The sequence below is a fragment of the Kineococcus deserti genome, assembly GCF_050871945.1.
Lineage (GTDB): Bacteria > Actinomycetota > Actinomycetes > Actinomycetales > Kineococcaceae > Kineococcus.
Window position 1 is genome coordinate 1 of the sequence record NZ_JBJLSI010000025.1, and the last position, 56971, is coordinate 56971.

Here is a 56971-nt window from a genome sequence, read left to right on the forward strand (position 1 = left end):
CTACCCACACACCCACACCACAAAAACACCCACCCCCCCCCCCCCCCCCCCCCCCCCCCCCCCCCCCCCCCCCCCCCCCCCCCCCCCCCCCCCCACGGTGCGTGGGGTCCGTGCGGGTGTGAGCGGGTGCGAGCGGGGGCGAGCGTGGGGTCGACACCGGTGCCCCTCACGGCCTCCCCGGGTCCTGCCACCACCCCGGCCACGCCTGCAGCAGGGCCCGGGTGTCGGGGACGAACGGCCACGCCGGGTCCGCCAGCCGCTCGCGCAGGACGACGGCGTCCTCCCACCACCCGTGGGCGACCTCGCTGGCCTGCAGCACGAGCGGAGTGCCGTCCCACCAGGCCTGGTGGACGAAGGCGAGGTAGTGGGTCGTCTCGTCGCGGTACCAGCGCCTCAGGACGGGCTGCAGGGCGGCGCCGACGCCGAGTTCCTCGCGCAGCTCGCGCCGGGCGGCGGTCAGCGGGTCCTCCCCGGCGGCGACGACACCGCCGGCGAAGCAGTCGTGAGCGCCGGGGTTGACGTCCTTGGTGTCCGTGCGGCGGTGCACGAACACCTTCCCCCGGCCGTCGCGCAGCAGGACGCCGGTGGCGGCGTGCGGCAGGTTGCGTGCACGGACCTCCGCGCGGGACGCACAGCCGGTGACGAGCCCCTCACTGTCCGTCGGGTCGTACAGGTCGACCAGTTCCTCGCCCGTGGCAGTCACGACCGGAAGTGTTGGGGAGGCGGGTCAAGCGTGCGACTCCAGGTGGACGGCCAGGTGTCGCAGACCTGCCCTGAGGAGGACTCGCTGGGCCCTGTGCAAGCCCTAGGGTGACCGCGTGCGAGCCCATCCTCAGCGTCCGCGACCGTCCCGTCGAACCCTGCGCGCGCTGTCCGTCGCCGCGGCGGGGACGGCGGTCCTGCTCGTGGCCGCAGGCTGCAGCTCGGACGAAGAGGAGCCCACGATCGGGACCGGGACGGTCGGCACGGGTGACGTGGAGCAGGTCGTGGACGCTCCCGGCCAGGTCCAGCCGCGGGCCTCGTCGGTCATCGAGGCGCCCGCCGCCGGCACGGTCGCGACCTTGCAGGTCACCGACGGCCAGGACGTCCAGGCCGGGCAGGTGCTCATGACCATCGACTCCCCGGCGGCGGTGCAGGCCCTGGAGACGGCCAGGCAGGCCGACGCGGAGGCCGCGGCGTCGGGGACGTCGCAGTCGTCCTCGGCCCAGAGCCCCGCCCAGCTGGCCGCCCAGCAGCGCCGTGCCCAGCGCGACGCCGAGGCGCGCTTCGCCGAGGCCGAGCAGCAGGCCCAGCAGATCGCCGACCCGGCCGCGAAGGCGGCCGCGCTGGCGGCCGTGCAGTCCTCGCGCACCCAGTACCAGCTGCTGGCCGCGCAGACGCAGGCCCTGGTGGACCAGGTGAACTCGGGGCTGGGCAACCTCGACTCGGCCGTCGAGTCGCTGGGCCAGGCCCAGCGGATCCAGACGCAGGCGGCCGTGCGGGCCGCGCAGGCGACCGTGGACGCCCTGACGGTGACCGCGCCCATCGCGGGGAAGGTGTCGCTGGGCTCGACCGGCGGCGGCGGGTCGTCGCTGCCGGCCGGTGCGGAGTCGCTGCTGTCCGGCAGCGGGGTCCAGCTGCCCCAGGGGGCGCTGTCGGGTGAGGACTCGGGGGCGGCCGGCGCACCGGTGATCGCCCAGGGGGCGGCCGTGACGCAGGGCTCGACACTCGTCAGCGTCATCGACGCCTCCACCTTGAGCCTGACGGCCGACGTCGACGAGACCGACGTGCTGCAGGTGGCCCCGGGCGTCGCGGCCGACGTGACCATCGACGCCGTCGACGGGGCGAGCTACCGCGGCACGGTCACGAGCATCGACCCCACGGCCCAGAGCGGTGGCGGCGGTGCGGTGACGTACACGGTGCGGCTGAGCTACGACGGCGGCACGGCCGCCGACGGGCAGCCCGCGGCGACGCCGCTGCCGGGCATGACGGCCAACGTCTCGCTGGTGGTCGCGAGCGCCCAGGACGTCGTGCAGGTCCCGGCGTCGGCGATCGTGCGGGCGGGCTCGGGCAACGGGTCCCCGGACGCGGACTCGGTCTGGGTGGTCACCGGCGGTGAGGCCCAACGTCGTGAGGTGACCGTGGGGATCCGCGGCACCTCCGCCGTGGAGATCACCGACGGGTTGTCCGACGGTGAGGAGATCGTCACCGACGGGGCCACCGACGTCACCGAGGGGCAGCAGGTCCCGTGACGTCGTCCTCCCGCACGACGCAGCAGGACCACGTACGAGAGCACGAGCAGGAGCCGGCACTGATCCCGTCCCCCGACGTCCCCACCACCGTGCGCACCGCGGCCATCGAGGCCGTCGACGTGACCCGCTCCTACCGCTTCGGCGACACCACCGTCGACGCGCTGCGCGGGGTGAGCTTCACGGTGGACGAAGGGGAGTACGCCGCGATCGTCGGGCCCAGCGGGTCGGGCAAGTCGACGCTCATGCACCTGCTGGGCTGCCTGGACCGCCCCACCTCGGGGGTGCTGCGGGTGGGGGGGCGCGACGTCGCCGACCTGTCCGACGCCGAACTGGCCGACCTGCGCAACCGCGAGATCGGGTTCGTGTTCCAGGCGTTCCAGCTGCTGTCGCGCTCGAGCGCGGTCGACAACGTGGCGCTGCCCCTGCTGTACCGCGGGGTGAAGGCCTCCGAACGCCGCGAACGGGCGGCGGCGGCGCTGAGGGCGGTCAACCTCGGGCACCGGCTCACCCACCGGCCGACGCAGATGTCCGGTGGTGAGCAGCAGCGCGTGGCGATCGCGCGGGCGCTGGTCGGGGAACCGCGGATCCTGCTGGCCGACGAACCCACCGGCAACCTCGACACGAGGAACGGCGCCGAGGTCATGCGCATCCTCGAGGAGCTGAACTCGCAGCGCGGGGTCGCGGTCGTCCTGGTGACCCACGACGACGAGGTCGCCGGCCGCGCCCGCCGACAGGTGCGCGTGCGCGACGGTCTGGTCGAGCGGGACACGAGGAACGAGCGGTGAAAGGTTTCGAGGCCTTCCGGGTGGCGCTGGACGCGCTGCGGGGCAACAGGTTGCGCAGTCTGCTCACGATGCTCGGGGTCATCATCGGGATCGCCGCGGTCATCGTGGTCGTCTCGATCGGTTCGGGTGCGCGCCAGCAGATCGAACAGCAGGTCGAGGGGCTGGGCTCCAACCTCATCCTCGTCGTGCAGGGCGAGCTGGACACCGGCAACCTGGCCTCCAGCGCCGTGTCGACCTCGACCATGCAGCTGGACGACGAGGAGGTCCTGACCGACGTCGTCGGTGACCCGGAGGCGGTGACGGCCCGGATCTCCTCGGGAGCCCCGGTGCGCGCGGAGTCGCGCGAGCAGTTCACGACGATCCAGGGCGCCGACCAGAACCTGCCCAACGTGCTGAACCGGCCGGTCGCCGAAGGGCAGTACTTCACCTCCGTCGACGTCGACTCGCGCCGGCGGGTGGCGGTGCTGGGGTCGCTGACGGCCGACCGCCTGTTCCCCGGGGCGGACCCGGTGGGCCGGCAGATCACCATCTCGGGCACCCGGTTCGAGGTGATCGGGGTGCTGGCGGAGCGGGGCGAGAGCTTCGGGGTCACCCAGGACAACGAGATCCACGTCCCGATCACCACGGCTCAGCGGTTGTTCGGCATCGAGCGGGTGGACGCCTTCGCGGTCAAGGCGCCCTCGGCGGACTCGGTCCCGGACCTGTCCGAGCAGCTGTGGCGGGCCATGAAGGCCGAGCACCCCGACCAGACGTACTCGGCGGTCACCCAGACCCAGGTGCTGGGGGTGGTCGGGCAGATCCTCGGCCTGCTGACGGCCGTGCTGGCCGCCATCGCCGGGATCTCGCTGCTCGTCGGCGGCGTGGGGGTCTCGAACATCATGCTCGTCTCGGTGCGCGAGCGGACCCGGGAGATCGGCCTGCGCAAGGCCCTCGGCGCCCGCCAGCGCGACGTGCTGGTGCAGTTCCTGGTCGAGGCGGTGCTGCTGACCAGCGTCGGCGGGGTCATCGGGATCGTCGTGGGAGTGGTCGGCTCGATCGTGGTCGACCAGGTGTCCCCGCTGCCGGCGGTCATCGAGTGGTGGAGCCCCGTCGTGGCCTTCGCGGTGTCCGCGGCGGTCGGGATCTTCTTCGGCGTCTTCCCCGCGCGGCGGGCCGGCAAGCTCGATCCGGTGGTGGCACTGCGGACCGAGTGAGGGCCGGGACGTAGGGTCGTCGCGTGGACGGGAAGCGGCGCGCCGGCGCCTGGACGCAGGCCAGACGCCAGTGCCGCGCGCAGGCTCCACGACGGAGTCGCAGCGCGGCGCCGCAGGGGGGCGCCGGCCCGGGCGCCGTGACGAGTGAGCAGGTGTGGACATGACGGTGCGGCGCGTGGTCGGGATCGAGACGGAGTACGGCATCTCCGTGCCGGGTGACCCGGGCGCCAACCCGATGCTGCTGTCGGCGCAGGTCGTCAACGCCTACGCCACCTCCAGCACCGGCGGCCGCCCCCGGCCGCGCTGGGACTACGAGGACGAGGCCCCGCTGCGCGACGCGCGCGGGTTCGAGCTCGACCGCGCCGCCGCCCACCCCTCGCAGCTGACCGACGCGCGTCCGGACGGGACGCGGCGCGCGGCGCCGAACGCCTCGGACGTGGTGACCGCCGAGTCCGAGGACCCGACGATGGCCAACGTCATCCTCACCAACGGGGCACGCTTCTACGTCGACCACGCCCACCCGGAGTACTCCTCCCCGGAGGTCCTCACCCCCCGCGACGCGGTGAAGTGGGACCGGGCCGGGGAGCTGATCCTGCTGGAGTCGCTGCGCCGGGTGGCCGCCACCCCGGGCCTGACGCCGGTGACGATCTACAAGAACAACACCGACGGCAAGGGCGCCTCCTACGGCACCCACGAGAACTACCTGATGAACCGGTCGACGGCCTTCGGCGACGTCGTGCGGCACCTCACCCCGTTCTTCGTCTCCCGGCAGGTCTTCGCCGGGGCCGGCCGCGTCGGGCTGGGGCAGGACTCGGCCGCGTCGGGGTTCCAGATCAGCCAGCGCGCGGACTTCTTCGAGGTCGAGGTGGGGCTGGAGACCACCATGAAGCGGCCGATCATCAACACCCGCGACGAACCGCACGCGACGGTGGAGAAGTACCGGCGCCTGCACGTCATCGTCGGCGACGCGACGATGTGCGAGGTCGCGACCCTGCTGAAGGTGGGCACCACGTCCCTGGTGCTGTCGATGCTCGAGGCCGGGGTGCTCGAGGGCGGTCCGGCGGGGGACCTGCTGCTGTCCGAACCGGTCCGCGCGCTGCACGACGTCTCCCACGACCCGGGGCTGAGGCAGCTGGTGCGGCTGCGCGACGGCCGCCGGCTGACCGCGGTGCAGCTGCAGTGGGCCTACCTGGAGGCCGCGCAGGCCTTCGTGGCCGACCGGTACGGCGCCGACGTCGACGCCGACACCGCCGAGGTGCTGGCGCGCTGGGAGCAGGTGCTGACGAAGCTGGAGACCGACGTGTTCTCCGCCGCCCGCGAGGTCGACTGGATCGCCAAGCTGCGCCTGCTGGAGGGCTACCGCTCCCGCGACGGCCTGGACTGGGACCACGCCCGGCTGCAGGCCGTGGACCTGCAGTGGTCCGACGTGCGGCCGGAGAAGGGGCTGTACCTCAAGCTCGCCGAACGCGGCCAGGTCGAGCGCCTGGTGCCGCAGGACGAGGTGCGCCACGCCGTCGAGCACCCGCCGGTCGACACCCGGGCCTACTTCCGCGGGGAGTGCCTGGCCCGGTACGGCCCGCGGGTGGCCGCCGCCAGCTGGGACTCGGTGATCTTCGACGTCGCCGGCCGCGGGGCGCTGCAACGGGTGCCGACCCTGGAGCCGCTGCGGGGCACCCGCGAGCACGTCGGGGCCCTGCTGGACCGGTGCGAGACGGCCGAGGACCTGGTCGCCGCCCTCACGAGCTGACCCCGGTCACCTGCTGCGCCGCGGGTGACGCGCGGCGCAAACCCGCTCACGACTCGCGTGACGGGGTTAGTGTCGGGGACGAACCGGGCCGTGCGGTCCGGTCCGACCGAGCCGTCAGGGGGAGCCAGCCATGCCTGGACAGGAGCAGCAGCGCCCGAGCCGCCGCGAGGACGAGGTCGAGGAGACCCCGGTCGTCCCCGCCCAGGGCAACGCCAAGGCAGCCGAGACCGACGCCGACGTCGACGCCCTGCTCGACGAGATCGACGAGGTGCTCGAGTCCAACTCCGAGGAGTTCGTCAGGGGCTTCGTCCAGAAGGGCGGCGAGTAGCCACCCGCGTCCCTCCCGGCTCTCCCGGCACGCGCCGGGGGCGCCGGGTAGGGTCCCAGGGGTGAACCACTCCACCGATCACTCAGGACGTCTTCCCGCGCCGTTCCTGCGGCCTGGTTCGTCGTCCTTCACCGATTTCGTGCGTGAGTACGCGCCCGAGGTGCTGCCCGCCTCGCGCACGTTGCCCGCCGGGGGCCTGCCGGGCGGCGGGCCGGGGGCGGGGGAGCCGCCGCACGCGACGACGATCGTGGCACTGGTGTTCGCCGACGGCGTGGTCATGGCCGGGGACCGCCGCGCGACCGCCGGCCCGATGATCGCCCAGCGCGACATCCAGAAGGTGTTCCAGACCGACGAGCACTCCTGCGCCGGCATCGCCGGCACCGCCGGCCTCGCCGTGGAGATGATCCGGCTGTTCCAGGTCGAGCTGGAGCACTTCGAGAAGCTCGAGGGCGCGCTGATGTCCTTCGAGGGCAAGGCCAACCGCCTGTCGACGATGATCCGCGGCAACCTGGGGATGGCCATGCAGGGCCTGGCCGTCGTCCCGCTGTTCGCCGGCTACGACCTCGACGCCGGCCGCGGCCGCATCGTCGGCTACGACATCACCGGCGGCCGTTCGGAGGAGCACGACCACCACACCGTCGGCTCGGGGTCGATCTTCGCCCGCGGGGCGCTGAAGAAGCTGTACCGCCCGGGCATGAGCGAGGCCGAGACCGTGCGCGTGGCGATCGAGGCGCTGTGGGACGCCGCCGACGACGACTCCGCCACGGGCGGGCCGGACCTGCTGCGCAAGATCTGGCCGGTCGTCGGGGTGGTCACCGCCGACGGGTACCGGCGGGTGCCGGACGCGGAGCTGGAACCGGTCGTCGAGGCCGTCGTGGAAGGCCGTCGCGGCAACCCGGGCGGCAACCCCGGGATCACTGGGGGGAACTGAGCCATGAGCATGCCGTTCTACGTCTCGCCCGAGCAGCTGATGAAGGACAAGGCGGACTACGCGCGCAAGGGCATCGCCCGCGGTCGCGCCGTGGTCGTCGTGGCCTTCGCCGACGGGATCGTCTTCGTCTCGGAGAACCCCTCCCGCGCCCTGCACAAGATCTCCGAGATCTACGACCGCGTCGCCTTCGCGGCGGTCGGCAAGTACAACGAGTTCGAGAACCTGCGGGTGGCCGGTGTGCGGTACGCCGACGTGCGCGGGTACTCCTACGACCGCAGCGACGTGACCGCCCGCGGCCTGGCCAACGCCTACGCCCAGACCCTGGGGGCCATCTTCACGACCGAGTCCAAGCCCTACGAGGTCGAGATCGTCGTGGCCGAGGTCGGCACCAGTCCCGAGACCGACCAGATCTACCGGCTCACCTACGACGGGTCGGTCGCCGACGAGCACGGCTACGTCGCGATGGGCGGGTCGGCCGACCAGATCGCCGCCAAGCTGGGGGAGCGCTGGCACGCCGGCCTGTCGCTGGCCGAGGCGCTGCAGCTGGCGGTGGAGGCCCTCGGATCCGACGCCGCCGCCGAGGCCGCGGGTTCCGGTCCCCGGCCCATCGCCCCCGACCAGCTCGAGGTCGCGGTCCTGGACCGGACCCGCGACCGGCGGACGTTCCGCCGCCTGTCGGGTCCCACGCTCGCCGGTCTGATGTCGTCAGGAGCGTGACGCCGCGCGTTTCACTGCGCCCCACGGCGCACGAGTGCCTAAGGTGGTGCAATGGATCGCCGGATCTTCGGGCTGGAAACCGAGTTCGGCGTCACCTGTGCTTTCGAGGGGCAGCGCAAGCTGTCCCCGGACGAGGTGGCCCGGTACTTGTTCCGCAAGGTCGTGTCGTGGGGCCGTTCGAGCAACGTGTTCCTCAAGAACGGGGCACGGCTCTACCTCGACGTGGGCTCGCACCCCGAGTACGCCTCACCCGAGTGCGACGACGTGCGTCAGCTCGTCGTGCACGACCGCGCCGGTGAGCGGACCCTGGAGGGCCTGCTGACCGACGCGGAGCGTCGGCTGGAGGAGGAGGGCATCGCCGGGGAGGTGTTCCTCTTCAAGAACAACACCGACTCGGCGGGGAACTCCTACGGCTGCCACGAGAACTACCTGGTGTCGCGGCACGGGGAGTTCGGGCGGCTGTCGGACGTGCTCATCCCGTTCCTGGTCTCGCGCCAGCTCATCGTGGGCGCGGGCAAGGTGGTGCAGACCCCGCGCGGTGCGGTGTTCTCGCTGTCGCAGCGGGCCGACCACATCTGGGAGGGCGTCTCCAGCGCCACCACGCGCAGCCGGCCGATCATCAACACCCGCGACGAACCGCACGCCGACGCCGAGCGGTACCGGCGGCTGCACGTCATCGTCGGGGACTCCAACATGTCCGAGACGACCACGATGCTGAAGCTGGGCGCCACCGACCTGGTCCTGCGGATGGTCGAGGAGGGCGTGCAGCTGCGCGAGATGACGATGGAGAACCCGATCCGGGCCATCCGCGAGATCAGCCACGACCTGACCGGCCGCAAGCCGGTGCGGCTGGCCAACGGCCGGGAGGCCAGCGCGCTGGAGATCCAGGGCGAGTACCTGGAGAAGGCCAAGGAGTTCGTCGAGCACCGCGGTCTGCAGACCCCGACGGTCAAGCGGGTGCTGGACCTGTGGGAACGGGCGTTGCGGGCCGTGGAGACGCAGGACTTCTCGCTGGTCGACAAGGAGGTCGACTGGGTCATCAAGAAGAAGCTGCTGGACCGCTACATGGCCAAGCACGACCTGCCGCTGACGTCCCCGCGGATCGCCCGGCTCGACCTGGCCTACCACGACATCCACCGCCGGCGCGGGCTGCACTACATGCTGGCCGAGCGGGGGATGGCCGACCGCGTCTGCTCGGACATCGAGGTGTTCGAGGCGCTGAGCGTGCCGCCGCAGACCACCCGCGCCAAGCTGCGGGGTGACTTCGTGCGGGCCGCGCAGGAGAAGCGGCGCGACTTCACCGTCGACTGGGTGCACCTCAAGCTCAACGACCAGGCGCAGCGGACGGTGCTGTGCAAGGACCCGTTCCGGGCCGTCGACGAGCGGGTGGAACGCCTCATCGACAGCATGTAGCCGCCTGCACGGCGCGCGCACAGACTGCGCGGTTAGGGTGAAGTCAGGTCGACCCCGGCCGATCAGTACCGATCAGTGAGGACCTCCGTGCGCCGCCGTACCGCCGTCCTGTCCGCCGCCTCCGCCCTGGCGGTGTCCCTGTTGCTCGGCGCCTGCGCGTCCGAGGGGGACACCCCCAGCGCGTCCGAGCAGAGCGCGTCGGCGTCCGCGTCGGCCAACGCGATCGAGCCGGCGGTCACCGACGACGCGCTGCCCGTGATCGTGGAGGGTGAGGTGAACCCGACGGTCAAGCCGACGGTGACCTTCACCCCGCCGTTGTCGGTGACCGAGACCTCCCGCAAGGTCGTCGCGGCCGGCACGGGGCAGGAGATCGAGAGCACCGACGAGGTCCAGTTCGCCTACACCCTGTACGCCGGGTCGACGGGCGTGGAGCTGGACAGCAGCTACGGCGGCACCGACGCCCGGTTCGAGCTGGCGAACATCACGATGGGGCTGGCCCGCGGGTTCGTGGGCGCCCACGTCGGCGACCGGCTCGTCGTGGCCATCGCTCCCGAGGACGGTTTCGGCGACCAGGTCTCGACGTTCAACCAGGAGGGGGTCGACGCCACGACGACCATCGTCATGGTCGCCGACGTCGTGCGGGTCATCGGCGACCGCGCCGAGGGCACCGAGGTCACGCCGCCGGCGAACCTGCCGGCCGTCACCTACGACGAGAACGGCGTGCCGACCGGGTTCACGGTCTCGGACCCGACCCCGCCGGCGGACACGGTCGTGCAGCCCCTCATCCAGGGCAGCGGCCCGGCGCTGACGCCCGGCATGAACGTCCAGATGCAGTACGTCGGGGCGACGCTGGCCGACGGTCAGGTCTTCCAGTCCTCCTGGGAGACCCAGCCGTTCGAGACGCAGATCGGTGTCGGCGGGCTCATCACCGGCTGGGACGAGGGCCTGATCGGCCAGACCGTCGGCAGCCGGGTGCTGCTGGTGATCCCCTCGGCCAAGGCGTACGGGGACGCCCCCACGGGCGGGCAGCCGGCAGGTGCCCTGGTCTTCGTCGTCGACATCCTCGACGGGTACTGAGCGGCCGGGCGGATAGGGTCGCAGCATGAGTGAACGCACCAAGCCTGAGATCGACTTCCCCGGCGGCGAGCCGCCGGCCGACCTCGAGATCACCGACGAGATCATCGGTGACGGCGCCGAGGCGACCGCTGGCAAGACCGTCAGCGCGCACTACGTGGGTGTCGCGTTCAGCACCGGCGAGGAGTTCGACTCCTCCTGGAACCGTGGCCAGCCGCTCGACTTCCCCGTCGGGGCCGGCATGGTCATCAAGGGCTGGGACCAGGGCCTGCTGGGCATGAAGGTCGGCGGCCGCCGCAAGCTGGTCATCCCGCCGCACCTGGGCTACGGCGACCGCGGCGCCGGTGGCGCCATCAAGGGTGGCGAGACCCTGATCTTCGTCGTGGACCTCGTCGACGTGAAGTGAGCTGACCCGCTCCACCGACCCCCTCGTGATCAAGCACTTCCGTGCTTGATCACGAGGGGGTCGTGTCACCTCCGGAGGAGGGCGGCGGCGTGGCGGCCCGCGGCGGCGGCGACCAGGAAGCTCGCGCGGTCGGCGTCGACCCCGCGGCCCATCGTCGAGAGCCGCACGGGGCTGGTGGCCAGGGCGTCGTCGAGGCCGTCCGCGCTGACCTCGACGTACCGGTGCCGTCCGCACAGGCTGCGGGCCTGGTCGCGGACGCCGTCGTGGAACGCGCCGGGGGAGTCGGGCACGACGACGTCGGCGGGGGCCAGGGCCACCCGGCCGACGGCGGTCAGGGAGTGGTGGGAGACGCCGCGGTGCCGGTCGCGGGCGTCGGCCTCGGACACCCGCAGGGCCGCGACCGGGCGGCCACCGAGCACGGCGGCGGCGTTGAGGGCCTCTCCGGCGGCCACTCCCGAGAACCCCCAGCGGGAGCCGGTGCCCAGGTTGCCGGGTCCCTGGGCCACCACGACGACGTCGGCCCCGGCCACGAGCCGGGCGGCCAGCAGGCCGGTGTGGACGGTGGCGGTCTCCAGGTCGCCGCCGAAGGCCTGCCCGGTGGTGATGCAGGCGCTGAGCCAGCCCGCCTCGCGCAGACCCGCGACGGCGCGGGAGAAGGCGGCGGGCAGGGCGCCGCCGTCGGTCATGACGTAGGCGACGCGGGCGTGCGGGGCGTCGGCGCGCACGCCGGCGACGATCGCGGGGACGGCCGAGTGCAGGTCGGCGACGACGACCGGGGTGCCCTCGAGGTCGTCGGCCTCGGCGAGGGTGGCGTGGTGCGCCGACTCCTGGTCGTCCACGCCCAGCACCATCGTCTGCAGCGGGGTGTAGCGGGCCTTGACGAGGTGGCCGGGACCGGCCGGGGGATCGGCGGGCAGGTCGTCGGGCAGGGCCACGACCAGCGCGTACCCGCCGGTGCCCAGCCCCCGGGCCAGCGCCGAGGTGTTCAGCAGCACCCGGTTCCCGGGCCGGGGCGTGCCGACGAGGTCGGGGTGGGCCAGGGCCTTGACCTCGACCCCGGCGTCGGGGCCGTCGGTGATCTCGGCGAAGACCTCCACCGATCCGGGCCAGGTCGCGCCGATTCGCCGGACCGTTGCAGCGCGCCACCTGATCGTCACGCTCGCAGGGTACGCAGGATGCGGGGCAGGACCGGTCCGGTAGCGTCCACCGCACCATGACGAGCACACCGACGACACCGGGTGGAGCGGCCGCCGCCGCCCGCGGAGCACGCCGCACCGAACGGTTGCTCAACCTCGTCATCGCCCTGTCGGCGACCCGTCGCTGGCTGACCAAGGAACAGATCCGCACCGCCGTCCCGCAGTACGCCGACTGCGCCACCACCGTCGCCTTCGAGCGCATGTTCGAGCGCGACAAGGAGGACCTGCGCGAGCTGGGCGTCCCGCTGGAGACCGGCGGGGAGGACCCGCTGTTCGAGGACGAGGCCGGGTACCGCATCGACCGCGACGCCTACGCGCTGCCGGAGATCCACTTCACCCCCGGAGAGCTGGCCGTCCTGTCGCTGGCCAGCCGGGTCTGGCAGCAGGCCAGCCTGGCCGGGCCGGCGACGCGCGCGCTGGTCAAGCTGCGCAGCCTGGGGGTGGAACCGGACGAGAGTTCGCTCATCGGCGTCGAGCCGCGGGTACGGACGGCCGAGCCGGCCTTCGACCCGCTGTACGCCGCGACGCGGGACCGCGCGCCGGTGTCGTTCACCTACCGCCGGGCCGGGGGAGAACCGGCCGTGCGGCACGTGGAGCCGTGGGCGATCGTGTCCTGGCACGGCCGCTGGTACCTCGTGGGGCACGACCGCGACCGCGACGCCTCCCGCGTCTTCCGGCTGTCGCGGGTCGCCTCGGCGGTGCGCCGGATCGGGCGTCCGGGCTCCTACGAGGTGCCCGAGGGCATCGACGCGCGTGCGGTGGTGGCCCGGACGGTCGGGACGGTGCAGAGCCGGCAGGCGCGGCTGCAGGTGCGGCCGGGCGCCGGGCTGGCGTTGCGACGGCGCGCCCGCAGCGTCGAGACCGCAGGCGAGGAGGACGTCGTCGTGGTGGACGTCAGCGACGTGGAGATGACCGCGGACGAGCTCGCCGGCTACGGCGCGGACGTCGTGGTGCTCGAGCCCGAGGACCTGCGCGAGGCCGTGCTCCGGCGGTTGCGGGGAGCTGCGGGGGTGCACGCGTGAGCGGACGGGCGTCGACGGAACGGCTGTCGCGGTTGCTGGCGATGGTCCCCTACCTGCTGACCCACCAGGGCATCCCGGTCGGCGAGGCCGCCGAGCACTTCGGCATCACCGAGGACGACCTGGTCCACGACCTGGAGCTGCTGTTCGTCTGCGGCACACCCGGGCACCTGCCCGACGACCTCATCGACGCGCGGTGGGAGTCCGGTCACATCTACCTGTCCAACGCCGACCCGATCGCGCGGCCCTCCCGGCTGGCCGTCGACGAGGCCGTCGCGCTGCTGGTGGGCCTGCGGACGCTGGCCGAGGTCCCCGGTCTGCACGACCGCGAGGCGCTGGAGGGCGCGCTGGCGAAGCTGTCCGAGGCCACCGGTGAGGCCGGCGGCGCGGCGGGCTCGGTCGCGGTCGACGTCAGTTCCGGCGGCGAGAGCGCCGTCGTGCTGGAGACCTGCCGGCTGGCGCTGCGCGAGCACCGGCGGCTGCACCTGAGCTACCTGGTGCCCAGCCGCGACGAGCGGACCGAACGCGACGTCGACCCCATGCGGCTGGTCAGCGTGGAGGGGCGCTGGTACCTGGAGGCGTGGTGCCACCGCGCCGAGGGCGTGCGGCTGTTCCGCGTCGACCGGATCGAGACCGCGCAGCTGCTCGACGACGACGGGACCCCACCGGCGCAGGCCCGCTCGCGCGACGTGGCCTCGGACCTGTTCACCCCGAGCCCCGACGACGTCGTCGTGACCATCGACCTGGCGCCCACGGCCGCCTGGGTCGTCGACTACTACCCCGTGGAGTCGGTCCAGGACGCGCCCGAGGACGCCTGGGAGGAGGCGTCCCTGCGGGTGCGGCTGCGCACCGCGGACACCCACTGGGTGCACCGCCTGCTGCTGCGCCTGGGCGCCGGGGCACGGGTCGTGGACCCCCCGCAGCTGGCCGTCGACGTGCGTGACGGGGCGTTGGCGGCGTTGGCCCGCTACACCTGATCTCCGCCCCGCAAGGCCTTCACGAGGTCGCTCGGTGCGCTTCACCGGATCGGACGCACACAGCCGGGGCGTGTGTCAAGGTTGCTCGCAAGAGGCTGTTCAAGGGATCGCCGGTACGTGCCGAAGCAGTGGTTGTCGGACGGCGGGGTCGCCGCCGGACCTACACCACGAACTGGAAGGTGCACGACATGACCACGATCAAGGCTTCCTGCCCCTGCTGCGGCGACGTCGAACTGACCCCCAAGCAGGTCCGCCTCGTGGTGTGCTCCGCCAAGGAGCGCTCCTTCTACGCGTTCGGCTGCCCCAAGTGCAAGGACGAGGTCCGCAAGCCGGCCGGCGAGGACGTCGTGGCCCTGCTCGTCTCCGGCGGTGTGGCCGTCGAGCGCTGGACCATCCCGGCCGAGGCCATGGAGGTCCACACCGGCTCGGCGATCGCCTGGGACGACGTCCTGGACTTCGCCCTGGTGCTGGACTCCTGCGACGACCTCGCCTCGCTGGCCGGCCGCGGCCTGCGCGCCGCGCGCTGACGCCCCCCACACCTCCCGTGCGCGCCGCGCACGCCTGACGAGAGCCGCGACCGGACGTCCCCACCGTCCGCGAGCGGCTCTCGTGCTCTCGGGGACTCCTCCTGGGAGTTCACCCGGAGTCCGCCCTGAGGTGGCCTGTCGGGCGACGGATGCAGGACTCGACCCGCATGCTTGTCCCACAGGCGGCCTCGCTCGACGTACGATGGCCGCGCTACGACCGACACTGGAGGACTGATGTTCCGCAACCTCGTCGACCACCCGTGGGTGCTCGTCATCCTCGTCGTGCTGATCATCGCGCTGTTCGGCAGCAAGCGCCTGCCGGACGCGGCGCGTGGGCTCGGCCGATCGATGCGCATCTTCAAGTCCGAGGTGAAGGAGATGAAGAACGACGGCAAGGACGAGTCCAAGTCGGCCGCCACCTCCGCGACCGCCGCCAAGGACTCCGAGCCGACCGCCCTGGAGGCCAAGCTGGCCGCCGAAGAGGCGGAGCGCAAGAGCACCGAGCAGCAGTCCCGCGCCTCCTGAGCCGCCGCCCCGACTGAGGAACCGCCGCAGCCATGGCCGTGACCACCGTCCGTCGACGCAACCCCAAGGACCCCGAGGGGCGCATGCCCCTCATGGACCACCTGAGGGAGCTGCGCAACCGTGCGGTCAAGGCGGGGATCTTCCTCATCCTCGGGAGCATCCTGGGCTGGTTCCTCTGGCGCGGCTGGAGCCAGCCGTTCTGGGGCGTCCCGTCGTTCAGCGGCGGCATCTTCGGGATGATCCAGGACCCGATCATCCAGGCCGCCGAAGAACGCGGCTCGCTGGTCAGCATCAACTTCGGCCAGGTCGGTTCCGCCTTCGACTTCGCCATCAAGGGCGCCATCTGGGTCGGCGTCCTCGTCTCCAGCCCCTTCTGGCTGTGGCAGTTCTGGGCGTTCATCACCCCCGGTCTGACCAAGCGCGAGCGGCGCTACGCCATCGGCTTCATCTCGGCAGCGGTGCCGCTGTTCCTGGCCGGTGCCGTCATCGCCTACTCGGTCCTGCCGAACGCGATGGACTTCCTCATCGGGTTCACCCCCGAGGACGGATCGAACGTCATCGACGCGCAGATCTACCTCAGCTTCTGCATGCGCATCATCCTGGCCTTCGGTCTGGGCTTCCTGCTGCCGGTCGTCCTGGTCGGCCTGAACTTCGCGCACCTCGTCTCCGGTCGCCAGATCGTGAAGCAGTGGCGCATCAGCGTCTTCCTGAGCTTCCTGTTCTCGGCCCTCGTGACGCCGACGTCCGACATCACGACCATGCTGCTGCTGGCCCTGCCGTTGCTGGTCCTGTTCGGCATCGCGATGGTCGTCTGCGTCCTGAACGACCGTCGCCGCGGCAAGAACTCCGACGAGCCGGACTACGGCGACCTGTCCGACGACGAAGCCAGCGCGATCTGACCCGGTGAGCACACCGGGTCGCGTCGGCCTCCTCGTGAACCCGACGGCGGGTCGCGGGGCAGGTCGCAGAGCGGGGACCCACGTCCTGGACACGCTGCGCCGTCGCGGCCACGAGGTCACCGACCTTTCCGGCCTCGAGTTCGCCAGCGCCGCCCGCGCCGCGCGCGAGCAGGCCGCAGACCTCGAGGCCCTCGTCGTCGTCGGTGGCGACGGCATGATCCACGCCGGCGTCCAGGCCGTCGCCGGCACGGACACCGCGCTCGGGATCGTCCCGGCCGGCACCGGCAACGACATCGCCCGGGGGCTCGACCTGCCGCTGGGCGACCCGGTCCGTTCGGCCGAGGCCGTCGCCGAGGCCCTGCGCGCGGGCCGGCACCGTGCGGTCGACGCCGTCCACGTCAGCACCGGCTCCGGCACCGACTGGTACGCCAGCATCCTGGCCTCGGGCGTGGACGCCCTCGTCAACGAGCGGGCGAACTCCTGGCCCTGGCCCAAGGGGCCGGCCCGGTACACCCTGGCCGCGTTGCGCGAGCTCGCCGTCGTCCGCGGGGTCGGCGTGCGGGTCACCCTCGACGGGACGTCCTTCGAACGCGACTGCCTGCTCGTGGCGGTGGCCAACACGCGCTGCTACGGCGGCGGGATGCAGATGGCGCCCCACGCCGACCCGTCCGACGGGCTGCTCGAGGTCGTCGTCGTGGACGCGCTGCCGCCGGTCGCCGCGCTGCGCCTGCTGCCGCAGGTCCGCCGCGGCCGGCACCTCGACCACCCCGCCGTGCACGTCCACCGGGCGCGCTCGGTGACCCTGGAGAGTCTCGACGGGAACCCCCGCCGCCCCCGGCCGCACGCCGACGGCGAGCCGATCGGCGACCTGCCGATCACCTGCGAGGCCGTTCCCGGGGCCTTGCGCGTCCTGGTCTGAGGCCGGCCGCGACCGCCCGGGCAGGGTCGGGGGAGCACCGAGGACCCGACTGACGTACTGTCGCCAGCATGGCGAGCCCCGCGGAACGCTACGCGGCAGCGCGCCGTCGCACCGAAGAAGCCCGGACCGAGCTCGCGCAGTTCGCGAACACTCTGGGCTTCGACCTCGACGGCTTCCAGCTGCAGGCGTGCCAAGCCCTCGAATCCGGTCGTGGCGTCCTGGTCGCCGCCCCCACCGGAGCCGGCAAGACGGTCGTGGGGGAGTTCGCAGCGCACCTGGCCCTGCGGACCCACCGCAAGGCCTTCTACACCACACCCATCAAGGCGCTGTCGAACCAGAAGTACGCCGAGCTCGTCGAACGGCACGGCGCGGCCTCGGTCGGCCTGCTCACGGGCGACAACTCCGTCAACGGGGAGGCACCCGTCGTCGTCATGACGACCGAGGTGCTGCGCAACATGCTCTACGCCGGGTCCCCGCTGCTGGACGGTCTCGGCTACGTCGTCATGGACGAGGTCCACTACCTCGCCGACCGCTCCCGCGGGGCGGTGTGGGAGGAGGTGATCATCCACCTGCCCGCCGACGTCCTCGTCGTCTCGCTGTCGGCGACCGTCAGCAACGCCGAGGAGTTCGGCGCCTGGCTGGACACCGTCCGCGGGGACACCGAGGTGGTCGTCTCCGAGCACCGGCCGGTGCCGCTGTGGCAGCACCTGGCCGTGGGAACCCGGCTGTACGACCTGTTCACCGACCCCGACGGAGATCCGCTGGAGGGCGACGAGGGCTCGCTCGTGCCGGGCGCCATCGTCAACCCCGAACTCGTCGCGATGTCCCGGCAGCAGCTGCGCACCGACCGGCTCGCGGTGGCCGGCGGCAAGGGCCGCCGGCGGGGGCAGCCGCGTCCGGGCCAGCGTGGCCCGGGGCCGGGCGGCGGCCCGCGCCCCGCCTCGCGCGCCCAGATCCTCGACACGCTCGACGCGGCCGGGCTGCTGCCGGCGATCACCTTCATCTTCAGCCGCGCCGGCTGCGACGCCGCCGTCGGGCAGTGCACCGCGTGGGGTCTGCGGCTGACGACTCCGGAGGAGGCGCGCACCATCCGGGCGATCGCCGAGGAGCGGTGCGCGGAGATCCCGAGCTCCGACCTCGCCGTGCTGGGGTACTGGGAGTGGCTGGAGGGCCTCGAACGCGGCCTGGCCGCCCACCACGCCGGTCTGCTGCCGGTGTTCAAGGAGACCGTCGAGCACCTGTTCGCCCTGGGCCTGGTCAAGGCCGTCTTCGCCACCGAGACGCTGGCGCTGGGGGTCAACATGCCGGCCCGCTCGGTCGTGCTGGAACGCCTGGTGAAGTGGAACGGGCAGACCCACGTCGACGTCACGCCGGGGGAGTACACCCAGCTGACCGGTCGCGCCGGCCGGCGCGGCATCGACGTCGAGGGCCACGCCGTCGTCCTGTGGTCGAACACCACCGACCCCGAGGCCGTCGCCGGGCTCGCCTCGCGCCGCACCTGGCCGCTGCGCTCCAGCTTCCGCCCGACGTACAACATGGCCGTCAACCTCGTCGAGCAGGTCGGCCGGGAACGTGCCCGGGACATCCTGGAGACCTCCTTCGCGCAGTTCCAGGCCGACCGCGCCGTCGTCGGGCAGGCCCAGCAGATCAAGAACCAGCAGGAGGCGCTGCGCGGTTACGTCGAGGCGATGACCTGCCACCTCGGCGACTTCCGCGAGTACTTCGCGCTGCGGCAGGCCATCACCGACCGGGAGAAGGAACTGTCCCGCGCCGGGGCCGCCGTCCGCCGCGCGCAGGCCCGCGACACCATCGACAACCTGTCCCGCGGGGACGTGGTGAGACTGCCGGGCGGGCGCCGCACGAACTTCGGCGTCGTGCTGGACCTCGTGCCCGGCAAGGGTTTCGACGGCCCCTCACCGCGGATCCTGTCCCAGGACCGGCAGGTGCGGACCATCGACGCCGAGGACTTCACCGGGGCGGTGGAACCCCTCACCCGGGTGCGGATCCCGAAGAACTTCAACTGGCGCTCCCCGCAGGAACGTCGTGACCTGGCGTCCTCGCTGCGCAACGCCCTCGCCGAGATCGGCGGCGGCGACGTCCCGCCCCGGCGCCGGCAGTCCGTGGCCGCCGAGGACGCCGAACTGGCGAACCTGCGCGAACGGCTGCGCGCGCACCCCTGCCACGGCTGCGCCGACCGCGAGGAACACGCCCGCTGGGCCGTGCGCGAGGAGAAGCTGCGGCGCGACACCCAGGGGCTGCAGCGCAAGATCGAGGGCCGGACCGGGACGATCGCCCGCACCTTCGACCGGGTCTGCGACCTGCTGGCCGAACTCGGGTACCTCACCGCCGACGGGCAGGCCGTCACCGACGCCGGGCGCACGTTGCGGCGCATCAACGCCGAGACCGACCTGCTGGTCGCCCAGTGCCTGCGTCACGACGCCTGGGAGGGGTTGTCGCCGGCCGACCTGGCCGCGGCGGTCTCGACACTGATCCACGAGTCCCGTCGTGACGAGGGCGGCCGGACCGACCGGATACCGCGCCGCGCCGAGGCCGCCATCGCCACCACCCACCGGTTGTGGAGCGACCTCACCGACCGCGAGGACCACCACAAGGTGCCGATGACCCGCGAGCCCGACCCGGGGCTGGCCTGGGCCGTGCACCGCTGGGCCAGCGGTCACCGCCTCGACGAGGTGCTGCGCGAGGCCGACCTCGCCGCCGGCGACTTCGTCCGGCGCTGCAAGCAGCTGGTGGACCTGCTGGACCAGGTCGGGTCCGCCTCCACCGACCCCGCCGTCCGCCGGGCGGCCCGGGACGCCGTCGACGTGGTGCGCCGCGGCGTGGTGGCCCACACGTCGCTCACGGAGAGCTGACGGAGGACTGACGGGCGCCCTGGGGGTGGGCCGGGGCCGTCACCCGTCGGCGAGGGCGAAGTCGACGGCGGCCTCGGTGTGCAGCCGGGTGGTCGGGAACACCGGGACGGGACTGTCGGCCGGCCCGACCAGCAGCTCGATCTCGGTGCACCCCAGGACGATCCCGGTGGCGCCGCGCGCCACGAGCCGCGCGATGACGTCGCGGTAGGCCGCGCGGGAGGTCTCGGTGACCACCCCCCGGACGAGTTCGTCGTAGATGACGTCGTGGACGGTGGCGCGGTCGGCCTCGTCGGGGACGAGGACCTCCAGGCCGTGGCCGGCGAGACGGTCGCGGTAGAAGGGACGTTCCATCGTGAACCGGGTGCCCAGCAGGGCGATGCGGGACAGCCCGGCCGCCCGGACGGCCGCGGCGGTGACGTCGGCGATGTGCAGGACCGGGACGTCCACGGCCTGCTCCACGGCGGCGATGACCTCGTGCATCGTGTTGGTGCACAGCAGCAGGACCTCTGCGCCGGCCCGCTGCAACGCCGCGGCCCGCCCGGCCAGCAGTTCGCCCGCCTCCGGCCACCGACCGGTGGACTGCAGGACCTCGACGTCGGCGAAGTCGAGGGAGTCGATCAGGACGCGTGCCGAGTGCACGCCGCCGAGCCGTTCGCGCACGGACGTGTTCACCAGCCGGTAGTACTCCGCCGTCGACTCCCAGCTCATCCCGCCGAGCATGCCGATCGTCCGCACCGTCGCCTCCTCAACCCGCGGCGTCGACGAACGCCGTCAGGACCCGTTCCACGCTGGACTGCACACCCCAGCGGTGCACCAGTTCCCCCAGAGCATCCAGGTCGGCGGGCGTGCGGGGGAGGGAATCGTCGAACTCGGGCAGGGGGACGTCGCGGGCGGTCTGGACGACCACGGGGGCGGCGGCGAGGTAGTCGGCGGCCTCCAGCAGTTTGCGACGCTGGCCGGGGGACAGCCCGGTCGAGGGGTCCTGGGCGGCGGCGAGGAGGCCGGCCAGGTCGCCGTAGCGGGTGACGAGGGCGGCGGCGGTCTTCTCGCCGATGCCCGCGACACCGGGCAGGCCGTCGGAGGGGTCGCCGCGCAGGACGGCCATGTCGGCGTAGCCCTGGCCGGTGGCGACGCCGTACCTGGCCAGCAACCACTGCTGGGTGACGGCCTCGGCCTTGCGAACGCCCTTGCCGCAGTACAGGACGCGGATGCCGGCGTCGTCGTCGACGAGCTGGAACAGGTCGCGGTCGCCGGTGACGACGTCGACGGGCGCCTTCGTGGTGGTGCTCTGGCGGACGGCGAGGGTGGCCATGACGTCGTCGGCCTCGTAGCCGGGGGCGCCGACGCGGGCGATGCCCAGCGCGGCGAGCACGTCGACGATGACGTCGACCTGGGGCAGCAGCAGGTCGGGGGCCTCCTCGCCGCCGTCGGGGGCGACGCGGTGGGCCTTGTAGGACGGCAGCGCGTCGACGCGGAACCGCGGGCGCCAGTCGTCGTCCCAGCAGGCCACGAGCCGCGTGGGGCGGTGGGTGGTGACGAGGAAGGCGATGGCGTCGAGGAATCCGCGGACGGCGTTGACGGGCGTCCCGTCGGGCGCCGTGAGCGAGTCGGGAACGCCGTGGAAGGCCCGGAAGTACAGGGAGGCGGAGTCCAGGAGCATCAGGCGGTCCGGTCGCGGCATGCGGAGGATCCTCGCAGGTGTGGAGGTCATCCGGACGGTTCGTCAAGAGGCTCCGGACGGGTGACCCGGGCGGGCGGGAGACAGCGCATCCTGTGACAGTGGGAACAGAGCTCACAGCAAGGCCTCGAACAGCCACAGGGGGAAACGCGATGACCACGAGCACCCGGACCACCCGTCGCCGTCGACGGATCGGCGCCCTGGCCGCGAGCGGGGCAGCCGTCCTGGCCCTCGGCCTCGGGGCCTGCGGCGGTGGGGACGACTCCGCCTCCTCGAACCCGTCCTCGACGGCGGCGACGTCCTCGCCGGCGACCGAGCTCACCGCCTTCCAGGTGGTCCAGGCGTCGGCCGAGACCTCCCAGGAGGCCGGCAGCGCGAAGTTCGCCTTCACGATGGACGGCACCGGCGAGGGCCAGACGGTGAACGTCACCGGCGACGGTGCGTTCGACGCCGAGACCGGGGCGTTCGAGATGACGATGGCGCTGCCCGCCGAGGCCGGTGGGACGAACCTGACCGTCCGCGTGGTCGACGACGTGGCGTACCTGTCGGGGGCGCCGCTGACCGGTGAGGGCCAGTGGGTGCGGATGCCGCTGGACGCCATGGGCGCCACCGGGGTGGACACGTCCTCGATGGACCCGGCCAAGCAGCTCGAGCAGCTGAAGGCCGTGGCCGACGACGTGCGGGAGGTCGAACCGCAGACGATCCGCGGCGTGCAGGCCCAGGGCTACGCCGGCACGATCGACGCGGTGGAGGCGCTGGAGCTGGCGCCGGCCGAGCAGCAGACCGAGGAGGCCCGTCAGGCGGCCGAGCAGATCGGGACCATCCCGTTCACGCTCTACGTCGACGACGAGAACCGCCCGGTCCGCATCACCCAGCAGCTGAACGTCGAGGGCGCGGCGATGAACGTGTCCATGGACTTCTACGACTGGGGCAGCGACGTCTCCGTCGCCGCACCGGACCCGGCGTCCGTGACGGACATGTCCGGCCTGATGGGCGCCACGGGCACCGAGGCGACCGCCGGGGCCTGATCCGGTCGGTCCGCGCGGGGCTCCTACGCTGCCCCGCGTGGACCCCTCCGACCCTTCCGCCCGACCGACCCGACGGCTCTACCGCAACGGGGCCGTCTACTCACCCGCCGACCCCTTCGCGACGGCCGTGCTCGTGGAGGGGGCGAGCATCGCCTGGGTGGGGCCGGACGAGGCGGCCGGCGCCTGGACGCGCGAGGGCGACGAGGTCGTCGACCTGCAGGGCCGGCTCGTCACGCCCGCGTTCGTGGACGCCCACACCCACCTGACCGAGACCGGGCTGCGCGAGACGGGCCTGGACCTGCGCACGGTCTCCAGCGCGGCCGAGCTCCTCGACGCCGTCGCCGCGCGGGCCCTCCCCGGTGAACTGCTCGCCGGCTTCGGCTGGGACGAGTCCGGCTGGCCGGGGCCGGTGCCGACCCGCGCGGAGCTGGACCGGGCCGCCGGCGGGGCGCCGGTGGTGCTCTCCCGCATCGACGGGCACAGCGCCCTGGTCAGCTCCTCCCTGGCCCAGGCGGCCGGATTGCGGGAGCTGGCGGGCTGGGAGGAGGACGGCTGGGTCCGCACCCAGGCCCACCACGCGGCGCTGGACGCCCGCTGGGCCGCGCTGACCCCCTCGGCGGCGCGGGAGGCCCGCCTGAGCGCGCTGCGGGCCGCGGCCGCCGCGGGGATCGGCACCGTCCACGAGATGTCCGGGCGCTGGCTGGCGCCGCCGGGGGACCTGGAGGCGCTGCAGGAGCTGTCGGCCACGCACGCCCTGCCGCACGTCGTCGGCTACCTCGCCGAGCAGGTGAGGACGCCCGAGCAGGTCCGCGAGGTGCTGGCCGCGACGACCGCACGGCTGGCCGGTCTCGGGGGGGACCTGACCGTCGACGGGGCCCTGGGCTCGCGGACGGCGGCGTTGCGGGCCGACTACGCCGACGCCCCCGGTCACCGCGGCTCGCTGCACCTGGAGGCGACCGCCGTGGCCGACCACCTGCACGCGTGCACCCGGGCCGGGGTCCAGGCCGCGTTCCACGCCATCGGCGACGCCGCGCTCGCGGTCGTGGTGGAGGCGCTGGAGGCCGTGGCCGCCGACCTCGGTGTCCCGGCGCTGGCCTCGGCCGGGCACCGCGTCGAGCACGCGGTGCTCGCCGGGGACGACGTCGTGGCGGCGTTCGCGCGGCTGGGCACCGCGGTCAGCGTGCAGCCTGCGTTCGACGCGACCTGGGGCGGGCCCGACGGCGTCTACGCGCACCGGCTGGGGGAACGGGTGCGCGGTACCCACCCGTTCGCCGCCTTCGCCGCGGCCGGGGTGCCGCTGGCGTTCGGCTCGGACACGCCCGTGACGCCGTTCGCCCCGTGGGAGGCGGTGCGGGCCGCGGGCTTCCCGCCGCAGGAGGAGCGGGCGATCTCGGTGCGGGCGGCCTTCCTGGCCCACACCCGGGGTGGTCACCGCCTCGCCGGGCAGGGCCACCCGGGGGTGCTGCGGCCCGGGGCGCCGGCGACGTACGCGGTGTGGGACGTCGGCGACCTCGTCGTGCAGGCGCCGGACCGCCGCCTGTCGGGCTGGAGCACCGACGCCCGCTCGGGAACGCCGGGCCTGCCCGATCTGACCCCGGGGGTTCCGGCTCCGGTGTGCCGGCGCACGGTGGTCGACGGGGTCGTGGTGCACGACGCGCTCCGGCGCTGACCCGGGCGGGTCCAGAAGGGCGTTCTCGAGGGCGACACGCCGAGCGACACGCCGATCACTCGATCTTGGTCACCGCCTGTGACGGCGCCGTGACCAGGAGCGATGCACGTTTCCGCAGGTCACCGCACGGTTGACAGCAGGGAACGGCTGAGTAGCTTTCGAGTGCAGTCCACGACCAGGAAGACCGACCGGCCATGTCGCGCCATCGCCGTCGCAGTCGCACCACCTGCGGCGACGGCTGGAACGTGTGTCCGGCCGGAGTGGGCGTGGTCGGGTCCGCGTGCCCCTAGACAACGGCGCGCGCCTCGTGGCCGACGGGGCGCACGACGGCACGACGGGTGCGCGGACTCGACCAGGAACCTGCACCTGGAACTTCGTGCGCGGCTCCGGCGGTTAGGCTCACGTGGTGAGTGCGCGCCCGGCCGACCCGGCTCCCGTGAACCTGCCGGCGAGCCTGCTGCTGGCGGCGCTCGGCGGCGTCGCCGCCTGGGCGGCCTTCCCCGGGGCGGTCTCCGAGGCCGGCTGGTGGCCGACCGCGATCCTGGCCGTGGCGCTGCTGACGCTGGCGACCCACGGCGTGCGTGCCCGCCGTGGCCTGGCGGCCGGCTTCCTGTTCGGTTTCGCGTTCATGTTCCCGCACCTGTCCTGGAGCGGGACGTACGTGGGCCTGCTGCCGTGGTCGGCGCTGACCATCGCCTGCACGCTCTTCTACGCCGCGCTCAGCGCCCTGCTGCCCCGGTTGCAGCGGGCACGGTGGCGGCTGGGGCCGCTGGCCGTGGCCTGCGGCTGGGTCGGCCTCGAGGCCGCCCGCCTGCGGATGCCCTTCGAGGGGTTCCCGTGGGGGCGGCTGGCCTTCTCCCAGGCCGACGCGCCCACGCTCGGTCTGGCCGCCCTGGGCGGCTCGCCGGCCGTCACCTTCGGGGTGGCCCTGGCGGGCGCGTTCGTCGCCTCGGCGGTGCTGGCGCTCCTGCGGATGCCCGCCCCGGCCGGCGCCGCCCGCGGCGTCCCGCGGGTGCGCCCGGCGCTCGTCGGCCTGCTCGTGGCGGCGGCGGTCACCTGGTCCGGGACCCTGGTCCCGCGCCCGGTCGCCGCGGAGGACGGCACCCGCCGGATCGCCGCGGTGCAGGGCAACACCCCGGCCGAGGGACTGGAGTTCAACGCCGAGCGGCGGGCGGTCCTGGACAACCACGCCGGCGCCACCCGGCAGCTGGCTGCGCAGGTCGCCGCCGGGACGGCCGTCCAGCCGGACCTGGTGCTGTGGCCGGAGAACTCCAGCGACATCGACCCCTACCTGAACGCCGACGCCGAGTCCGTCGTCGAGTCCGCGGCGCGGGCGATCGACGCGCCCGTGCTCGTGGGCGCCGTCCTGGACGGCCCCGGGCAGTACGTCTCCAACACGGGCCTGGTCGTCACGCCCGCCGAAGGCATCGACGGGGCCCGTGACGACGACAGCCGGCACTACGTCAAGCAGCGGCCGGCACCCTTCGCGGAGTACATGCCCTACCGCTCCTTCTTCCGCGTCTTCTCCGACAAGGTCGACCTCGTCTCCCGCGACTTCGTGCACGGCGACCACGTCGGGCTCCTGGAGATGGACGGGGTCCGCGTCGGGGACGTCATCTGCTTCGAGGTGGCCTTCGACGACACCGTGCGCGACTCGGTGCGGGCCGGGGCGCAGTTCCTCGTCGTGCAGACCAACAACGCCACCTTCGGCTTCTCCGACGAGGCGGTCCAGCAGCTGGCGATGTCGCGACTGCGGGCGGTGGAGACCGGCCGCGCTGTCGTGCAGATCTCGACGGTCGGCGTCAGCGCGCTCATCGACGCCGACGGCACCGCGCACCAGGAGTCGTCGTTGTTCACCCAGGACGTCCTGCAGGGGCAGGTCGCCCTGCGCTCCACGCAGACCGTCGCGACCCGCGTGGGGGCCGCCCCGGAGATCGCGCTGTCGGCCCTCGGCGTCCTGCTGCTGCTCACCGCGCGGCGCGGCAGCCGGCGGAGCCCGCAGGGTGGTCAGGCCGCTCCCGCCCGGAACGAGGTGGTGGTGTGAGCTTCCCCGTGGCGCCCGGCCCCCGGGCCCGCCGCTGGACGGCGTGGCTCCCGGTCGGGTTGCTGCTGCTCGTCGTGGTCGAGGTCTGGCTGCTGGTCCAGCTCGGCCACGTCGTCGGCGGCGGCTGGGTCTTCGTGCTGCTGGTGGTCGAGACGTTCGGCGGGGCGCTGGTGCTGCGGCGCGCGGGGCGCCGGGCCGTCGAGGCGTTCCGCCAGACGGCGTCCGTCCCGTTCGGTGCGCCCGTGCCGGGACAGGAACCGGGCGTGGTGGGCAACGCGGTCCTCACCGGTGTCGGGGGAGCGCTGCTGGTGGTGCCCGGGCTCCTCAGCGACGTGGCCGGCCTGCTGTGCATCTTCCCGCCGACGCGACGGCTGATCCGGCGGGTCTTCGTGCGGCTGGCGCGGCAGCGCTTCGAGCGCGCGGTGCGCGAAGCCGGCGGCACGACGGTGATCGTGGGCGACGTCGTGCGGGGTGACCACGCAGGCGGCCACGGGGGTGACGTCGTCGACGGCGAGGTCGTCGAGGATCCCCGGGAGCTGGGGCGCTGAGGACGTGCGAGAGCCGGCCCACCCGCGGGGGTGGACCGGCTCCGTGGCGCCTGCGCTCAGGCGCTGCGCTTGATCAGCTCGCGGCTGCGCAGCAGCTCGAGCCTCTCGTCGAGCAGCACCTCGAGCTCGGCGATCGTGCGACGCTCCAGGAGCATGTCCCAGTGCGTTCGCGCCGGCTTGCCCGCCTTCTTCTCGGGGGCATCGGTGTCGGCACGCAGCGCCTCGGCTCCGCAACGGCACTCCCACAGCGGAGGCACGTCGGCCTCCAGCGACATGGGCACCGTCACGGAGTGACCGTTCGGGCAGTGGTACGTGATCTGCTGGCGCTCGGCTGGTTCGACGCCGGACTCGCTTTCGAGGCTCGCGCCGCCGAGGCGGGATCCTCGCAGGTTGCGCTCGCTCATGTGACCTCCCCACCGTCCCCTCCGACGGGCGACCTCCCGGTGATCCGGGGGCGTGGAAGGGACTCGATGGTTGAACGCCGTGACGACCCCCGCTGTTCCACGACCGTCGCGACGGGTTGTGGAGGTCGTGTGCCCAGCGGGGCTTGATCACTCAGCGTACTGGGTTTACTCCACGCCGTGCCTGTTGAACGCCGGCGGGCACGTCCACCCGGGCCAGCAGGACCGCCCCGACCACGAAGAACGCGAGCAGCGCGACCAGCGCCGGACGGTAGGAGCCGGTCAGCTGGGCGATGAGACCGAACAGCAACGTGCCCAGCCAGCTGGTCCCGCGCTCACCGGCCTGGTAGAGGCTGAAGTACTCCGCCTCGGCTCCCACGGGCACGAGGCGGCTGAACAGCGAGCGCGACAGCGCCTGCGTCCCGCCCAGGACCAGACCGATGAGCGCGGCCAGCACCAGCCACACCGGGAACGCCCCGCGCGGCACGGCGAAGGCCGCCAGGACCACCACGACCCACAGGCCCAGACCGCCGGTGATGGTGCGCTGGGCCCCGAACCGCGCCGCGAGCCGGCCGAAGACGAGGGCGCCGGCGAAGGCGACGGCCTGCACCAGCAGGACGGTGGTCAGCAGCTGGGCCGAGCTGAAGCCGAGCTCCTCCTGCCCGTAGACGCTGGAGGCCGCGATGACGGTCTGGATGCCGTCGTTGAAGACCAGGTAGGCCAGCAGGAACCGCAGCACCTGCGGGTGGTGCCGCAGCCCGCGCAGCGTCGTCACCAGCTGACGCACGGGAGCGGCGGGTGAGTACCGCTCGCCGGGCCCCGCGGCGGCGAGGTCGAGCACCGGGCGGGCGGGCAGGTGGCGCAGCCCCACGACCGGCACGATGGTGAACAGGCCCCACCACAGCCCGGCCGAGGCCAGGGACACGCGCACCGCCCACTCCTCGTCCAGGCCGAAGGTGCCCGGAGTCGAGACCAGCAGCAGGTTGAGCGCCAGCAGCAGGAACCCGCCGAGGTACCCGGCCGCCCAGCCGCGCGAGGAGACCGCGTCGCGCTCCTCCGGCGCCGACACCTCGCACAGCAGGGCGTCGTTGACGACCATCGAGCAGATCAGGCTGACCACCGCGACCAGGACCAGCAGGACACCCAGCCACCAGCGGTCCCCGCCCAGGGCCACCATGGCCGTCGCCGCGCCCGCACCCACCCAGGCGAAGCAGGCCAGCAGCCGGTGCCGGTGCCGGGTCCGGTCGGCCAGCGCGCCGACGAAGGGCAGCAGCAGCGCCGCCAGCAGCGTGGCGACCGTGATCGTGTAGAGCGCCAGCGAACCCGGCGCGACCGGCAGGCCCAGCACCGACAGCGGCCGGGTGCAGCCCTCGGGAGCCTCCGGACAGGCCGCACGGCGGGCCAGGACCGTCAGGTAGGGGGCGAACAGCACCGTCTGGGTCGTGGTGACGAACGCGGAGTTGGCCCAGTCGTAGAAGTACCAGGACCGCCGGGCTCGCCCCGGGGAGTGGCTCACGCCACCCACTGCGCACGAGCGGTCAGCACGTCCTTCAGCACGTCGGCGCGGTCGGTGATGATGCCGTCCACCCCGAGGTCGAGCAGGGCGCCCATCTGCACCGGGTCGTCGACCGTCCAGACGTGCACCTGCGCACCGGCACGGTGGACGGCGTCGACGAAGCGCGCCGAGACGACCTCCAGGCCGCTTCGGCGCACCGGGACCTGGACGGCCAGGACGTCCCGCAGCGCCCACCGCACCAGGGCGGGGGCGCCCAGCGAGGCACCGGCCAGGGCCAGCACCGTCCCGGGCGAGCTGGCCGAGGTGGCCTCGGCCCCGCCGACGGCCGCCAGCGCCGCCCGGCGCCGGCGCTCGCCGAAGGCCGTGATCAGCACCCGCCCGTGAGCGCGGGTGCGGCGCAGCACCGCGTCCAGCCCCGCGATCGCCCGCTCGGTCTTGACGTCGAGGTTGAAGCGGGCGTGCGGGAAGGAGCCGAGGACGTCCTCCAGGCGGGGGATCGGTTCGCGGCCGCCGATGCGGACGTCGCGCACCTGCGCCCACGTCCGCCCGGCCAGCTCGCCCGTCCCGTCGCTGACCCGGTCCAGCCGCTCGTCGTGGAACGCGACCAGTTCCCCGTCCGCCGTGGCCCGCACGTCGGTCTCGAGATAGGTGAAACCCAGGTCCAGCGCTGCGGCGAAGGCGGGCAGCGAGTTCTCCAGGCCGCGCAGTCCGTCGGTCGCGCAGAAGCCCCGGTGGGCCATCGCGATGGGCCCCTCCCACGCGCCGAACGCGTGCCGGGCCGGCGGTCGGGGGATCACCGACGCGGGACGGGACGGGGGGCCATCAGCCGGTGAACTCCCAGTGCCACGGCTCGAACTGACCACTGCGGTTCTGCGCCCAGGCCGGGTTGATCCAGCCGTACAGGGCCGCGTTGCGGTCCATCCACTGGTGCTGGGCCGAGTTGGCGTTCTGGATGCCGCCCCCGAGGTCGACCGCGATGCCCAGGCCGTGCCGGCTGGTGCCCGGGCGGGCGGCCAGGCCGGGTTTGCGCTGCTTGACGTCGATCTGCTCGGCCAGCGTGCGGTAGGAGTCGGTGATCGAGATCGGAGAACCGAACTCGGCCGCGTAGGCCTGGCTCAGGGCCTGGAAGGCGTTGGCCGCGTCCGAGCGCAGGACGTGGTTCGGTGCTCCCCACAGCGGGCACAGCGCGCTGCGCGGGATGAGGCCGTTGCCGTAGCCGGACAGGTTGCCCGAGGTGCTGCAGTCGCCCGCGGCGACGTACCGGCTGGCGGATCCGCCCGAGGCCGTGGCGGCGGCTGCTGCGGCGGCGGCCGCGGCGGCCGCGGCGTCCGCCTGGGCCTTGGCGGCGGCCAGGTTGGCGGCCCGCTGGGAGTCGGAGGTCGCGCTGCCCGCCGCGGCGGCCTGCAGGACGGCCAGGGCCTCCACCTGCGTCCTCTGCTGGGCGACCAGGCCGTCGGCCTGCTGCTTGGCGGCCGTGGCGATGTCGGCCTGGGTGCGGGCCTCGGCGGCGGCGGCCGCCGCCTTCTGGGTCGCGTCGGCCTGGACGCGCTGGGCTTCCTCGTACTCGTCGACCGCGCTGTTGCGGCCGTCGCCGATGCGCTTGGCGGTCGCCATCGCGCTGGCGGTGTCGTCGGTCGGACCGCCCTGCAGCACCGAGACCAGCCCGGAGTACTCCTGCAGCGTGCCGCCACCGCGGTAGGCCTGCGAGGCCCACTGCCCCAGGTCCTTCTTGCCCTCCGCCAGCGTCGCCTCGGCCTGGGCCAGGCGCTCGCGCTGGGCGGCCTCCTCGGTCTCGGCGGCCTGCTTGGCCTCCATGGCCTGCTGGTACCTCTCCAGCGCGGCGCCGGCCTGCGCGGCCAGGGCGTCGAGCTGGGTCTGCGCTGCGACCAGGTCCGCCTGGGCCTGGTTCGCCCGGGCCTGCGACTCCTCCGCCTGGCGGCGGGCCTCGTCGAGCTCCTCCTGCGTGGGCGGGTCGACCGTGGCCACGCCGCTGAAGGACGCCGCCACCGCGGGGGCGAGCGCCGAGGCCAGGGCGGAGGCCGGGGCCACGATCCCGACGGTCAGGCAGCCGGTGCCGGTGGCCGCCGCGGCCAGCAGCAGCGCCGAGCGCAGCCGGGCGCGACGGGTCGTCGGGCGGCGGGAGGAGCGGGCCTGCGGGGAGAGCACGTCGTGTACGTCCAGTGCGTTCGGGGGCGCGAGCCCGGTTCTGCTGATCGTCTGGTGCGTGTTCGGGGAGCGGCGTCGGCGGAGCTGAGGGGGTTCCGTGCGGCGGCGTGGAGGTCCTGGGGGGACCGCCGCGCCGGACACTACCTCCCGCAACCTCGGCAGGGCGATGACCAACACGTAGCTGTGGACGGTGGAAGTGACGAGCATCACAACTCGTTGGGGTGAACGTTCGTCACGTTCCGCATCGTCTCAGAAGACTCAGTGGCATCATCCGGCGGTGCCCGTACCTCCTTCCGACGCCCACCGGTTGCAGGACGTGGCGCGCGCCGCCGCGGACGACGCCGGCGGCATCGACCCCGCGCTGCTGGGCGACTTCCTGGAAGCCGTCTGGGGTGCGGTCGTCGACGGCCGCCGCCTGTCGAGCGGCCGCATCGCCCGCTACCGCACGGTCGGCGAGGAGGCGGCCGGCAACGGTGTGGCGCTGCGGGCGCTGCTGGACCTGTACCTGTCCGCCGCCTGGCGGTTGTGGCGGCACCTGCCCCCGGTCGCCGGCGCGGCGCAGGACCCCGAGGCCGCCGTGACCGCCGGCGAGGTCGTCCTGCGCGCCACCGACGACGCCGTGGCCGCCTTGACCGAGGGCTACCAGATCGCCCGTCGCCAGCTCGTCCGTCGGGAGGAGTCCGACCGCCGCGAGTTCGTCGACGACCTGCTCGCCGGGACCGCCGACCTTCCCGGGCTGCTGCGCCGGGCTCCCCGTCACGGCCTGGACCTCACGGGCCCGCACGCCGTCTGCGTCGTGCGGGCCGGCGCCCCCTTCAACGACGGGACCGCGCAGCTGTCCTCGGTCGAGCGACGGCTGCAGGGAGCCTCGGCCGACGCCGACGCCCTGGTGGCCACCAAGGACGGCGCCCTCGTCGTGGTCTTCGCCGCTCCCGACCGCGCGGCGGTGCAGGAGGTGCTGGCGCGGCTGCGCGAGGTCCTCGGTGCTCCCGGGCGCACCGGCTGGCGCGCCGGGGTAGGCCGTCCCGGCCCCGGCGCGGGGGGCGTGGTCGGCTCTTACGAGCAGGCCCGCCGTGCCCTGGAGCTGGGGGACCGGCTCGGCTCGGCCGATCCGGTCGCCGACGCGGCCGACCTGCTCGTCTACGAGGTGCTGCTGCGCGACCGCGACGTCGCCACCGACCTCGTGGAGTCGACGCTGGGTGCGCTGCGGGACGTGCGCGGTGGGATCGAACCGGTCCTGCAGACCCTGGAGGCCTACCTGGCCTCGGGAGGCAACGCGACGGAGACCGCGCGACGGCTGCACCTGTCGGTGCGCGCCGTGACCTACCGGCTGGCCCGGGTGCGCGACCTGACCGGCGTGGACGCCGCGCGTCCCGAGCACCGCTTCGGGCTGCAGGCGGCCGTCCTGGCCGCGCGGGCCCTGGGGTGGCCGACCGGATCGGCCTGATTGCCGAGGGTCGGCAGTCACGGGACGCCAAGTCGTCCCTCTTTCGACTCGCCACTTCCTGTTCCCGGAAGTCACCATGGGTGAGGCGGCATCCGTCGCCACTTCCCACGACACACCGGGAGTCTTCAGTGGACCTGAACCTCGTGGTCCCCCTCTGGGCCTGGATCGCCTTGGCGGCGGTGATCGTCGTCATGCTGGCGGTCGACCTGCTCGCGCACCGCGGTGCCCACGTCATCGGTTTCCGCGAGGCCGCCATCTGGAGCGTGGTCTGGGTCGCCATCGCGCTGGTCTTCGGCGGGATCATCTTCTGGGCCTACGGAGCCGAGGCCGGAACCGCGTACACCACGGCGTGGTTGCTGGAGAAGAGCTTGTCGGTCGACAACCTCTTCGTCTTCGCGCTGATCTTCGGGTACTTCAAGGTGCCCCGTGAGTACCAGCACCGCGTGCTGTTCTTCGGCGTCTTCGGCGCCCTGGTCTTCCGCGGCATCTTCCTGGGCGTCGGCGTCGCCGTCGTCGAGCGCTTCACCTTCGTCCTGTTCATCTTCGGCGCGATCCTGCTGTGGTCGGCCTACAAGATGCTCAAGGACGACGACGAGGACATGGACCCGAGCACCAACATCGGTGTCCGGATGCTGAAGAAGGTCGTTCCCCTCAAGGACGAGTACCACGGCCAGAAGTTCTTCATCAAGGAGGCCGGCAAGCGCTACGGCACTCCGCTGCTGGCCGTCGTGGCCGCCATCGAGGCCGCCGACCTGATCTTCGCCGTCGACTCCGTCCCGGCCGTCCTGGCCGTCTCGAGCGACCCGTTCATCGTCTACTCCTCCAACGCGTTCGCCATCCTGGGTCTGCGTGCACTCTTCTTCCTGCTGTCCGGGTTGCTCGAGCGCTTCCACCTGCTGAGCAAGGCGCTGGCGTTCATCCTCGCCTTCATCGGCGTGAAGCTGTTCTTCCAGGCCGGCCACGAGGTCATCAGCCCCTCGATCCCGCACATCCCGACCTGGATCAGCCTGTCGGTGATCGTGGTCTCGCTGACGTTGGCGATCGTGCTCAGCCTGCGCAAGCCCGCTCCCGAGGTGGACTCGGGCACGGAGTCCGACGAGGACACCGAACCGGCGAGGAACTCCCCGCCGAAGCACTGACGACCCCTCCCGGTCGACCGGACGCCCGTCCACCCGTGCGGTGGACGGGCGTTCGCCCGTTCGGGCGGGAGGCGGACCTCACGGCTCGAGCCCGGTGAACACGCGTCGTGGACGGCCCGCGTGCAGGCCGTCCTGGCCGACGAGCCCCGGCTGCAGCTGGTGTTCCAGCCCATCGTCGACCTCGCGGGCGCCGTCGTCGCCGGCCACGAGGCCCTGGCCCGCTTCGCCGACCCGACGGCCCGGCCGGCACCCAGACCTCCGACCGGTGGTTCGCCGCCGCCGACCGCCGCGGTCTGCTCCTGCGGCGGGCGCTGCCGCCCAACACCTTCCTGACGCTCAACGTCACCCTCCGCCCCCTGACCGACGCCTGCCACGACACGGGCTGAGCGACGTCCCGGCCGAACTCGTCGGTCAGGTGCTGCCGGCCGTCCGCGAAGCGGCCTGAGGTCACCCACCCGCGGGTACCTCCTGCGGGAGCGGGAGGCGCGTGGTCCACTGTGGGCCGTGCAGACCAGCGAGCGGACGGACGACCGGGACGACGGACTGCGCGGTCGCCCTCCGCTGCTGCTGGCCGCCGCGACGGGCTACCTGGTCAACTGCGCCCTCGGCGTCGCCGTCGCGACCCGTGCGCTGGACACCTCCGGCTTCCGCTGGGTCCACCACGCCGTCTACGTCGCCACCGCGACGCTGACCGCGGCCGCCGGCGTCGACCTCGCCGTGCGCGACCGTGCCGCCTTCACCGGTCTGCTGCCGGTGGCGGTGCCGCTCGTGGCGATCCCCGCGGTGTCCGCGCACTCGCGTTGGCACCCGGTCATCGCGCTGTCGGCGGCGCCCTGGTACCTGCGCGCCCTGCGGGCCGCCTGATGGAACTGCGCGAGGCGATCGCCAGCCGCCGCACCACCAACGGTGCCTTCCTGCCCGATCCGGTCAGCCCCGAGCACCAGCGCGTCCTCGTCGAGACGGCGGCCCGTGCGCCCTCGCAGCTGAACAGCCAGCCGTGGCGGTTCGTCCTCGTGGAGTCCCGCGAGACGATCGAGGAGGTCGCCCGCATCTCGGGCGCCGCCATGACGACCGCCATGGGCAACGGGACGTTCTTCGAGCGGTACAAGCGGTACTTCCGGTTCAGCGAGCAGGAGATGGAACGCACCCGTTCGGGGATGCTGTTCGACAAGCTCCCCGCACCGCTGCGCCCCTTCACCCGCAGCGTCTTCACCCGCAGCGGTCAGCGGGCCGTCAACGCCCTGCGGGTGCCGCAGACGCTGGGGGAGCAGAACCGCAGGCTCGTGGCCGGTTCGCCGCTGCTGCTCGGGGTCATGCTGGACCGCGCCGAGTACCGGCCGGGGGAGCTGTCCGGTTTCTACTCGCTGTTCTCGATGGGCGCGGCGATGGAGAACCTGTGGCTGACGACGACGGAACTGGGCCTGGGCATCCAGTTCATCAGCTTCCCGATGGAGGTCCCGGGGCAGTGGGACCGCATCGTGGAACTGCTCCACGTCCCCGACGACCTGGAGCTGATGGCGGTGTACCGGATCGGGTACCTGCCGCCGGAGGCCCGGCGCCCGGTCATCGACTGGACCAGTTCGCAGCGGCGGCTGGTGTCGCAGTACGTGTTCCGGGAGGACTGCCGGACGCCGCAGACGGGGTGGGACGCGAGCTGACCCCGTCCGCGGCACCCGTGCCTCAGGTGGTGACCGGGTGCCGCGGTGGTAGACCGCCGAGCACCCGGGCGACGTCCTGCACGACGGTGACGCCCATGGCCGCGTTGGCCGCGTCGGTGAACGCGCCGATGTGCGGGGTCAGAACCGTCCGCGGGGCGCGCAGCAGCGGGTCGTCGCCGGCCGGCGGTTCGGTGCTGAACGCGTCGGCTGCGTACCCGCCGAGGTGCCCGTCCTCCAGGGCGGCGCAGACGGCCGCGGTGTCCACCAGGTCCCCGCGCGCCGCGTTGACCAGCAAGGTCCCCGGCGGCATGCCGGCCAGCACGTCCCGGTCGACGACCGGTCCCCCCGGCGAGCCCGGCAGGTGCAGGGTGACGACGTCGGCCGTGCGGAACAGGGTGGGCAGGCCGACCGGCTCGGCCCCGGCGGCCGCGACGACCGCGGGGTCGACGTACGGGTCGTGAGCCAGCAGACGGGAACCGAACCCGGCGAACCGGCGGGCGACGGCCTGGCCGATGCGGCCGAAACCCACGATGCCGACGGTGCGCCCGGACAGTTGCGGACCGGAGAAGCGTTCCCACCGCCCCGCGACCACGCTGCGGTGCGCCGCGAGGATGTCGCGGGCCAGGGCCAGCACCAGACCCACGGTGAGGTCGGCGACGGCGTCGGAGTTCCCGCCCGGGGCGTTGACGACGGTGATGCCGCGCGCCGTCGCGGCCTGCACGTCGATGTTGTCGGTGCCCACCCCGTGCTTGGCCACGACCCGCAGCCGCCGGCCGGCGGCCAGCACCTGGGCGTCGACCCGGTCCAGGCCCACGACGAGGGCGTCGGCGTCCCCCACCTCCTCGGCCAGGTGCTCGGCCGAGAGCGGGTGCGGTCGCACCGGTCGCCGGACGCTCAGTCCCAGGTCGGCCACGGCCGCCCACGGTTCGGGGGAGAACTGCCCGAAGCTCGGGGTCGTCACCAGGACCTCGGCCGCCCCCCGGGCGGGGACGTCCGCGGCCCGGTCGGTCTGCGTGCTCACGGGTTCCTCCTAGGAGATCTCGACACCGAACACCTGCAGCACGGTGTAGACGCCCAGCAGGCTGATCGCACTGCTGGACAGGACGAGCATGGTGGTGACGAAGGCGCCGTCGCGGAACCTGGCCTCGACCTGCCGACGCAGGTGCCAGGTCGCGATGACCACGGCGACCAGGAAGATGCCGCTGCTGATCCCACCGATCTGCACCATGAGAACCGGCGACTGGATGAACAGGAACGACACCGCCCAGATCGGGGGCAGCACCAGGGTGAGGATCCGCAGGGTCTTCTGCCGCTGCACCGGGTCGTGCCAGTCGATGACCCCGAGCAGGCCGAGGGTGTTGGTCCACAACCGCGGCACGCTGGCGCAGGAGGTCAGGAACGTCTTGGCCAGGATGACGGCCGCGGCGAACAGGAAGACCGGCGACGCCCACGATCCCAGCACGTCGCTCCACACCCGGGCCAGCGTCGTGATCATGTCCGTGCCGGAGGGCACCAGGCCCTGCGGGTGCAGGACGGCGGCGCCGATGACGTAGAAGGACAGTGTGCACAGCGTGCAGACGATCCAGCTGACCAGCACGTCCAGCCGCAGCACCTTCAGCCAGCCCTCGGCGCGGCGGGCGCGTTCCTCGGTGCCGTCGTCGGGGCCGGTCCAGCGGGCGTACCCCTTCTCCAGGCACCAGTAGGTGTACGTCGTCATCTCGTCGGCGCCCACCCCGGTGAGCCCGAACATCGCGACGGCGATGCCCAGGGTGCCGGCGGGGATCGCGAAGGACAGACCCGAGGCCAGTTCGCCGGTGCCGTAGCTGAACTCGCTGAAGGGCAGGCCGATCGCCATCGCGACGGTGGCCAGCGTGGTCAGGACGATGGCGGCCAACGCGACCCGCTCGATGATGCTGTAGCGGTTGGTGTAGACCAGCGTCACCGTCGCCGTGAGGATGATGACGGTCCACGTGACCAGGGACGCGAAACCCAGGGGTTCACCGACGAGGGGCAGCAGGATCGAGCACGCCGTCACCGCGCCGCCGATGATGCCGCCACGCTGAAGCATCTTGGCGAAGTCCATGCCGATCCACAGGACGTTGATCCAGCTGATCCGGCCGATCCGCGGGCCGACCTCGGAGTAGCCTTCCAGCGCCGTACGGCCCTTGAGGATCGCCCACCGCGCCAGTTCCAGCTGGACCCAGACCTTCACAGCGGTACTGATGACGACCAGCCACAGCAGGACGAAACCCGCCCTGGCCCCCAGTGCGGTGGTGGTGATGAGTTCGCCCGAGCCCACGACCGCCGCCGACAGGATCAGTCCCGGCCCGAGGAACTTCGCCCGTCCGGCCAGTGTGGTCGGCGGTTCCATCGCGTCCTCGATCCGCAGGCGGTACGGATCGGGCAGTTGGTCGACGCTTCCGTTGCGGGGCAGTGTGCTCTCGCTCATCGCGACTCCTTCGTCGGCGTTTCCTTCGCCGTCAGTCGTTGACGTTGTCCCGGTCGTTCGTGGCGTGCGCGGTCTCGATCATCGCCAGCACCGCGGTCTGTTCGTCCGCCTGCGCCGGACCGGATCGGTGCCCCGCCGGCGCCGACTGCCCTGCACGCACCGGTGGAGCGCCGCCGCGGACAGCGGTGCGTCGGACCCGGGGTCCGGATGGGGCATCCCGACCTTCGAGGCCAGCCGCACGCGTCCGCGGCGCCCGGCCAGCAGGCGGCCGCGGATCTCCTCGGTCAGGCCGCCCACGTGGGCGTTGGTGGTGTCGACCTCGGTGACGCCGGCGTCCAGCGCGACGGCCAGCAGGCGGCCGGAGATCGCCTCGTCGGCGGTGTCGCCGAACGTCATGGTGCCGAGGACGAGTTCTGCGGACGGCATCGGGGTCCTTCCGAGAGCGATCGCGAAGTCTGGGGCGAGTCCGGGAGTGGAGCGGTCGCTCCGGTCCACTTCGACCGTTCCGGGCCGACCGCTCTGGCCCCAGCAGAACGTCACTGTGCCACCGGCGCGTGGAACGCGCAAGGACCCGCGCGGGACGCGCACAATCCCGAGGAAACGCGCGGATGGGTTGGCGCACAATGCGCGTCTCGTGCAGGATGAACGGCGCGGAGAGCCGTGCCCGGCCGGAACCGCCACGCGCGACGCCTGGCGACGACGCCGGAGGACGGAGGACCCGAGCATGCCCACCCGACCCGCCACCGCTGCGTCCACTCCTGCTCCTGCGACGTCACCGCTCACCGGCCCGGTCGTGCTGGCCGACGACTTGCCCGGCACCGCGAAGGTCGGCGGGTGCCGGCGCGGAACCTGGCCGGCGTCGTGCCCCTGGCCGGCGTCGGTGCCGACGGACCCGGACGGCATGGTGGCCCGGTGCCGTAGCCGCATCCGTGGACGGGCTGCGGGACAGCGGTTCGCAGTCGTGCTCGCCGGGGCACTGCCGGCGCTGCTCCGGACCGTCGTCGACGGACGCCCGCTGGCGACGGTGAGCCGCTCGTCGCCAGCCGCCTGTGGAGGCTGGAAAACGCCGACGCACCGGCCACGGTGGCCGAGCTGCTCCCACCGCCACCGATCGCCGCCAGCTGGAGCACCTGCTCGACCACCATCCCGTCATCAGCTGCGTCCCGTGCGCGAGTTCCGGGCCGGCGCCGTGGCCGCCCGGGCTCCCGGCGGCCGCGGTGTCGCCGCCGAACCCGGCGGCTTCGAACTCCGGACACCCTGACCCGGCTGGTGTGGGCCGTGAGTTCGCGACAGCAGACGGTGAGCCAGGCGTGGACCCGTCGCCGCCACCCGGTCGAGTTGGAACTCCCGGTGAACCCACCGCCGCCCCGCGATCGAAGACTCCGACCACCCGAGTCCGGCCCCACCCCGAGGAGGCCCCGTGTCCACGCCCACCGTGTCCACCGTTCCCCCCGTCGTCGACCAACGGCCCTACGTGGCCGCCCACCGCGACGCTCGTCCGGTCGTCATCGGCGACGCGGTCCGGCTCAGGACGGCCGCCGAGCTGTCCGCGGCGCAGCTCACCCCCGGCCGGATCGACGTCGTCGACCCGCACCTGATCCCCGCCGACCTGCCGTGGGAACAGATCTCGCCCGCGGCCGGGCACGCCGCCCACGAGTACGTCCGCATCGCCTGCGCGCTGGTCACCTCCGCTGCGGTGCAAGCGGTCTGCACAGCGCCCCTGAGCAAGGCGGCCCCGCACGCCGCCGGGTACCTGCACCGGGGCACACCGAACTGCTCGCGCACTCCACGGGAACGCCGCAGGTGCCGATGACGCTGACGACGCCCCGATCCGCGTCATCCACGTCACCACCCACATCTGGCTCACCGATGCGATCGCCAGGAGAGAACCGGGACTGGTCGAGCGCACGATCCTGCGCGGCGCGCAGGCGCTGCGCCGGGCCGGCGTCGCCGAACCGCCCATCGGCGTGTGCGCCGTCGAGCCGCACACCGGGGAGAACGGTTCGTTCGGCTGCGGCGAGGAGGCCGAGAAGCTCGCTCCCGGCGTCGAGGCCGGGGTGAACGTGACGGTGGGCCTGCCGGTCATCCGTACTCCGGTCGCCCACGGAACCGCCTTCGACGTCGCCGGTACGGGGCGTGTGGAGGTCGGCGGCATGAGGGAGGCCCTGCGCCAGGCGACCGAGTCGGCGACCGCGCCGGTGACCTCCCGCTGATGGAGGAGGTCACCCGTGCGGTGCTGTCCTCCCGGCAGTGCCGCCGCGAGATCGTCCGGCTGGCCAGCACGTCGGGACTGGCCAGCGTCGCGGAACTGTCGCGGCGTTTCGCCGTGACGGCCTCGACCATCCGCAGGGACCTGGCGCGGCTGACCGAGGAAGGACTCATCACCCGCACCCACGGTGGGGTCGCGCCGCCGACCGCCCGTCCGGAGGAGCCGCTGCTGCTGGACGTCGGCACGACCGTCGGGGCGCTGGCCCACGAACTGCGCGCCACCTCACCACTGACGGTCGTCACCACCGGGTTGACCACCGTGCGTGCGCTGGCCGAGGCCGGTGCGGTGCAGGTGGTCTGCCTCGGCGGCCGGCTGCGCCACGTCAGCCGGGGCTTCGCCGGGCCGCTGACCGAGACCGCGCTCGAGCGCGTCACCGGCGACGCGGTGTTCCGGGGCGCCGACGGTGTGGACGTTGGTGACCGACGAGGCCGTCGGCGCGGAAGCGCTGGCCGCCTTCCACAGCACGGGAGTTCCCGTCGTGGTCGTGCGGGCCGACGGCTCCGTGGTCACCGTCCCGCGGTGAGCCGCCCGTAGACTCCCTGCGGTGAGCGCACCCTTCTTCCTCGACTGCGACACCGGCATCGACGACGCCATGGCCATCGGCTGGCTGGTCGCCTCGCCCGGCGTCGACCTGGTCGGTGTCTCGACCGTCAGCGGCAACCTCGACGCGGCCGGCGGTGCCCGCAACACCCTGGACCTGCTCGCCCTGCTGGGCCGGCCCGACGTCCCGGTCAGCGTCGGGGCGCACGACTTCCTCGACCACGCCTACTCCGGCGGTGCTCCGGAGGTTCACGGGGTCAACGGGATCGGTGAGGTGTCGCTGCCCCGCTCGGCCGCCGAACCGACCGGGCTGTCCGGCGCGCAGGCGATCGTGGACGCGGCCCGGGCGCACGCGGGGGAGCTGCGCCTGCTGGCCATCGGTCCGTTCACCAACATCGCCCTGGCGCTGGAACTCGAACCCCGGCTGCCCGAACTCGTCGCGGAGTTCACGGTGATGGGCGGGGCCGCGATGGCGCCGGGGAACGTCTCGGCGCTGGCCGAGGCCAACGTCGCCAACGACCCGCTCGCGGCGCACCGGATGTTCACCGCCGGTTTCGACCTGACGATGGTCGGCCTCGACGTCACCATGCGGCACGTGTTCGAGGAGTCGCACCGGCAGGAACTGCTCGCCGTGGGAACTCCCGGTGTCGTCGCGATCGCGCAGATGCTGGAGTACTACTTCGCGTTCTACGCCCAGCGCTTCGGCCGGCCCTGCGCCGTGCTGCACGACCCGCTGGCCGCGGCCGTGGCGACCGGCGACGTGGAACTGGCCTCCGCTCCGACGGTCCCGGTCGTGGTCGACCACACCGACGGACCGGCTCGCGGCCAGACGATCGCCGACCTGCGCGACCTGTACCAGGGCTTCCCGGTGACCTACGAGAACGGCACCCGCGTGGCGCTGGAGATCCCGGGCGACTTCGCCGGGCAGCTGCTGCAGCAGCTGTCGAAGCTCTGAAAGCTGTTCGCGGGCAGAGGGTGCGGGTGTCTACCCTCGTGGCGTGATCAGGCACCCGCACTCCGGCGACGACGCCCGCCGCCTCGCCGAGGCCGGCACCGTGCTGCTGACCCAGGTCGGCAGCGGGGTGCACGGCACGGCGGTCGACGGGCAGGACGACCGCGACGAACTGGGCCTGTGCCTGGAACCCGAGGAGTTCGTCACCGGCCTGGCCCGGGTCCGCACCCCCGGCGGTCGGGAGATCGCGTTCGAGCAGTACGAACTGCACACCGCGTGGGCCCGCCCGCGCGGACTGGCCGAACGGTCCGGGCCCGGTGACCTCGACGTCGTCGTGTACAGCGCCCGCAAGTGGGCGAGACTCGCGCTCGCCGGGAACCCCACGGTGCTGCTGCCGCTGTGGGTCCCGGACGCGGAGGTCGTGCGGATCACGCCGGCCGGTGCGGAACTGCGCGCCCACGCCGACCGGTTCGCCACCCGGGCCGCGGGACGCCGGTTCCTGGGGTACCTGCGCTCCCAGCGTGCGGCGCTGCGCGGTGAGCGCGGCCGGCGCGCCGCGGCGCGGGCCCGGCGTTCGGGGGCGGGGTACGACGCCAAGCACGCGGTGCACGCGCTGCGGCTGGGGGTGCAGGGGCTGGAACTGCTGCGCACCGGCCGTGTCACGTTGCCCGTCCCGGCTCCCGAACTCGACGCGTTGCGCGCCGTCCGGCGGGGTGAGTGGGAACTGCGCGACGTGGAGGCGTGGATCGCCGAACTGGAGTCCGACCTCGACCGCGCGGTGGCCACCAGCACCCTGCCCGAGCAGGCCGACCGGGCCTGGCTCGACGGCTGGCTGGCCCGGTCGCACCAGGCGTTCTGGTCCGGGCGCGAGGTTCCGTCACCGTCGTGAGAGGTGCTGCGCGATCCGGTCGATCGTGGTGGTCCAGCCCTCGCGGATCCCCAGGCCGAACCAGTGCGCGACCTGCGCCTCGTCGAGCGCGGCCGACAGGCTCAGGGCCGCGGTCATGCGCGTCCCGGTGCCCGTCGCCGTGAAGTCCAGCGAGACGGTGGGAACGGCGTCGAGGTCGTCCGGGTCCAGGTCGGGCCAGCCGCCGACGGCTCCCCAGCTGAACACCAGCCGGTGCGGGGGTTCCACGACGTGGTAGAGCCCGCCGGTGGGGTAGCTGCGGCCGCCTTCGCCCTCCTGCAGCGTGAGGCGCCAGAACCCTCCGGGGCGCAGGTCGACGCTCGGGTGCGACTGCGTGGTGGGCAGCCCGGAGAACCACTCGAGCTGGTCGGGTTCGGTCCAGGCCGCGAAGACCCGTTCGGGCGCGACGGGGTAGTCGCGCACGAGGGTGATGCTGCGTTCCACGCTCCGGGCGGTCGTTGCGCTGTTCACGGTGTCTCCTTCGACAACTGGTCGGCGAGCCGGTCGAACCGGGTGGTGAAGAACGTGCGGTAGTCGTCCATCCAGGCGTCGACCTCGCGCAGGGGGTCGACGGCGAGCCGGCAGGGGCGCCACTGGGCCTGGCGGCTCTTGACGACCAACCCGGCGTTCTCCAGGACCTTCAGGTGACGGGAGATCGCCGGCAGGGTCATGGCGTGCGGTGCCGCCAGTTCGTTGACCGTCGCCTCCCCCCGCGCCAGCTGGGCCAGCAGGGCCCGGCGGGTGGGGTCGGCCAGGGCGGCGAACGTGGTGCTCAACGGGTCGGTCACTTGAGCTCCCTGTTGATTGACGACCTCGACAAGTACAACGCCGACTCGTCGTCCGGTCAACCCCTCTCGGCAGCTGGTTCAGGCCGTCGGTGGCAGCGGGTCCTGCCACGGCTCCCCCGCGGTGATCTGCTGCAGGTGCATCGCGATCTCGGTGACGTCGTCGAGGCCCTTCTCGACCAGACCCACCAGTCGCTGCCCGTAGTCCCCGTCCGGACGCGAGGTCCTGATGCCGTTGCGGTCCAGTGCGGCCAAGGCGGCGAACAGGCCCAGCGCGGGGTTGAGCGGGCCCAGGAAGGGACGCGTGGTGACGATGGCGTGCATCAGCGCGGCGGCCTGTTCGTACTCGTCGCGGTAGATGCGCTCTCCGTCGACGTCCAGCGACGGCCGCAGCGCCGCGGCCCGCAGGGCGCCGACGTCGCGGATGGCGACGGGTTCGGACTCGGCCAGCCAGTCCGCCAGTTCGGCGATCTCGGGAACGGTCAGGAAGCGGGGACGCTCGGGGATCACCGGGAACGCAGCGCGCGCCACAGCGCGGGGTTGCTGTCCTCGATCCGCCGGGCGATCGAGGCGATCGATTCGTCCTCCTGCCGCGAGGACTGCTCCAGCAGCGACTCGAACAGCTTCTGGCGCGAGACGCCGGGGTGCCGGCGCTGGAGTTCTTCCAGCATGCGCTCGTGCTCCTCGGACAGTCGCAGAGTCATCTGGGCCATGGCGCCAGGGTACACCGGTGATGTCGCGTGATGTCAGGTCGTTCCCGCGCCGTTCCGCAGCAGCGACGACGCGTGCCCGATCGCGCGACCCGCCGGGTGCGGGGGCCGAGCGGCTAGTGGGCGCGGGAGGTGGGTGGACCCTCGCCGGCCTCCTGCAGGCCCTCGGGGCCCAGTGGTGGCGTCTGGCCGGACCGGACGGTGGGTGCCGGGGGCGAGGGGGTGCGGCCCGGGGCCGGCGTCGATGCCGGCCCGGGCCCGGGGTCCTCGACCGGTGCGGCGATGTAGCCGGCCAGGTAACCGAAGACGGCGGCGGCCGGCAGTGCCGCCACCAGCAGGATGGTGCGCTCGGTGGGGCGCGCGTCGGCGAGCAGGGGCAGCAGGGTCAACGCGGCCAGGGAGGTGGCACCGACGGCCAGCGCACGGCGGGTGTTGATCCGGGGCACCGGCACCTGCTCCTCCCGCTCGACCGCTCGTCTCCTCGTGGAGCCTGCCACACGCAGCCCGGCGCGTGGTGGTGATCGGCGCCACCAGGGTTGCGGACCGCCGGCAGCGGTGGCGTCCCAGCTGCCCGTGCACGGCCTCGACGCCGGGGCGGCTCGGCGGCTCGGCGCCTGGGCAGGGCCACGTCGTCGCGCACGTCGGTCGGGACGGACCCGCGCTGCTGCGCCGTGACTGCCGTCGGAGCCGTTCGGCGAGGCGCTCCTCGTCCGTCGCCTCCTCAGGACCCCGCTCGCCGGAGGGCGCAGACGTCGGCACCCGCACGGAACCGCGCCCGGATCGTCGGCCGCCGAGGCTGCGGTGTGTCGCCGGGCAGACACCGGAGCCCCTGTTCTCGATGCGGTAGACATGCGGCGTGCATGGCTACTTCGACGGCGCGGGTCCGCGCCGGGCGGTGTGGGCGTCGGTGCGCGCCACGCGTCCGGTGCCGCACCGGGGAACTGCCCGGGCGAGGATCGACCTGACTCCGCTCTCGGCCCGCTCCGCAGCGCGCGCTCGGTGATGGACGCGCAACCGCCCCTGTTCACCGACCGCGACGGCTACCAGACCGCCGCCCGCGGGGACGACTGGGACCTGTGCCTGGGGTGCGGAGCGCCGTGCTGGCACCTGTTCGACGGCCTGCCCTTCCACCCCGAGCACTGGGTGAGCACCACCGTCACCGAACGCGAGCAGATGTGGCGGCGTCTGGAGCGGTGGAGCCAGGACAACCCCGAGGAGTACCGCAGGCGCCTGGACCGCGCCGCCCCTCCCACCGGCGCACGCGACCGCGACCTGGCGAGCGCGGGGGACTCCGCCCGTCCCTCCGCGCCGGCTGCACCCGTGGCCCGCGAGCGCCGTGCCGCGCCGGGACCCGGCGCCCGGCCCGGGGCACGGGGCGGTGTGCGGGGTGGGCGCCCCTCGAAGGCGACGGCTGCGGTGGCGGGCGGGGCGGCGTCGTCGTTCCGGGCGGTGGCCGCGGTGGTGGACGTCACGACGGTCTGGCTGCCGGACGGGAGCGCCCTGCCGGTGGAGCGGCCGATCCGGCACCTGGGCGATCTGGAGGAGCTGGGCCGCACCCTGCGGCTGGGGTTCGGTCCGGTGCGGTGGCGCAGAACTCCCGAGGCGGGGCAGATCGTGCCGACGGCGGCGTTGTGGCGTCAGCTGGGGGTCGACGTGGCGGCCATCCCCACGCGGGAGGACAAGCGGCGGGCGTGGCTGCAGGAGCTGAGCGCGCAGTTGCCGGCGTTGAGCGATGCGGTGGCCGAGGGATGGGTGTTCGGGGACGGGCGCTCGGCTCCGCAGTTGCGGGGGATCACGCGGTTGCGGCGCACCGGGGCCGAGCGGGGAGAGGTCGCCGTGCTCTGCCTGCAGGCGATGGACTCCACCTTGCCGACGGGTGAGCCGACGGGTGAGCCGACGGGTGAGCCGACGGGTGAGCCGACGGGTGAGCCGACGGCGCGGACGTCCGGTGCCGTCACCCCCGGATCCGCGGAGGCGGCCGTGACGGCGCGGCGGTTGCAGTTGTTCGCCGACGCGGTGGGCATCCCGTTCCGCGGAGCGATCTCGACGGGGATGGACCTGCTGGAACTGGTGACCCCGCTGGAACGCAAGAAGCAGTGGGAGACGGTGGACTACAGCGGGATCGGCCCGGCGAACACGGGAATGCTGGACGGGGTGTTCAACTGGACCCGCCGGCCCGACGCCGCCGAGCGGCAGCTGGGGTACGTGCACGCCTACGACCGCAACGGTGCCTACCTGGCGGCGTGCTCGTCGGTGCTGATCGGGCTGGGACGGCCGCAGTTGTTCGAGGACGGTGCGCAGTTCGACGAGCGGCGCGCCGGGTGGTGGCTGGTGGACGTGCCGGCGCACGAGGACTGGCGCTGGCCCTCGGTGCTGGACCCCGGTGGGCGGACGGTGGGGACGCAGCAGTGGGTCACGACCACGACGCTGGCGTACGCGGTGAAGGAACAGGGGTACACCCCGGTCGTGCACCGGGCCTGGTTGTGGACCGCCGAACAGTCCTCGCGGGTGCTGGAACCGTGGTACCGGGTGCTGCGCGATGCCCGGAACGTGTTGCTGGACAGCGACGACGAGCAGGCACCGGTCGTGCTGGAGATGGTCAAGCAGGTCTACAAGCGGACCAACGGGTGGTTCGCGGCGTCCGCGGCGCGGGGGACCCCGGCGTTCCAGCCGTACGTGCACCACGCGATCCGCGCGGCCTCGAAGGTGGGGATGCTGCACACGGTCAAGGCGATCGGGGCGCAGAGCGGGACGTGGCCGCTGGTGGTCGCCGACACCGACGTCCTGGCCTACGCCAGCGACCAGCGCGACCCCGTCGCCGGCTGGCCCGGCCGCGACGAGGGCAAGACGAAACTGGGCTCGAAACTGGGCAGGGGGCTGGGTGGGTACAAGCCGTACCGCTCCGGGACGATGAGCGCTCAGGTTCCGTTCCTGACCGGTCAGGGTTGGGGCGGGCGCGACGTGCTGCACGACGTGCGGGTGTGGGCCGCCGCCGACGACGACCTCCTCCCCGGCGCTCACCGTCCCGCCGGCCACGGCAGCCAGGAGGAGCACGCCCGCCCCGCGGACGAGGCCGCGGACGCCCCCGTCGAGGCGCACGACGACGTCCTGCTCGCCCCCGCGGCCGGCACCGCACCCGACCGCGCCCACGAGGACAGCGACGAGGACGGATCAGGACAGATGAGCCTGCTGGGTGAGTGGTGAGCCCTCGCAGGCGAGGTGGCGCCCAGGGCGGGTCGTCGGGCCGGGGTCCACGTTTCGAGGCCGTTCCCCTGCCCGGGATGCCGCCGCTGCCGCAACGCGCACCGCGAACCCCCGCGACCGGCCGGGAGGTGCCCGCAGGAACGGGCGGGCGCAGGGACACCGCCGGGCGCGACGGCGCTCGCGTGCAGCGGCCCACGGCCACCGCCAGCGGCGCCCCGCTGCCGCGGATGAACCCTCAGCAGCTCAGGTCCCCGGCCACCAGTTCGGCCATGGCCCGGTTCGCGGGGGTGCAACCCCCACAGCCGGGACAGGACCTGGGGCAGTTGCTGCGCTCGGTGTACGGCGCCTCCCCCCGCGACCCCCAGCGCCCCGACCTGCGCGCCGCCGCCGCCGACCTCGGCATGTCCGCCCGCCAGCTGCGCCGGTGGGCCAACGGGGAAAGCCGCCCCCGCGCCACCAACCCCGCCCTGCAGCGCCTGCAACGCCTGTCCCGCACCGTGCTGGACTCCCGCGCCGGACGCGCCCGCGCCCTCGGCGCGCAGGCGCCGGCCCAGCCCGCGGCGGCGCGGACCATCCGCATCGGCGGCGTCCAGGGCGTCGTCTCCGGCAACGACGACGCCTACCGCGACCGCACCATCGAGGTCGACCTGACCCCCGCCGAGTACGCCGAACTCCAGCGGCTGTGGGTCGAGCACGGCAACGCCGGCCTGGCTGACGGACTGCACGCCCTCACCGACCGGAACTACTACGAGCAGTGGCACTTCCAGAGCATCGACTCGATCCAGTGGGGTGACCGCGGCCGCGGTCGCTGACGGCTCCGACGGGGTGGGCGGCCACGGCCGGCGGGGCACCGCCGCCGGTCCTCGCGACGAAGACCGGGCGTGCCGGGCCGACCAGGACACCCTCGGGCGCCGGAGTTCACCGCGGCACTGACGGAACCAGGACGGTCAGGACTCCCGCGTCACCTGCGCGGTGCCCGGGCGCGAGCCGCTGCGACGACGTGCCGTCGGCAACGGTCGGCGTGAGGATCCACCAGTGCCGCGGTGTGCCGCCCGTGGTCGGGAGCGGGCCGCTCACCGTGGACCCGCCGCTCGATGCCCGCAGAGCCCGCGCCAGGTCCGTCGCGCGGAAGGCCGCCCCTCCGCTCGCGCAGGACAGCGCCGCAGGCGAGGGGAGGCCCGGTTCCGCGCAGCGGGTGTTCGAGCCTCCAGCGTCCGCAGCGTCCGCAGGGGTTTCCCGGGTGAGTTCCAGGCGCAGCAGGACCTCCCCGCTGCCGTCGCGGACCTGCAGGCGTCCGGTGGCGTCCAGGCGCAGGTGCAAAACGGCGTCGTCACCGGTGGTCCGTCGCTGGGTGCGGGCCGTTCGGGCCAGGCGGGCGACCTGGGTGGGGCTCACGCGCAGTTCCCCCGGTGCGTGACCCGATCCGGTGCCGGCGGGCGCCGGTCGCACGGGCGGGTAGCCGCGGGAAGGCGTGCACGGGATCGTCACCGCGAAGCCGGCAGGCCCCGGCGAGGCGCCGGTCGTCCCACCACGCGGCGGGAGGAAGCCGCTCAACCGCACCCGGTCCTGCGCCACCGCCAGCGTGGTCGCGGCGGCCGGGGCGAGTCTGCCCAGGGCCTGGGCGGCGTCGCTGAGGAGGTCGGCGGGAACCAGGACGTGGCTGGCCGCGTGCGCCCAGTCCCGCCGGGTGTTCCAGTCGGTCAGGCACGAGCCGTCGGTGGAGAGCAGGTGCACGGCCGCACCGGCCGGAAGGTCGACGCTGATGCAGTGCAGCGGCGGCGAACTCGTGGTCGCCGCCGGATCGGCGGGGCGGTGGGTGCTGGTCACCGCCAGGATCCTCAGGTGGGCGGCCAGCTGCGCTGCGGGCAGCGTCAGCAGGTCCACCAGGCCGTCGTCGCGGTGCAGGCCGTCGGGGTCGCGGACCGGCCCGGTGGTGGGGATCCGCTGCTCGGCGCGGTGGTCCGCGCGCCCGGCGCCGAGGACGAGGTGGTCCTCGACGAGGCGGACGTCCAGGGCCGGTCCGCGCCGGACCCCTCCCGCCCGTCCGCCCGCCTCGGCGGGTGGTCGGCTCGCCGGGTCCGGACTCCGGCGCACGAGTGCGGCGACGAGCCGGCCGGTGGCCTTCTGCAGGTCCTCCAGGGCGACCACCGCGGAGAACCGCGCCGCCCGGGCCCGCGACGTCGCCTGGGCCAGGTCGAGGGTGACGCTGGTCGCCACCTGCTGGTCGTGGGCGGTCAGCCGCAGCCAGCCGGTGCCGGCCTCGAGGTGGACGCCGCTGCGGAAACCGCGGTCGCCCACCGCGGTCGCCAGGACGCCGAGAGCGGCCCGCAGGTCCGCCGGCGTGCCGACGGCGGCGCGGCTGGAGCGGCGCCCCGTGGCGGTCCGGCGGGTCCCGGTCGGCGACGGGCCGGGGGGTCCGGCCGGTGCCGCAGCCTCCTCCGCCGCGGGTTGGGCACCGGTCACCGACTGCGTGCTCTGCCGAAGCCCGCGGACGCCGGCGGCGCGCGCGGCCGCGGCGATGTCCGGCAGGGGAGCGCTGCTCAGCCAGCCGTCACTGTGACCCTTGGGCATCAGGACCGGGTGCACGAACACCCGCCACCACGCCATGTCCAGCAGCAGGGCGTGACGCACCAGGACCGCCTCGAAACGACTGCTCGTGCGCAGCGCGTCGCGGACCAGCCAGCGGCCCCCGGCGCTGCGGGCCGGACGTGGTCGAGCCGTCAGCAGCGCGTTGACGCGTGCACGGTCGTGCAGGATCACGCCCGCGCGGGTGACGCCGAGGTCGGGGTGGCTCACGACCAGGACCAGGTGCGGCTGCAGGAACCCCCGCTGCTGCCACGTCAGCATCCTCGAGCTCACCGGATCCTGCGAGGCGGCTGAGGCCCGTCGATGCTCCTCGACCTCGGCCAGGCTCGCCCGGGCGTTGCGGGCGTCGTCCAGCTGACGTTGCAGCACCACCGCCTCGGGCAGCAGCGCCGCGCGCAACCGCTGGGCAGCTGCGGGGGAGGGCCGGGCCTGCCCGGCCAGCCAGCGCCGCACCTGCCGCTCGGACATGCCCACCGAAGCCGCCAGCGCGCTGGCGTCGAAACCGTTGTCGCCCAGAGTGAACGCCAACCGTGCCGCTGCCCGCAGTTCCTCCAGCGTCCACTCCCGGTCGGGCACGAGCCTGCCGCGCCCTGAGGGGTGGTCGCCCCGCCAGCCGTCCGTCTCACTCACCGGTCACCCCGGGCGCACACCGCCGGAGTTCGGCCATCCGGTGGTCGCCGACCGGTTGCACCACGCGCGCAGGGCCCGACGGCGTGCCCGGCACGGGAACCTCCTGAACGACGAGACCGGGCCGGCGCTCGCCGTCCCGCACCGGAACACTAGCCACCGCACGGCCCGGGTCGTACTCGTCCTCCACGTCGAACGTGGCGGTCCCGTCCAGGAGGCGAGCTGATCGAGCCGCTCGGCGGACGGTGGGTCGGGTTCAGCGGTGTGGCGCGGCACCGTCAGGCCCGGAGGTACGCACGTCGCACACCCCCACAGACGGCGGAACCCCCACCGCGTGTCGGCAGTTCCCCGGCCGGCTCCTGCACGGCGCGCACGATCGCCACGTGCATCTGCGCGAACAGCTCCCAGCGGGTCGGGAGGACGAGAAGCCGGATCCAGGAAACTGGAAGCTGACAGGTCCACCGGACCTCCGGCATCGGAGTTCCCGATGGATCCCACCAACGGCCGCGCTCAGCGGAGCCGGACCCGGTCGTGCGGGCCGGTTCGTCGCCCCGAGGCTGACACCGCGCGACGGTCCCCTGCCCGGCCACGACGAGGTGATCAGGAGGTCGCGACCGTCGTCGGGGAGTCGTCCGGGACGACGGCCGCGGGACGGCCCGGCTGCGCCTCCCGGACCGATGCCCACAGCGCGTCCAGTGCACCGCGGGTGGTGTCGCCGAGCAGTTCGCGGACCACCGTCGCTGCTCCGTCCAACTGCAGTGCACCAGGGTGCTGGAACCGGGCGCCCAGCAGGCTGACCGTGTCCAGGCAGCGATGCGTTCCCAGGACGGCCGGGGAGTTGCGCGCCGTCTGCTCTCGCAGGTCGAGGTCCTCGACGAGCAGCGGTGCTCCGCCCAGCCGGGCGCGGGTCCGCGACCGCAGCGCCCCTCCCTGCTCTCCGGTGCGGCCCAGCACGAACGTCTCCCGCAGGACGGCGGTGGAACCGGGCGCCAGGTCGACCTCGAGGGACCGTTCCACCCGGGCACCGTCGGCGACGACGAAGGGCTCCGCGTTCCAGGTCAGCTGAGCGCCCTCGTGCAGCCGAACGCGGGTGGTCCAGGTCGACGGCGGGCCGCCGCGCCCGTCGTAGGCGACGGTCCCGGTGACCTCGACCAGCTCCAGCGCGCACCCGGCGGCCACCTCGATCTCGAGGTCGACGTGGTCCCCGGCCAGCAGCAGCGCCCGGGCCCCGACGAGGGCGAGGCGGGCCGAGGCGGAGCCCCGGTGCAGCAGTTTGGGCGCCAAGGCGTCGGTGCGCAGGTCCAGGGAGGTGTCGGCGTGCAGGGCGATCCTGGTCGTCACGGTGGTCAGGGGTGCGAGTGCACGGTCCCGCCGCCGTTGCCGTCCGCGTGGAAGTGCGGGGCCATCGGGCCGGGGTCGACGGGGGAGTGCGAGCCGGTGCGGAACTGCGCGACCATGCCCCGCAACCAGCTGGTGAGTTCGTCGATCGAGGCCCGGTCGGTGCGCGACAGGGCCACGACGGGGCGGCCGTGGCGGGCGGCGAGGGCGTCGGCGCGCATCTGCCCGACGTCGACTCCGACGTGGGGACCGAGGTCGGTCTTGTTGACCACGAGCAGGTCGGCGCGGGCGATCCCGGGGCCGCCTTTGCGGGCGACGTCCCCACCGCCGGCGACGTCGAGGACGAAGATCTGCGCGTCGACCAGGGCGGGGGAGAACGTGGCGGTGAGGTTGTCCCCGCCGGATTCGACGAGGACGACGTCGAGGGGGTCGAAGTCGTGCTCGAGGTCCTCGACGGCCAGCAGGTTGGCGGTGACGTCGTCGCGGATGGCGGTGTGCGGGCACGCGCCCGTCTCGACCGCGCGGATGCGTTCGGCCTCCAGCACACCGGTCGAACGCAGGAACCGCGCGTCCTCGTCGGTGTAGATGTCGTTGGTGATGACGCCCAGGCGGTAGGTCTCGCGCAGTTCGGTGCACAGCAGCGCGATGAGCGAACTCTTGCCGGTGCCCACGGGACCGGCGATCCCCAGCCGGAACGAGCGCGTGGACGTGTGTGCGTGGCGGGGCAGCGTGTCAGGCATGGAACAACCTCTGTCTCGTTCGGGCGTGCAGGAGGGAGAACTCCTCGACCAGCGGGGCGGACGTGGCGGGGATGTCGTCGGGGTCGGTGAGGTCGGCGCAACGGGCGACGAGCTCCTCGATCAGCGGGTGCGCGGCCACCGACCAGGCGGTGGTTTCCAGCGGGTCGAGCGGATCCAGCTTCAGCGCCGCGGCGGTCGCGGTGGCGACGTCCTCGTGCCCGACCAGCCGTACGAGTCGTGCGGCGTCCAGCCCGCCGACCGCCGCCAGCGCACCGAGGACGAGCGGCCGGGGAGGAGTGCGGCTGAAGGTGTTCCAGACCGGGTGCGGCCACACGCGCCCGGCCAGTCGCAGGTATCCGCGGCCCAGCGTCCGGGACGCCTCCCGCAGCGGCGCGCTGGGGGTACGCGCGGCCCAGGCGGCCTCGACGGACTCCAGGTCCAGCCCGTGGAGCACGTGGTGGCGCGTGACGACGGTGGTTCCCGCCTCGACGGCCACGACCGTCGCCAACCGCCCGCGCAGGAACTGCGGGACGTCGGTCGCGCGCAGCCCGCCGTGGACCATCGCCGGTTCCAGTCCGGCGGACTGGGTGTGCCCGCCGACGGGCAGCCGCGCGTCGGCGAGCAGCGCCAGCAGCAGGTCGGGGGAGGCCGTGGGGGAGGCGTCGGGCGAGCGCATCAGAACAACTGGTACCGCTGGGCCAGCGGCAGCTCGGTGGCGGGATCGGGTTCGACCAGGTCGCCGTCGATCGTGATGGCGAACGTCTCGGGATCCACCTCGATGCGCGGCAGCGCGTCGTTGTGGACCATCTGCGCCTTGCCGACGCCCCGGGTGTCCCGCACGGCCTCCAGCCGACGCCGCAACCCCAGTCGGCCCTCCAGCCCGTCGGCCAGGGCGGCCGGGGAGACGAAGCTCACCGAGACGTCCGCCCCGTTGGGGTGCATCAGCGCCGGGCGCAGCAGCACCGGTTGCGGAGTCGGGATGGAGGCGTTCGGATCCCCCAGCGCACCCAGCACCAGCGCGCCGCCCTTGAGGACCACCGAGGGGCGGACGCCGAAGAACGCCGGATCCCACAGCACCAGGTCGGCCAGCTTGCCGACCTCGACCGACCCCACGAGGTGGTCGATGCCGTGCGCGATGGCCGGGTTGATCGTGTACTTCGCGACGTACCGGCGGGCCCGTTCGTTGTCGGCCCGCGCGTCGAGGCCGCCGCGGGCGAGCTTCATGACGTGCGCCACCTGCCAGGTCCGGGTGATGACCTCCCCGATCCGCCCCATGGCCTGCGCGTCCGAACTCGTGATGGACAGCGCGCCGAGGTCGTGCAGCACGTCCTCGGCGGCGATCGTGGTGGCCCGGATGCGGGACTCGGCGAAGGCGAGGTCCTCGGGTACCGCCGGGTTGAGGTGGTGGCAGACCAGGAGCATGTCCAGGTGCTCGGGCACGGTGTTCACCGTGTGCGGCAGCGTCGGGTTCGTCGAGCCGGGGATGACGTTGGCGTGGCCGGCCAGGGTGATGATGTCCGGGGCGTGCCCGCCGCCGGCGCCCTCGGTGTGGAAGGCGTGGATCGACCGGCCGGCGATCGCGGCGATCGTGGAGTCGACGTAACCGGCCTCGTTGAGGGAGTCGGAGTGCAGCGCGACCTGCAGCCCGAACTCCCCGGCGGCCCTCAGGGCGGCGTCGATGGCCGCGGGCGTCGATCCCCAGTCCTCGTGCACCTTGTACCCGGCCGCCCCGGCCAGCGCCTGCTCGGCCAGCCCGGCCGCGGAGACGGTGTTCCCCTTGCCCAGCAGCAGGACGTTGACCGGCAGGGCGTCCAGCGCGCGGTGCGCCTGCGCCAGGTGCCACGCGCCCGGGGTGACGGTCGTCGCCTTGGTGCCCTCGCTGGGCCCGGTGCCGCCGCCGGCGATCGTCGTCAGGCCGGCGGCCAGCGCCTCGTGCACCTGCGAGGGGGAGATGAGGTGGACGTGGGTGTCGATCCCGCCGGCGGTGAGGATCCGGCCCTCACCCGAGATGACGTCGGTGGACGGGCCGATCCGCAGGGCCGGGTGCACCCCGTCGGCGACGTCGGGGTTCCCGGCACGGCCGATCCCGCAGATGCGGCCGTCGCGGATCCCGACGTCAGCGCGGTAGATGCCGCTGTGGTCCAGCACGATGGCGTTGGTGACGACGGTGTCCGGGGCACCCTGCGCGCGGGTCGTGGTCCCCTGGGCCATGGATTCGCGGATGGACTTCCCGCCGCCGAAGACGGCCTCCTCGCCGCCGGCGGTCAGGTCGTCTTCGATCTCGATCCACAGGTCGGTGTCGCCCAGGCGCACTTGGTCGCCCGTGGTCGGGCCGTAGAGCGCGGCGTAGGCCGCGCGGTCGATCTCAACCACCGGTGTTCTCCCTGATCTGCAGGCCGGGCACCCGGCGTTCGCCCTTCAACGCGACCGCCCGCACGGTCCGGGCCACCCCGGGTTCGAACCGCACCGAGGTCCCCGAGGGCACGTCGAGGCGGAAACCGTGCGCGGCGGCCCGGTCGAAGCGCAGGGCGAGGTTGGCGTCGGGCAGGTGCAGGTGCGACCCGATCTGCACCGGCCGGTCGCCGGTGTTCTCCACGTGCAGTTCCAGGCGCTCGTCCTGGCCGCGGTCGGCGTTCAGGACGATCGTGCCCGGCCGCACCCGGACCGCACCCGGGCCCTCGACCGGGGCCGACCCCTGGACGGGGTGATGCAGCGTCACGAGTTTGCGTCCGTCCGGGAACGTCGCCTCGACCTGCACGTCGTGCAGCATCTCGGCCACTCCCGGCATCACCTGCTCGGCCCGCAGGACGTGACGGCCCGACTCCATGAGGTCGGCGACCAGTGCGCCTTCGCGGGCGCGTTCGACCACCCAGGTGGACAGCAGCGCGACCGCCTCGGGGTGGTTGAGCAGGACGCCGCGCTGCAGGCGGTCGCGGGCCACCATCCCCGCGACCGCCAGGAGCAGCTTCTCGGTCTCGGCCGGACTGAGGTTCACCGGATTCCTCCCATCGATCGCCGCGGGCAGCCGTTCCGCGCTGCGGGGCGCAGGACGTCCGGCGGTTGCAGGAACGTACAGGACGGGACGGCGGGACGGACGACCGCTGGAGCTCGACGCCGCGACGTAACGGATGCGAAACACGCTGGAAACACCGGGCACGCAGGCTGACCGGAGCGGAACCAGTCAACCAGTGTTGGATCCAATTTGCCAGTGCTAGGATCCAAACATGCGCGGAACGCTCCCACCCCTGGCCGACACCAGTTCCTCGTTCGTCGACGGTGCATGGGTGCCGACCACAGGTCGGGAACTCTTCGACGTCGTCGACCCGGCCACCGAAGAACTGCTCACCCGGGCCGCCCAGGCCACCGCCCAGGACGTCGACGACGCGGTGGCCGCTGCCCACCGGGCACTTGCCGAGCGCCGGTGGACGGGACTGGCCCCGCTGGAGCGCTCCCGGATCCTGAACCGCGTCGCCGACCTCATCGAGTCCCGGCTCGAGGACCTGGCCGTCTTGGAGACCCGGGACAACGGCAAACCGATCGAACGGTCACGGGCCGACACGGCGACGGCCGCCCGCACGTTCCGCCACTTCGCCGGAGCGCCCAGCCGCCTCGCAGGCTCCACCGTCCCGGTGGGCGAGGGGCACCACGTCTACACGGCACTGGAACCCGTCGGGGTCGCCGCGCTGATCCTCCCCTGGAACTTCCCGATCATGACCGGTGCGTTCAAGATCGCGCCCGCCCTGGCCGCGGGGTGCGCGGTCGTGGTCAAACCCGCCGAGCAGACGCCGCTGACGATGCTGGAACTGGCCGGGATCCTGCGCGAGGCCGGCGTTCCCGACGGGGTGTTCAACGTCCTCACCGGGGACGGGCGCGTCGGCGCGGCCCTGGTGGCCCACCCCGGTGTCGCGAAGGTGTCCTTCACCGGCAGCACCGAGGTCGGTCGCCTCGTCGGTCGCGCCGCCGCCGAGTCGTTCACCCGCGTGACCTTGGAGCTGGGCGGCAAGAGCGCGAACATCGTCTTCGACGACGCCGACCTCGACGCGGCCGTCACCACAGCCATGCGTGCGTCCTTCGGCCACTCCGGGCAGATGTGCACCGCCGGCAGCCGCCTGCTCGTCCAGCGATCGGTCCTGCCCGAGATGACCGAACGGCTCGTCGCGGCGACTCGTGCCGTGCGCACCGGAGACGGCCTGGCCGGCGGCGTGTCAGTCGGTCCGCTGGTGTCCGCTGAGCAGCGCGAGCAGGTCCTGGGCTACATCGCCAAGGGCATCGCGGACGGCGCCGAACTCCTCGTCGGCGGTGGCAGTCCGGAAGGACCCGGCTACCACGTCGAACCCACGTTGTTCTCCGGGCTGACCAACGACATGGTCATCGCCCGCGAAGAGATCTTCGGTCCCGTCGTCGGGATCCTGCCCTTCGACGACGAGGCCGACGCCGTGCGGATCGCCAACGACTCCAGCTACGGCCTGGCCGCGGGGATCTGGACGAACGACCTGCGCCGTGCGCACCGGGTGGCCGCCGCGCTCGAGGTGGGCACCGTCTGGATCAACACCTACAACGTCTTCGATCCGGCTCTGAGCTTCGGGGGTGTGAAGGACTCCGGGTTGGGCCGGGACCTCGGCGACGAGGCACTGCTGTCCTACACCGAGTCCAAGGCCGTCGTCGTGGCGCTCTGAGGATGACCGTCCTGGACGTGTCGGGACCACCGGTCCGCCTGGTTCCGATGGTCCTGGGTTTCGAACCCATCCCCGAGTCGATCTCCCTGGCCGGCGGCGACCCAGCCCGGTTCCTGCTCGAACCGGTGACGGCGGCC

Annotated in this window: 57 protein-coding genes (1 of these 57 cut by a window edge); 35 read left to right on the forward strand and 22 right to left on the reverse strand. The window is 73.4% G+C overall.

Features of this window, described 5'->3' with window-relative positions:
- Window positions 1-166: 166 nt before the first annotated feature.
- Window positions 167-703: an NUDIX domain-containing protein gene (locus tag ACRYR2_RS17475; RefSeq protein ID WP_432564173.1), complete on the reverse strand. Its 537-nt coding sequence runs from the start codon at window positions 701-703 to the stop codon at window positions 167-169.
- A gap of 115 nt (window positions 704-818) precedes the next feature.
- Here ACRYR2_RS17475 and ACRYR2_RS17480 point away from each other — a divergent pair, with 115 nt between their 5' ends.
- The 10 genes from ACRYR2_RS17480 to ACRYR2_RS17525 all read left to right on the forward strand — a co-directional run bounded on the left by ACRYR2_RS17480 (window position 819) and on the right by ACRYR2_RS17525 (window position 10825).
- A complete protein-coding gene (locus ACRYR2_RS17480; protein ID WP_432564174.1) occupies window positions 819-2231 on the forward strand; it encodes an efflux RND transporter periplasmic adaptor subunit in 1413 nt (470 codons plus the stop codon).
- Between the two features lie 89 nt (window positions 2232-2320).
- Window positions 2321-3016 (forward strand): ABC transporter ATP-binding protein, encoded by a 696-nt coding sequence (locus tag ACRYR2_RS17485; protein WP_432564248.1) that lies wholly within the window; start codon window positions 2321-2323, stop codon window positions 3014-3016.
- Complete coding sequence (locus ACRYR2_RS17490) at window positions 3013-4209, forward strand: ABC transporter permease (RefSeq protein WP_432564175.1); 1197 nt, start codon at window positions 3013-3015, stop codon at window positions 4207-4209. The genes ACRYR2_RS17485 and ACRYR2_RS17490 overlap by 4 nt, the downstream gene beginning before the upstream one ends.
- Window positions 4210-4369: 160 nt before the next feature.
- The gene (gene dop, locus ACRYR2_RS17495; protein ID WP_432564176.1) at window positions 4370-5956 is read left to right on the forward strand and encodes a depupylase/deamidase Dop; all 1587 of its coding nucleotides are present in this window, start codon (window positions 4370-4372) and stop codon (window positions 5954-5956) included.
- A 130-nt stretch (window positions 5957-6086) separates the two neighbouring features.
- Window positions 6087-6284: a ubiquitin-like protein Pup gene (locus tag ACRYR2_RS17500; protein WP_432564177.1), complete on the forward strand. Its 198-nt coding sequence runs from the start codon at window positions 6087-6089 to the stop codon at window positions 6282-6284.
- Window positions 6285-6345: 61 nt separating this feature from the next.
- Window positions 6346-7215, forward strand: coding sequence for a proteasome subunit beta (prcB, locus tag ACRYR2_RS17505; protein WP_432564178.1), 870 nt, complete (start codon window positions 6346-6348; stop codon window positions 7213-7215).
- Between the two features lie 3 nt (window positions 7216-7218).
- On the forward strand, window positions 7219-7932 hold the full coding sequence (gene prcA / locus ACRYR2_RS17510; RefSeq protein ID WP_432564179.1) for a proteasome subunit alpha: 714 nt from the start codon (window positions 7219-7221) through the stop codon (window positions 7930-7932).
- A 51-nt stretch (window positions 7933-7983) separates the two neighbouring features.
- A complete protein-coding gene (gene pafA, locus ACRYR2_RS17515; RefSeq protein ID WP_432564180.1) occupies window positions 7984-9345 on the forward strand; it encodes a Pup--protein ligase in 1362 nt (453 codons plus the stop codon).
- Window positions 9346-9432: 87 nt separating this feature from the next.
- On the forward strand, window positions 9433-10422 hold the full coding sequence (locus tag ACRYR2_RS17520) for an FKBP-type peptidyl-prolyl cis-trans isomerase (RefSeq protein ID WP_432564181.1): 990 nt from the start codon (window positions 9433-9435) through the stop codon (window positions 10420-10422).
- Window positions 10423-10447: 25 nt separating this feature from the next.
- On the forward strand, window positions 10448-10825 hold the full coding sequence (locus ACRYR2_RS17525; RefSeq protein ID WP_432564182.1) for an FKBP-type peptidyl-prolyl cis-trans isomerase: 378 nt from the start codon (window positions 10448-10450) through the stop codon (window positions 10823-10825).
- Between the two features lie 65 nt (window positions 10826-10890).
- On the opposite strand, the gene ACRYR2_RS17530 is transcribed toward ACRYR2_RS17525, so the two are convergent.
- Window positions 10891-11982: a DUF3866 family protein gene (locus tag ACRYR2_RS17530; RefSeq protein WP_432564183.1), complete on the reverse strand. Its 1092-nt coding sequence runs from the start codon at window positions 11980-11982 to the stop codon at window positions 10891-10893.
- Window positions 11983-12038: 56 nt separating this feature from the next.
- Between ACRYR2_RS17530 and ACRYR2_RS17535 the strand changes: the two genes are divergently transcribed.
- From ACRYR2_RS17535 to ACRYR2_RS17565, 7 genes are all read left to right on the forward strand, one after another.
- On the forward strand, window positions 12039-13043 hold the full coding sequence (locus tag ACRYR2_RS17535) for a helix-turn-helix transcriptional regulator (RefSeq protein WP_432564184.1): 1005 nt from the start codon (window positions 12039-12041) through the stop codon (window positions 13041-13043).
- Window positions 13040-14017, forward strand: coding sequence for a helix-turn-helix transcriptional regulator (locus ACRYR2_RS17540; protein WP_432564185.1), 978 nt, complete (start codon window positions 13040-13042; stop codon window positions 14015-14017). Before ACRYR2_RS17535 ends, ACRYR2_RS17540 begins: the two co-directional genes overlap by 4 nt.
- 188 nt (window positions 14018-14205) lie before the next feature.
- Window positions 14206-14544 (forward strand): hypothetical protein, encoded by a 339-nt coding sequence (locus tag ACRYR2_RS17545; RefSeq protein ID WP_432564186.1) that lies wholly within the window; start codon window positions 14206-14208, stop codon window positions 14542-14544.
- Between the two features lie 234 nt (window positions 14545-14778).
- Window positions 14779-15069, forward strand: a complete 291-nt coding sequence (gene tatA / locus ACRYR2_RS17550; protein ID WP_432564187.1) for a Sec-independent protein translocase subunit TatA — start codon at window positions 14779-14781, stop codon at window positions 15067-15069.
- A gap of 32 nt (window positions 15070-15101) precedes the next feature.
- Window positions 15102-15968 (forward strand): twin-arginine translocase subunit TatC, encoded by an 867-nt coding sequence (tatC, locus tag ACRYR2_RS17555; protein WP_432564188.1) that lies wholly within the window; start codon window positions 15102-15104, stop codon window positions 15966-15968.
- Between the two features lie 4 nt (window positions 15969-15972).
- Window positions 15973-16887, forward strand: coding sequence for a diacylglycerol/lipid kinase family protein (locus ACRYR2_RS17560; RefSeq protein ID WP_432564189.1), 915 nt, complete (start codon window positions 15973-15975; stop codon window positions 16885-16887).
- Window positions 16888-16955: 68 nt separating this feature from the next.
- The gene (locus tag ACRYR2_RS17565; protein ID WP_432564190.1) at window positions 16956-19757 is read left to right on the forward strand and encodes a DEAD/DEAH box helicase; all 2802 of its coding nucleotides are present in this window, start codon (window positions 16956-16958) and stop codon (window positions 19755-19757) included.
- Window positions 19758-19796: 39 nt separating this feature from the next.
- On the opposite strand, the gene ACRYR2_RS17570 is transcribed toward ACRYR2_RS17565, so the two are convergent.
- A complete protein-coding gene (locus ACRYR2_RS17570; RefSeq protein WP_432564191.1) occupies window positions 19797-20492 on the reverse strand; it encodes an aspartate/glutamate racemase family protein in 696 nt (231 codons plus the stop codon).
- A 10-nt stretch (window positions 20493-20502) separates the two neighbouring features.
- Window positions 20503-21438, reverse strand: coding sequence for a 5'-3' exonuclease (locus ACRYR2_RS17575; protein WP_432564192.1), 936 nt, complete (start codon window positions 21436-21438; stop codon window positions 20503-20505).
- A 149-nt stretch (window positions 21439-21587) separates the two neighbouring features.
- Between ACRYR2_RS17575 and ACRYR2_RS17580 the strand changes: the two genes are divergently transcribed.
- From ACRYR2_RS17580 to ACRYR2_RS17595, 4 genes are all read left to right on the forward strand, one after another.
- Window positions 21588-22463 (forward strand): DUF6612 family protein, encoded by an 876-nt coding sequence (locus ACRYR2_RS17580; protein WP_432564193.1) that lies wholly within the window; start codon window positions 21588-21590, stop codon window positions 22461-22463.
- A gap of 37 nt (window positions 22464-22500) precedes the next feature.
- Entirely contained in the window at window positions 22501-24132 is a 1632-nt protein-coding gene (locus ACRYR2_RS17585; RefSeq protein WP_432564194.1) for an amidohydrolase, read from the forward strand.
- Window positions 24133-24538: 406 nt separating this feature from the next.
- A complete protein-coding gene (gene lnt / locus ACRYR2_RS17590) occupies window positions 24539-26176 on the forward strand; it encodes an apolipoprotein N-acyltransferase (protein WP_432564195.1) in 1638 nt (545 codons plus the stop codon).
- Window positions 26173-26724 carry an FxsA family protein gene (locus ACRYR2_RS17595; RefSeq protein WP_432564196.1) on the forward strand — a complete coding sequence of 184 codons (552 nt, stop codon included), beginning with the start codon at window positions 26173-26175 and terminating at the stop codon, window positions 26722-26724. Before lnt ends, ACRYR2_RS17595 begins: the two co-directional genes overlap by 4 nt.
- 56 nt (window positions 26725-26780) lie before the next feature.
- Here the strand turns inward: ACRYR2_RS17595 and ACRYR2_RS17600 are convergent, their stop codons facing one another.
- The 4 genes from ACRYR2_RS17600 to ACRYR2_RS17615 all read right to left on the reverse strand — a co-directional run bounded on the left by ACRYR2_RS17600 (window position 26781) and on the right by ACRYR2_RS17615 (window position 30807).
- Entirely contained in the window at window positions 26781-27128 is a 348-nt protein-coding gene (locus ACRYR2_RS17600; protein WP_432564197.1) for an RNA polymerase-binding protein RbpA, read from the reverse strand.
- A gap of 151 nt (window positions 27129-27279) precedes the next feature.
- Window positions 27280-28641, reverse strand: a complete 1362-nt coding sequence (locus ACRYR2_RS17605) for an MFS transporter (RefSeq protein ID WP_432564198.1) — start codon at window positions 28639-28641, stop codon at window positions 27280-27282.
- Complete coding sequence (locus ACRYR2_RS17610; protein WP_432564199.1) at window positions 28638-29438, reverse strand: glycerophosphodiester phosphodiesterase family protein; 801 nt, start codon at window positions 29436-29438, stop codon at window positions 28638-28640. The genes ACRYR2_RS17605 and ACRYR2_RS17610 overlap by 4 nt, the downstream gene beginning before the upstream one ends.
- Window positions 29439-29463: 25 nt before the next feature.
- Complete coding sequence (locus ACRYR2_RS17615) at window positions 29464-30807, reverse strand: D-alanyl-D-alanine carboxypeptidase family protein (RefSeq protein ID WP_432564200.1); 1344 nt, start codon at window positions 30805-30807, stop codon at window positions 29464-29466.
- A 277-nt stretch (window positions 30808-31084) separates the two neighbouring features.
- On the opposite strand from ACRYR2_RS17615, the gene ACRYR2_RS17620 reads away from it, so the two are divergent.
- The 5 genes from ACRYR2_RS17620 to ACRYR2_RS17640 all read left to right on the forward strand — a co-directional run bounded on the left by ACRYR2_RS17620 (window position 31085) and on the right by ACRYR2_RS17640 (window position 35051).
- Window positions 31085-32254, forward strand: coding sequence for a PucR family transcriptional regulator (locus ACRYR2_RS17620; RefSeq protein WP_432564201.1), 1170 nt, complete (start codon window positions 31085-31087; stop codon window positions 32252-32254).
- Between the two features lie 128 nt (window positions 32255-32382).
- The gene (locus ACRYR2_RS17625; protein ID WP_432564202.1) at window positions 32383-33393 is read left to right on the forward strand and encodes a TerC family protein; all 1011 of its coding nucleotides are present in this window, start codon (window positions 32383-32385) and stop codon (window positions 33391-33393) included.
- A gap of 120 nt (window positions 33394-33513) precedes the next feature.
- Window positions 33514-33726, forward strand: coding sequence for a hypothetical protein (locus tag ACRYR2_RS17630; RefSeq protein WP_432564203.1), 213 nt, complete (start codon window positions 33514-33516; stop codon window positions 33724-33726).
- 171 nt (window positions 33727-33897) lie between these two features.
- A complete protein-coding gene (locus tag ACRYR2_RS17635; RefSeq protein WP_432564204.1) occupies window positions 33898-34257 on the forward strand; it encodes a hypothetical protein in 360 nt (119 codons plus the stop codon).
- A complete protein-coding gene (locus ACRYR2_RS17640; RefSeq protein WP_432564205.1) occupies window positions 34257-35051 on the forward strand; it encodes a nitroreductase family protein in 795 nt (264 codons plus the stop codon). Before ACRYR2_RS17635 ends, ACRYR2_RS17640 begins: the two co-directional genes overlap by 1 nt.
- Before the next feature lie 22 nt (window positions 35052-35073).
- Here ACRYR2_RS17640 and ACRYR2_RS17645 read toward each other — a convergent pair whose 3' ends face one another.
- The 3 genes from ACRYR2_RS17645 to ACRYR2_RS17655 all read right to left on the reverse strand — a co-directional run bounded on the left by ACRYR2_RS17645 (window position 35074) and on the right by ACRYR2_RS17655 (window position 37926).
- Window positions 35074-36072: a phosphoglycerate dehydrogenase gene (locus tag ACRYR2_RS17645; protein ID WP_432564206.1), complete on the reverse strand. Its 999-nt coding sequence runs from the start codon at window positions 36070-36072 to the stop codon at window positions 35074-35076.
- A 9-nt stretch (window positions 36073-36081) separates the two neighbouring features.
- A complete protein-coding gene (locus tag ACRYR2_RS17650) occupies window positions 36082-37500 on the reverse strand; it encodes an Nramp family divalent metal transporter (RefSeq protein WP_432564207.1) in 1419 nt (472 codons plus the stop codon).
- 78 nt (window positions 37501-37578) lie between these two features.
- Window positions 37579-37926 (reverse strand): aldo/keto reductase, encoded by a 348-nt coding sequence (locus ACRYR2_RS17655; RefSeq protein ID WP_432564208.1) that lies wholly within the window; start codon window positions 37924-37926, stop codon window positions 37579-37581.
- A 994-nt stretch (window positions 37927-38920) separates the two neighbouring features.
- Between ACRYR2_RS17655 and ACRYR2_RS17660 the strand changes: the two genes are divergently transcribed.
- The 5 genes from ACRYR2_RS17660 to ACRYR2_RS17680 all read left to right on the forward strand — a co-directional run bounded on the left by ACRYR2_RS17660 (window position 38921) and on the right by ACRYR2_RS17680 (window position 42150).
- Window positions 38921-39313, forward strand: coding sequence for a 4-hydroxythreonine-4-phosphate dehydrogenase PdxA (locus ACRYR2_RS17660; protein WP_432564209.1), 393 nt, complete (start codon window positions 38921-38923; stop codon window positions 39311-39313).
- 61 nt (window positions 39314-39374) lie between these two features.
- Window positions 39375-39713 (forward strand): 4-hydroxythreonine-4-phosphate dehydrogenase PdxA, encoded by a 339-nt coding sequence (locus ACRYR2_RS17665; protein ID WP_432564249.1) that lies wholly within the window; start codon window positions 39375-39377, stop codon window positions 39711-39713.
- A complete protein-coding gene (locus ACRYR2_RS17670; protein ID WP_432564210.1) occupies window positions 39713-40303 on the forward strand; it encodes a DeoR family transcriptional regulator in 591 nt (196 codons plus the stop codon). Before ACRYR2_RS17665 ends, ACRYR2_RS17670 begins: the two co-directional genes overlap by 1 nt.
- A 10-nt stretch (window positions 40304-40313) precedes the next feature.
- Window positions 40314-41264: a nucleoside hydrolase gene (locus ACRYR2_RS17675; RefSeq protein WP_432564211.1), complete on the forward strand. Its 951-nt coding sequence runs from the start codon at window positions 40314-40316 to the stop codon at window positions 41262-41264.
- A 43-nt stretch (window positions 41265-41307) separates the two neighbouring features.
- Window positions 41308-42150 carry a nucleotidyltransferase domain-containing protein gene (locus ACRYR2_RS17680; protein WP_432564212.1) on the forward strand — a complete coding sequence of 281 codons (843 nt, stop codon included), beginning with the start codon at window positions 41308-41310 and terminating at the stop codon, window positions 42148-42150.
- Here ACRYR2_RS17680 and ACRYR2_RS17685 read toward each other — a convergent pair.
- The 5 genes from ACRYR2_RS17685 to ACRYR2_RS17705 all read right to left on the reverse strand — a co-directional run bounded on the left by ACRYR2_RS17685 (window position 42139) and on the right by ACRYR2_RS17705 (window position 44109).
- The gene (locus ACRYR2_RS17685) at window positions 42139-42639 is read right to left on the reverse strand and encodes an SRPBCC family protein (RefSeq protein ID WP_432564213.1); all 501 of its coding nucleotides are present in this window, start codon (window positions 42637-42639) and stop codon (window positions 42139-42141) included. The genes ACRYR2_RS17680 and ACRYR2_RS17685 overlap by 12 nt on opposite strands.
- Complete coding sequence (locus tag ACRYR2_RS17690; RefSeq protein ID WP_432564214.1) at window positions 42636-42956, reverse strand: ArsR/SmtB family transcription factor; 321 nt, start codon at window positions 42954-42956, stop codon at window positions 42636-42638. The genes ACRYR2_RS17685 and ACRYR2_RS17690 overlap by 4 nt, the downstream gene beginning before the upstream one ends.
- Before the next feature lie 78 nt (window positions 42957-43034).
- A complete protein-coding gene (locus tag ACRYR2_RS17695) occupies window positions 43035-43484 on the reverse strand; it encodes a hypothetical protein (protein WP_432564215.1) in 450 nt (149 codons plus the stop codon).
- Window positions 43460-43666, reverse strand: a complete 207-nt coding sequence (locus ACRYR2_RS17700) for a hypothetical protein (RefSeq protein WP_432564216.1) — start codon at window positions 43664-43666, stop codon at window positions 43460-43462. Before ACRYR2_RS17700 ends, ACRYR2_RS17695 begins: the two co-directional genes overlap by 25 nt.
- Window positions 43667-43779: 113 nt before the next feature.
- Window positions 43780-44109: a hypothetical protein gene (locus tag ACRYR2_RS17705; protein WP_432564217.1), complete on the reverse strand. Its 330-nt coding sequence runs from the start codon at window positions 44107-44109 to the stop codon at window positions 43780-43782.
- Window positions 44110-44665: 556 nt separating this feature from the next.
- Between ACRYR2_RS17705 and ACRYR2_RS17710 the strand changes: the two genes are divergently transcribed.
- On the forward strand, window positions 44666-46867 hold the full coding sequence (locus tag ACRYR2_RS17710; protein WP_432564218.1) for a PT domain-containing protein: 2202 nt from the start codon (window positions 44666-44668) through the stop codon (window positions 46865-46867).
- A 182-nt stretch (window positions 46868-47049) separates the two neighbouring features.
- The gene (locus ACRYR2_RS17715; RefSeq protein ID WP_432564219.1) at window positions 47050-47679 is read left to right on the forward strand and encodes a hypothetical protein; all 630 of its coding nucleotides are present in this window, start codon (window positions 47050-47052) and stop codon (window positions 47677-47679) included.
- A gap of 106 nt (window positions 47680-47785) precedes the next feature.
- Here the strand turns inward: ACRYR2_RS17715 and ACRYR2_RS17720 are convergent, their stop codons facing one another.
- The 6 genes from ACRYR2_RS17720 to ACRYR2_RS17745 form a co-directional block, all read right to left on the reverse strand.
- Window positions 47786-50083, reverse strand: a complete 2298-nt coding sequence (locus tag ACRYR2_RS17720) for a hypothetical protein (RefSeq protein WP_432564220.1) — start codon at window positions 50081-50083, stop codon at window positions 47786-47788.
- Window positions 50084-50680: 597 nt separating this feature from the next.
- Window positions 50681-51421, reverse strand: coding sequence for an urease accessory protein UreD (locus ACRYR2_RS17725; RefSeq protein WP_432564221.1), 741 nt, complete (start codon window positions 51419-51421; stop codon window positions 50681-50683).
- 5 nt (window positions 51422-51426) lie between these two features.
- Window positions 51427-52158, reverse strand: a complete 732-nt coding sequence (gene ureG, locus ACRYR2_RS17730) for an urease accessory protein UreG (RefSeq protein ID WP_432564222.1) — start codon at window positions 52156-52158, stop codon at window positions 51427-51429.
- Window positions 52151-52834: an urease accessory protein UreF gene (locus tag ACRYR2_RS17735; protein ID WP_432564223.1), complete on the reverse strand. Its 684-nt coding sequence runs from the start codon at window positions 52832-52834 to the stop codon at window positions 52151-52153. The genes ureG and ACRYR2_RS17735 overlap by 8 nt, the downstream gene beginning before the upstream one ends.
- Window positions 52834-54531 (reverse strand): urease subunit alpha, encoded by a 1698-nt coding sequence (locus ACRYR2_RS17740; protein ID WP_432564224.1) that lies wholly within the window; start codon window positions 54529-54531, stop codon window positions 52834-52836. The genes ACRYR2_RS17735 and ACRYR2_RS17740 overlap by 1 nt, the downstream gene beginning before the upstream one ends.
- Complete coding sequence (locus ACRYR2_RS17745) at window positions 54524-55153, reverse strand: urease subunit gamma (protein WP_432564225.1); 630 nt, start codon at window positions 55151-55153, stop codon at window positions 54524-54526. The genes ACRYR2_RS17740 and ACRYR2_RS17745 overlap by 8 nt, the downstream gene beginning before the upstream one ends.
- 229 nt (window positions 55154-55382) lie before the next feature.
- Here ACRYR2_RS17745 and ACRYR2_RS17750 point away from each other — a divergent pair, with 229 nt between their 5' ends.
- Entirely contained in the window at window positions 55383-56834 is a 1452-nt protein-coding gene (locus ACRYR2_RS17750; protein WP_432564226.1) for an aldehyde dehydrogenase family protein, read from the forward strand.
- A 17-nt stretch (window positions 56835-56851) separates the two neighbouring features.
- Window positions 56852-56971, forward strand: the start of a protein-coding gene (locus ACRYR2_RS17755) for an N-acyl homoserine lactonase family protein (protein ID WP_432564227.1). The gene runs 684 nt beyond the window's last position; only the first 120 of its 804 coding nucleotides appear in the window; the start codon lies at window positions 56852-56854; its stop codon lies beyond the right edge, outside the window.

Excerpts from the sequence above, each read along its gene's own strand:
- dop (WP_432564176.1), top strand. The coding sequence starts at position 4,370 with ATGACGGTGCGGCGCGTGGTCGGGATCGAGACGGAGTACGGCATCTCC.
- ACRYR2_RS17500 (WP_432564177.1), top strand. The coding sequence starts at position 6,087 with ATGCCTGGACAGGAGCAGCAGCGCCCGAGCCGCCGCGAGGACGAGGTC.
- prcA (WP_432564179.1), top strand. The coding sequence starts at position 7,219 with ATGAGCATGCCGTTCTACGTCTCGCCCGAGCAGCTGATGAAGGACAAG.
- pafA (WP_432564180.1), top strand. The coding sequence starts at position 7,984 with ATGGATCGCCGGATCTTCGGGCTGGAAACCGAGTTCGGCGTCACCTGT.
- ACRYR2_RS17525 (WP_432564182.1), top strand. The coding sequence starts at position 10,448 with ATGAGTGAACGCACCAAGCCTGAGATCGACTTCCCCGGCGGCGAGCCG.
- ACRYR2_RS17535 (WP_432564184.1), top strand. The coding sequence starts at position 12,039 with ATGACGAGCACACCGACGACACCGGGTGGAGCGGCCGCCGCCGCCCGC.
- ACRYR2_RS17545 (WP_432564186.1), top strand. The coding sequence starts at position 14,206 with ATGACCACGATCAAGGCTTCCTGCCCCTGCTGCGGCGACGTCGAACTG.
- tatA (WP_432564187.1), top strand. The coding sequence starts at position 14,779 with ATGTTCCGCAACCTCGTCGACCACCCGTGGGTGCTCGTCATCCTCGTC.
- tatC (WP_432564188.1), top strand. The coding sequence starts at position 15,102 with ATGGCCGTGACCACCGTCCGTCGACGCAACCCCAAGGACCCCGAGGGG.
- ACRYR2_RS17565 (WP_432564190.1), top strand. The coding sequence starts at position 16,956 with ATGGCGAGCCCCGCGGAACGCTACGCGGCAGCGCGCCGTCGCACCGAA.
- ACRYR2_RS17575 (WP_432564192.1), bottom strand. The coding sequence starts at position 21,438 with ATGCCGCGACCGGACCGCCTGATGCTCCTGGACTCCGCCTCCCTGTAC.
- ACRYR2_RS17580 (WP_432564193.1), top strand. The coding sequence starts at position 21,588 with ATGACCACGAGCACCCGGACCACCCGTCGCCGTCGACGGATCGGCGCC.
- ACRYR2_RS17600 (WP_432564197.1), bottom strand. The coding sequence starts at position 27,128 with ATGAGCGAGCGCAACCTGCGAGGATCCCGCCTCGGCGGCGCGAGCCTC.
- ACRYR2_RS17640 (WP_432564205.1), top strand. The coding sequence starts at position 34,257 with ATGGAACTGCGCGAGGCGATCGCCAGCCGCCGCACCACCAACGGTGCC.
- ACRYR2_RS17650 (WP_432564207.1), bottom strand. The coding sequence starts at position 37,500 with ATGAGCGAGAGCACACTGCCCCGCAACGGAAGCGTCGACCAACTGCCC.
- ACRYR2_RS17655 (WP_432564208.1), bottom strand. The coding sequence starts at position 37,926 with ATGCCGTCCGCAGAACTCGTCCTCGGCACCATGACGTTCGGCGACACC.
- ACRYR2_RS17670 (WP_432564210.1), top strand. The coding sequence starts at position 39,713 with ATGGAGGAGGTCACCCGTGCGGTGCTGTCCTCCCGGCAGTGCCGCCGC.
- ACRYR2_RS17700 (WP_432564216.1), bottom strand. The coding sequence starts at position 43,666 with ATGGCCCAGATGACTCTGCGACTGTCCGAGGAGCACGAGCGCATGCTG.
- ACRYR2_RS17710 (WP_432564218.1), top strand. The coding sequence starts at position 44,666 with ATGGACGCGCAACCGCCCCTGTTCACCGACCGCGACGGCTACCAGACC.
- ureG (WP_432564222.1), bottom strand. The coding sequence starts at position 52,158 with ATGCCTGACACGCTGCCCCGCCACGCACACACGTCCACGCGCTCGTTC.
- ACRYR2_RS17735 (WP_432564223.1), bottom strand. The coding sequence starts at position 52,834 with ATGCGCTCGCCCGACGCCTCCCCCACGGCCTCCCCCGACCTGCTGCTG.
- ACRYR2_RS17750 (WP_432564226.1), top strand. The coding sequence starts at position 55,383 with ATGCGCGGAACGCTCCCACCCCTGGCCGACACCAGTTCCTCGTTCGTC.